The organism is Bartonella sp. HY038, assembly GCF_014117425.1.
In the GTDB taxonomy this organism is placed as follows: domain Bacteria; phylum Pseudomonadota; class Alphaproteobacteria; order Rhizobiales; family Rhizobiaceae; genus HY038.
The window spans coordinates 2,537,543-2,595,213 of record NZ_CP059725.1; the positions used below are offsets into that span (position 1 = coordinate 2,537,543).

45 protein-coding genes (1 of these 45 cut by a window edge) are annotated in these 57,671 nt (G+C 42.5%); 23 read left to right on the forward strand and 22 right to left on the reverse strand.

Features of this window, described 5'->3' with window-relative positions:
• Window positions 1-662 precede the first annotated feature (662 nt).
• The 3 genes from H3299_RS10960 (at window position 663) to H3299_RS10970 (ending at window position 4,771) form a co-directional block, all read left to right on the forward strand.
• On the forward strand, window positions 663-3,176 hold the full coding sequence (locus H3299_RS10960; protein WP_182417702.1) for a DNA translocase FtsK: 2,514 nt from the start codon (window positions 663-665) through the stop codon (window positions 3,174-3,176).
• 175 nt (window positions 3,177-3,351) lie between these two features.
• Entirely contained in the window at window positions 3,352-3,999 is a 648-nt protein-coding gene (locus H3299_RS10965; protein WP_182417703.1) for an outer membrane lipoprotein carrier protein LolA, read from the forward strand.
• A gap of 205 nt (window positions 4,000-4,204) precedes the next feature.
• A complete protein-coding gene (locus tag H3299_RS10970) occupies window positions 4,205-4,771 on the forward strand; it encodes an outer membrane lipoprotein carrier protein LolA (protein WP_371739846.1) in 567 nt (188 codons plus the stop codon).
• 203 nt (window positions 4,772-4,974) lie between these two features.
• On the opposite strand, the gene H3299_RS10975 is transcribed toward H3299_RS10970, so the two are convergent.
• Both H3299_RS10975 and pncA read right to left on the reverse strand, forming a co-directional pair.
• A complete protein-coding gene (locus H3299_RS10975; protein ID WP_182417705.1) occupies window positions 4,975-6,174 on the reverse strand; it encodes an alpha/beta hydrolase in 1,200 nt (399 codons plus the stop codon).
• Window positions 6,175-6,339: 165 nt separating this feature from the next.
• A complete protein-coding gene (gene pncA / locus H3299_RS10980) occupies window positions 6,340-6,948 on the reverse strand; it encodes a bifunctional nicotinamidase/pyrazinamidase (protein ID WP_182417706.1) in 609 nt (202 codons plus the stop codon).
• A gap of 92 nt (window positions 6,949-7,040) precedes the next feature.
• Here pncA and H3299_RS10985 point away from each other — a divergent pair, with 92 nt between their 5' ends.
• The 4 genes from H3299_RS10985 to H3299_RS11000 all read left to right on the forward strand — a co-directional run bounded on the left by H3299_RS10985 (window position 7,041) and on the right by H3299_RS11000 (window position 10,011).
• Window positions 7,041-7,463, forward strand: coding sequence for a hypothetical protein (locus H3299_RS10985; protein WP_182417707.1), 423 nt, complete (start codon window positions 7,041-7,043; stop codon window positions 7,461-7,463).
• A 462-nt stretch (window positions 7,464-7,925) separates the two neighbouring features.
• Window positions 7,926-8,633 carry a glycine zipper domain-containing protein gene (locus H3299_RS10990; protein WP_182417708.1) on the forward strand — a complete coding sequence of 236 codons (708 nt, stop codon included), beginning with the start codon at window positions 7,926-7,928 and terminating at the stop codon, window positions 8,631-8,633.
• A 73-nt stretch (window positions 8,634-8,706) separates the two neighbouring features.
• On the forward strand, window positions 8,707-9,057 hold the full coding sequence (locus H3299_RS10995; protein ID WP_182417709.1) for a hypothetical protein: 351 nt from the start codon (window positions 8,707-8,709) through the stop codon (window positions 9,055-9,057).
• Between the two features lie 57 nt (window positions 9,058-9,114).
• Complete coding sequence (locus H3299_RS11000; protein WP_182417710.1) at window positions 9,115-10,011, forward strand: hypothetical protein; 897 nt, start codon at window positions 9,115-9,117, stop codon at window positions 10,009-10,011.
• Window positions 10,012-10,100: 89 nt separating this feature from the next.
• Here the strand turns inward: H3299_RS11000 and H3299_RS11005 are convergent, their stop codons facing one another.
• Window positions 10,101-10,796 (reverse strand): DUF1013 domain-containing protein, encoded by a 696-nt coding sequence (locus H3299_RS11005; RefSeq protein ID WP_182417711.1) that lies wholly within the window; start codon window positions 10,794-10,796, stop codon window positions 10,101-10,103.
• 269 nt (window positions 10,797-11,065) lie between these two features.
• Here H3299_RS11005 and H3299_RS11010 point away from each other — a divergent pair, with 269 nt between their 5' ends.
• The 9 genes from H3299_RS11010 to rlmH all read left to right on the forward strand — a co-directional run bounded on the left by H3299_RS11010 (window position 11,066) and on the right by rlmH (window position 22,045).
• Window positions 11,066-11,575, forward strand: a complete 510-nt coding sequence (locus H3299_RS11010) for an MmcB family DNA repair protein (protein WP_182417712.1) — start codon at window positions 11,066-11,068, stop codon at window positions 11,573-11,575.
• 244 nt (window positions 11,576-11,819) lie between these two features.
• A complete protein-coding gene (gene metH, locus H3299_RS11015) occupies window positions 11,820-15,569 on the forward strand; it encodes a methionine synthase (RefSeq protein ID WP_182417713.1) in 3,750 nt (1,249 codons plus the stop codon).
• A gap of 259 nt (window positions 15,570-15,828) precedes the next feature.
• A complete protein-coding gene (gene obgE, locus H3299_RS11020) occupies window positions 15,829-16,842 on the forward strand; it encodes a GTPase ObgE (RefSeq protein ID WP_182417714.1) in 1,014 nt (337 codons plus the stop codon).
• A gap of 6 nt (window positions 16,843-16,848) precedes the next feature.
• Window positions 16,849-17,973 carry a glutamate 5-kinase gene (gene proB, locus H3299_RS11025; protein ID WP_182417715.1) on the forward strand — a complete coding sequence of 375 codons (1,125 nt, stop codon included), beginning with the start codon at window positions 16,849-16,851 and terminating at the stop codon, window positions 17,971-17,973.
• Window positions 17,974-17,982: 9 nt separating this feature from the next.
• Window positions 17,983-19,263: a glutamate-5-semialdehyde dehydrogenase gene (locus tag H3299_RS11030; protein ID WP_371739499.1), complete on the forward strand. Its 1,281-nt coding sequence runs from the start codon at window positions 17,983-17,985 to the stop codon at window positions 19,261-19,263.
• Between the two features lie 29 nt (window positions 19,264-19,292).
• On the forward strand, window positions 19,293-19,871 hold the full coding sequence (locus H3299_RS11035; protein WP_182419745.1) for a nicotinate-nucleotide adenylyltransferase: 579 nt from the start codon (window positions 19,293-19,295) through the stop codon (window positions 19,869-19,871).
• 198 nt (window positions 19,872-20,069) lie between these two features.
• On the forward strand, window positions 20,070-20,405 hold the full coding sequence (rsfS, locus tag H3299_RS11040; protein ID WP_246708226.1) for a ribosome silencing factor: 336 nt from the start codon (window positions 20,070-20,072) through the stop codon (window positions 20,403-20,405).
• Between the two features lie 339 nt (window positions 20,406-20,744).
• Window positions 20,745-21,389: a hypothetical protein gene (locus tag H3299_RS11045; RefSeq protein ID WP_182417716.1), complete on the forward strand. Its 645-nt coding sequence runs from the start codon at window positions 20,745-20,747 to the stop codon at window positions 21,387-21,389.
• A gap of 173 nt (window positions 21,390-21,562) precedes the next feature.
• Entirely contained in the window at window positions 21,563-22,045 is a 483-nt protein-coding gene (gene rlmH, locus H3299_RS11050) for a 23S rRNA (pseudouridine(1915)-N(3))-methyltransferase RlmH (RefSeq protein WP_182417717.1), read from the forward strand.
• A gap of 577 nt (window positions 22,046-22,622) precedes the next feature.
• Here rlmH and H3299_RS11055 read toward each other — a convergent pair.
• The 6 genes from H3299_RS11055 to exbB form a co-directional block, all read right to left on the reverse strand.
• Window positions 22,623-23,729 carry a quinone-dependent dihydroorotate dehydrogenase gene (locus H3299_RS11055; RefSeq protein ID WP_182417718.1) on the reverse strand — a complete coding sequence of 369 codons (1,107 nt, stop codon included), beginning with the start codon at window positions 23,727-23,729 and terminating at the stop codon, window positions 22,623-22,625.
• Window positions 23,726-24,070 carry a DUF952 domain-containing protein gene (locus tag H3299_RS11060; protein WP_182417719.1) on the reverse strand — a complete coding sequence of 115 codons (345 nt, stop codon included), beginning with the start codon at window positions 24,068-24,070 and terminating at the stop codon, window positions 23,726-23,728. Before H3299_RS11060 ends, H3299_RS11055 begins: the two co-directional genes overlap by 4 nt.
• 249 nt (window positions 24,071-24,319) lie before the next feature.
• The gene (locus H3299_RS11065) at window positions 24,320-25,237 is read right to left on the reverse strand and encodes an energy transducer TonB (RefSeq protein ID WP_182417720.1); all 918 of its coding nucleotides are present in this window, start codon (window positions 25,235-25,237) and stop codon (window positions 24,320-24,322) included.
• A 262-nt stretch (window positions 25,238-25,499) separates the two neighbouring features.
• The gene (locus H3299_RS11070; protein ID WP_182417721.1) at window positions 25,500-26,069 is read right to left on the reverse strand and encodes an energy transducer TonB; all 570 of its coding nucleotides are present in this window, start codon (window positions 26,067-26,069) and stop codon (window positions 25,500-25,502) included.
• Window positions 26,070-26,172: 103 nt separating this feature from the next.
• Entirely contained in the window at window positions 26,173-26,613 is a 441-nt protein-coding gene (exbD, locus tag H3299_RS11075; protein WP_182417722.1) for a TonB system transport protein ExbD, read from the reverse strand.
• A gap of 4 nt (window positions 26,614-26,617) precedes the next feature.
• Complete coding sequence (exbB, locus tag H3299_RS11080) at window positions 26,618-27,847, reverse strand: tonB-system energizer ExbB (RefSeq protein ID WP_246708067.1); 1,230 nt, start codon at window positions 27,845-27,847, stop codon at window positions 26,618-26,620.
• Between the two features lie 580 nt (window positions 27,848-28,427).
• On the opposite strand from exbB, the gene H3299_RS11085 reads away from it, so the two are divergent.
• The 6 genes from H3299_RS11085 to H3299_RS11110 all read left to right on the forward strand — a co-directional run bounded on the left by H3299_RS11085 (window position 28,428) and on the right by H3299_RS11110 (window position 35,021).
• Window positions 28,428-29,408 carry an ABC transporter ATP-binding protein gene (locus tag H3299_RS11085; RefSeq protein ID WP_182417723.1) on the forward strand — a complete coding sequence of 327 codons (981 nt, stop codon included), beginning with the start codon at window positions 28,428-28,430 and terminating at the stop codon, window positions 29,406-29,408.
• Between the two features lie 112 nt (window positions 29,409-29,520).
• Entirely contained in the window at window positions 29,521-30,798 is a 1,278-nt protein-coding gene (locus H3299_RS11090) for an ABC transporter substrate-binding protein (RefSeq protein ID WP_182417724.1), read from the forward strand.
• A gap of 94 nt (window positions 30,799-30,892) precedes the next feature.
• Entirely contained in the window at window positions 30,893-31,783 is an 891-nt protein-coding gene (locus tag H3299_RS11095) for a carbohydrate ABC transporter permease (protein ID WP_182417725.1), read from the forward strand.
• Entirely contained in the window at window positions 31,780-32,589 is an 810-nt protein-coding gene (locus H3299_RS11100) for a carbohydrate ABC transporter permease (RefSeq protein ID WP_182417726.1), read from the forward strand. The genes H3299_RS11095 and H3299_RS11100 overlap by 4 nt, the downstream gene beginning before the upstream one ends.
• 57 nt (window positions 32,590-32,646) lie before the next feature.
• Window positions 32,647-33,465: an inositol monophosphatase gene (locus H3299_RS11105; protein ID WP_182417727.1), complete on the forward strand. Its 819-nt coding sequence runs from the start codon at window positions 32,647-32,649 to the stop codon at window positions 33,463-33,465.
• A gap of 128 nt (window positions 33,466-33,593) precedes the next feature.
• Window positions 33,594-35,021 carry an RtcB family protein gene (locus H3299_RS11110; RefSeq protein WP_182417728.1) on the forward strand — a complete coding sequence of 476 codons (1,428 nt, stop codon included), beginning with the start codon at window positions 33,594-33,596 and terminating at the stop codon, window positions 35,019-35,021.
• A gap of 119 nt (window positions 35,022-35,140) precedes the next feature.
• Here the strand turns inward: H3299_RS11110 and H3299_RS11115 are convergent, their stop codons facing one another.
• From H3299_RS11115 to ubiG, 13 genes are all read right to left on the reverse strand, one after another.
• A complete protein-coding gene (locus H3299_RS11115) occupies window positions 35,141-36,745 on the reverse strand; it encodes an SUMF1/EgtB/PvdO family nonheme iron enzyme (protein WP_182417729.1) in 1,605 nt (534 codons plus the stop codon).
• Window positions 36,735-37,928, reverse strand: a complete 1,194-nt coding sequence (locus H3299_RS11120) for an ABC transporter permease (protein WP_182417730.1) — start codon at window positions 37,926-37,928, stop codon at window positions 36,735-36,737. The genes H3299_RS11115 and H3299_RS11120 overlap by 11 nt, the downstream gene beginning before the upstream one ends.
• On the reverse strand, window positions 37,925-38,665 hold the full coding sequence (locus tag H3299_RS11125) for an ABC transporter ATP-binding protein (protein ID WP_182417731.1): 741 nt from the start codon (window positions 38,663-38,665) through the stop codon (window positions 37,925-37,927). Before H3299_RS11125 ends, H3299_RS11120 begins: the two co-directional genes overlap by 4 nt.
• Window positions 38,666-38,702: 37 nt before the next feature.
• Window positions 38,703-40,724 (reverse strand): vWA domain-containing protein, encoded by a 2,022-nt coding sequence (locus H3299_RS11130; RefSeq protein ID WP_182417732.1) that lies wholly within the window; start codon window positions 40,722-40,724, stop codon window positions 38,703-38,705.
• Window positions 40,721-41,914 carry a hypothetical protein gene (locus H3299_RS11135; RefSeq protein WP_182417733.1) on the reverse strand — a complete coding sequence of 398 codons (1,194 nt, stop codon included), beginning with the start codon at window positions 41,912-41,914 and terminating at the stop codon, window positions 40,721-40,723. Before H3299_RS11135 ends, H3299_RS11130 begins: the two co-directional genes overlap by 4 nt.
• 262 nt (window positions 41,915-42,176) lie before the next feature.
• Entirely contained in the window at window positions 42,177-44,876 is a 2,700-nt protein-coding gene (locus tag H3299_RS11140) for a virulence factor SrfC family protein (RefSeq protein WP_182417734.1), read from the reverse strand.
• Between the two features lie 113 nt (window positions 44,877-44,989).
• The gene (locus tag H3299_RS11145; RefSeq protein WP_182417735.1) at window positions 44,990-48,097 is read right to left on the reverse strand and encodes a virulence factor SrfB; all 3,108 of its coding nucleotides are present in this window, start codon (window positions 48,095-48,097) and stop codon (window positions 44,990-44,992) included.
• A gap of 224 nt (window positions 48,098-48,321) precedes the next feature.
• A complete protein-coding gene (locus tag H3299_RS11150; RefSeq protein ID WP_182417736.1) occupies window positions 48,322-50,031 on the reverse strand; it encodes a hypothetical protein in 1,710 nt (569 codons plus the stop codon).
• Window positions 50,028-52,145: a trypsin-like peptidase domain-containing protein gene (locus H3299_RS11155; protein ID WP_182417737.1), complete on the reverse strand. Its 2,118-nt coding sequence runs from the start codon at window positions 52,143-52,145 to the stop codon at window positions 50,028-50,030. The genes H3299_RS11150 and H3299_RS11155 overlap by 4 nt, the downstream gene beginning before the upstream one ends.
• A 402-nt stretch (window positions 52,146-52,547) precedes the next feature.
• Window positions 52,548-53,282, reverse strand: a complete 735-nt coding sequence (locus tag H3299_RS11160) for a glycerophosphodiester phosphodiesterase family protein (RefSeq protein WP_182417738.1) — start codon at window positions 53,280-53,282, stop codon at window positions 52,548-52,550.
• 380 nt (window positions 53,283-53,662) lie between these two features.
• A complete protein-coding gene (locus tag H3299_RS11165) occupies window positions 53,663-54,073 on the reverse strand; it encodes a group III truncated hemoglobin (protein ID WP_182417739.1) in 411 nt (136 codons plus the stop codon).
• 79 nt (window positions 54,074-54,152) lie between these two features.
• Window positions 54,153-55,214, reverse strand: a complete 1,062-nt coding sequence (locus tag H3299_RS11170) for a hypothetical protein (protein ID WP_182417740.1) — start codon at window positions 55,212-55,214, stop codon at window positions 54,153-54,155.
• Between the two features lie 89 nt (window positions 55,215-55,303).
• Complete coding sequence (gene ubiG / locus H3299_RS11175) at window positions 55,304-56,050, reverse strand: bifunctional 2-polyprenyl-6-hydroxyphenol methylase/3-demethylubiquinol 3-O-methyltransferase UbiG (RefSeq protein ID WP_182417741.1); 747 nt, start codon at window positions 56,048-56,050, stop codon at window positions 55,304-55,306.
• A gap of 812 nt (window positions 56,051-56,862) precedes the next feature.
• Here ubiG and mdh point away from each other — a divergent pair.
• Window positions 56,863-57,671: the 5' portion of a malate dehydrogenase gene (mdh, locus tag H3299_RS11180; RefSeq protein WP_182417742.1), read on the forward strand. The gene runs 154 nt beyond the window's last position; 809 of the gene's 963 nt are visible here — the first part of the coding sequence; it begins with the start codon at window positions 56,863-56,865; its stop codon lies beyond the right edge, outside the window.

The following is a 57,671-nucleotide window of genomic DNA, read 5'->3' on the forward strand; positions in this document are numbered from 1 at the left end:
CCCTAAGGGAACTCATCAGAAAATATAAATTTTCCATTTTTGCGACTTTCTTCTGAAGTATTTATGTGGTGCAAAAAAGAAGAAATGACGGTATCGATTAAATATCTACATGCATCATCTTCATTAGCGAATTCTTTAACGTCATATCGATTTCCGATCTCACTATAAAAAACTGCCCAATCTTCTTTTGGTAAATAATTATAAGTGATACAATAACACATTCCATTTCCAAGAGAGTTAAATCCAAAAAGATGGCTAGATAATCCTAATTGCGAAAAATAGTTTTTTGTTCGGGAGATATTTAAAGGTTTTTCTTTTTAAACCATCATTCTTATTTCCTTATTGGCTAATTGTTACGGCGTATGTGTTCAAACCGTTTCACCAAAAAACCATTTAAACGCATTATTTCACGAACAAAAAAACTAAAATTTTCTCGTGAAATCCAATGGATAGATATGGTTGTGCCGATTATTTTACCCCAAAGCCACGAATAATAAAAGATTAAGCTGCTAAAATTATTCGTTGCAAAGGACAATTCTTGTCTTTTCTAATCCAATTTAATTGTTGGTCCGCAACTTTAGGTTAATTTGCCCTTAACTCTCGCTTGCTATAATTTCCAAAATTAAAACCGTTTTAGGTTGGATCGCATTTAGGATTTTAAAATGAGACAAGGGCACTCTGCTTATAATTTACCAGATGAAGACGACTATCAAGCACCACGCTTTAGCCATGTGCTTTTTCGTCAGCTTGGTACATTTTTAGGTCTTGGCCTACTTATTTTAATTGGTCTTGCTGGCACCGCTCTTGCTACTTGGAATTTTGCCGACCCATCATTAAGCTTTGCCAATAATAACCCCGTTACCAACCAGCTTGGTTTTTGGGGCGCAGCCTATGCGGATATTGCCTTGCAGTTTTTTGGCCTTGCAGCTCCGGTTAATTTATTGCCACCATTTTTTTGGGCAATTTTATTACTGATGCAACGCGATATTCCAAAGCCCATAACCCGCATCATTCTATGGGGACTTTCAGGCATTTTCTTTGCAACCGCTATTGCAACTATTCCTCCTATTGCAGGTTGGCCTATGCCAATGGGCCTCGGCGGCGTTGTTGGTGATAAGTTTTTAGGCTTTTTTGACCAATTACTGTCCTTCATGCCCAAAACATTACGCGATATTGTTATTGCTATTGTTTTTACCCCCCTTGCTTTGATAACCGCTGCCTATGCTGGCGCAGTAATTGGGCGCAATAAAGCTAAAAAGCGCCAAAAATTAGCAGAAGTTAAACGATCCAACCGCGTTGAAGATTATGAAGATGCGCCGCGTGCCGGCATCTTTGTGACGATGTTTGGTTTAACCATGCATCTATTCATGCGCGTATCAGCATTTTTTGCACGGATCAAAGCAAAGCGCGCCGAAAAATTTGCCTTAAAAGAACAGCGTAAGCCATCAAACAAGCAAACGGAAATACGCACAGCAAGACAAACCACAACATCGAACCAACGTGTTGAGCCAAACTTTAGCCAAGACATTGACGAGCGTGGCGATCATAATGCAATGCCCAACAATAATGAGCGCGTGGCGATAGAAACGCGGCAAAGCCTTACCGCAGATCGCAAGCAAGATACACGTCGGCAAAGTAACATTACCAAAAAAACCACTAGCAATGGCTTTGAATTGCCTCATCTAGAGTTCTTAGCTGAACCAAAAGAAACCTTTAAAGATGCTTCGCTTTCCAAAGATCAATTGGCGCAAAATGCCGAACTTCTTGCCCGCGTTTTAGAAGATTTTGGGGTAAAGGGTGCAATCATTGATGTAAGGCCGGGGCCTGTGGTTACACTTTATGAGTTTGAGCCGGCGCCGGGGGTGAAATCATCACGTATTATCAGCCTTGCCGATGATATTGCTCGCAATATGAGTGCGATATCTGCCCGTATTGCTGTGGTGTCAGGTCGCAATGCTATTGGTATTGAATTACCGAACAAACATCGTGAAACAGTTTATTTACGTGAAATTTTTGAAACCCGTGATTATCGCGATAGTAAAGCAAAGCTTGGCCTTGCCTTAGGTAAAACGATTGGTGGCAATGCGGTTATTGCAGATCTTGCCAAAATGCCCCATGTGCTCGTTGCAGGTACCACTGGCTCGGGTAAATCTGTCGCTATTAACACCATGATTATGTCACTTCTTTATAAGCATACACCACAAGAATGCCGCCTTATCATGGTAGACCCTAAAATGCTGGAACTGTCAGTCTATGACGGTATTCCGCATTTGCTAACGCCGGTTGTAACCGACCCCAAAAAAGCTGTTGTCGCATTAAAATGGGCGGTGCGTGAAATGGAAGAGCGTTATCGCAACATGTCCAAACTTGGCGTGCGCAATATTGACGGCTTTAATGAGCGTTTGCAAAAGGCAAAAGAAAATGGCGAAAGCCTATCACGCACCGTGCAAACTGGCTTTGATAATGAAACAGGCAAGCCGATTTTTGAAACCGAACATTTTGATATGACAACCATGCCCTATATTGTGGTTATCATTGACGAAATGGCCGACTTGATGATGGTTGCCGGCAAAGAAATTGAGGGCGCGGTACAACGTTTAGCGCAAATGGCACGTGCTGCAGGTATCCACGTAGTTATGGCAACCCAGCGCCCGTCCGTTGATGTTATTACCGGTACGATTAAAGCCAACTTCCCAACCCGCATTTCCTTTTCGGTTACTTCTAAAATTGACAGTCGCACAATACTTGGCGAACAAGGCGCCGAGCAATTATTGGGCCAAGGCGATATGCTGTTTATGATGGGCGGCGGCCGCATTCAACGCGTACATGGACCATTTATCGGCGATCATGAAGTAGAAACCATTGTAAATCACCTTAAAACCCAAGGCACACCAGAATATCTTGATGCTGTCATGGAAGACCAAGGCGATGACGAAAGTGATAATTCAAGCAATAATAGTAACATGGCCAATAGTGAAGATCCCTATGATCAAGCCGTTGCTATTGTTCTTCGCGACAAGAAAGCCTCAACATCCTACATTCAGCGCCGCCTTGGCATTGGCTACAACCGTGCGGCCTCTATCATTGAACGCATGGAAGAGGAAGGCATTATTAGCCCTGCCAACCATGCCGGCAAACGAGAAATATTGTTAGAAGACGGCAATGAAAATTATTAAAAAGATGATTTCATAAAACACCATAAAGACCGCAATCACACGGTTTTTATGTTTAAATGAAATGGAAAAATCGCGAAGTCAACAGATTTGCGCCATGAAACAGCCATAGCCAATAGTTAGAGTTTTGATTAATTGGCAATATGAGATACTTGCCTTAAAACAATGAGGTAATTCTATGCGTGGTTTCCAACTCATAAAAACAAGTTTAATCGCCGTCTTATTCAGCAGCTTTGCCACATCGCCATTATTGGCGCAAAATAATGCTGCAAACGTAAGCCAAGCAGGTAATAAACAAGCTGCAGCACAAAAAATTGCTGATCATTTTGCTGCCATAACCACAATGACTGGCGATTTCGTTCAATTTAGCTCCAAAGGCGAAATGAGCGAAGGCACATTCTACTTAGAACGCCCCGGTAAAATTCGTTTTGCCTATAAAAACTCCCCAATCCGTGTCATTTCTGATGGCAAGTCAGTAGTCATCAATAATAAAAAATTAGATACTTGGGATCTATATCAGCTTAGCCAAACACCGATGAAACTTCTGCTCGACAGCAAAATAGATTTAAGCGGCGGCAAATTATTAAATTTCGTAAGCGATAAAAATGCAGCCACTTTGGAAATTACTGATAAAACCATGGGTGGTGGTAAGCTGCGTTTAATATTTGATGCAAAAACCAACGAGCTTAAACAATGGACTATGATAGACCGTCAAAATCTTGAAACCACTGTGCAAATTACCAATTTACGTAGTAATGTACGTTTTGCTGACGGAATGTTTAGAATTAATTATCAAAATATTGCTATGAAAAAACCAGAAAAATAAAATCTAAGCCTAGTTTATAATCGGTTTTGCGATTTTTTTTGACATTGAACATTTGCAAATAGCCAAAGCATTTCATTGCTCAAACTCGACAACACTCAAAAAGGCTTTAGCAAGAATTTAGAGGATGAAGATGAAATTATTGAAAAAATTACGCCTTGCTTTTATTGCTTTGCCATTAGCTCTTAGCGCTGTTTCAATTACGCCAATGCTTGCGCAAGCCCAAAACCAGCCCCAAAGCCAACAAGTAACAGCCCAAGAAATTGCTAACCACTTTGCTTCAATAAAAACCATGACCGGTGATTTTATTCAAATTGGTCCAAAAGGTGAAATGACAGAAGGCACATTTTACATGGAGCGCCCTGGACAAATCCGCTTCACCTATAAGGGCTCGGATATACGCGTAATTGCTGATGGCAAATCGGTGGTTATTCATAATAAAAAGCTTGATACATGGGATCTTTATCAGCTTAACCAAACGCCAATGAAATTATTGCTTGATAATCAAATTGATTTAAGTGGCGGTAAATTATTAGCATTTTCTACAAATGATAAAGTTGCCGTGATGGAAATTGCCGATAAAACCATGGGTGGCGGCAAGCTAAAGCTAATATTTGACCCCAAGACCTACGAATTAAGACAATGGACCATGATTGATCGACAAAACCAAGAAACAACAGTGCAAATCACCGAATTAAAAACTGGCGTTCGCTTTGCTGATGGCATGTTTAAAATAGATTATCAGCGCATTTCCATGAAGCGAAATAGAAACTAATAAAGCTTAAATATCTTATAAACAAAAGCCTTTGCATTAGATTTGCAAAGGCTTTTTTTTAACTCATTATGCTATCTTTTTTAATTAGAGCGTTTTTGCAAAAAGTGTGAAGCGGTTTTCGGACAAAAAACGCGGTGCAGACAATGGATTAGAGCGCCGATCTGATCCAATCAGATCAAAATGCGCTCTAGTTAAATAGCGTATTAATTTGCCACGTTTAAAATACGCGCCGGTGTATAAAGTATCAATGATGCAGCTCCCTGTACAAAAGACCGCGCGCCTTTTATTACTGAATTACCGTCCGCAAGAAATGCTGCATTATCATCATTGTCTTCATCGCCTTTAAGGACCGAATGGGAAAGCGCACCATCTTGCACCAGTGCCATCAGTGTTGGTGATGACGCAAACACCGCATGCGAGCCACCATCAACATTTGACATGTCAAAAACTGCAATTCCCGCTTTATTTAGCATTGCAATATCCGACCCATCACCAACGCGAGCGTGGCCACCGGTGATTGTTCCTGAAACTGTAAGTGCTTTATCGTTGCTAGAGACTTGAACAGCGGTTGATTTTGGCAATCCATTAATATCTTTTAGCTGCATTTGAAAAACATCAACATCAATATCAGGTGCGGCAAGCAATAGATTAGAAATACGGTTGATTGGTCCACGTTGCTTTTTAAGCGCAAGAGTACGCAATGCTTCCATAGTCACATAATTACCCATCGAGTGAGCAACAACACTAACCTGCTTAGCATTTGTTTCTGATACTAATTGCAATAATTCAACAAGACCATCACGAGCATAATCGGCGCTGTCTCGATCAAAGACGTAAAGCCCTAAGGCACCACCTGATGGCCATGCATAGTGAACAGTTACAGCATTTAATTGATAATCATAGGCAATTTGCGCGGCTCTAAATGTACTTTCAGCAAAGTTATTATTGTAACCATGAATAAAAACTAGAATTTCTTTATTTTTTTGTGGCAAATTTGCTAAAGCACTATTTAAAGCACTTTTAAAATCTTGCCTATCTTTGTAGGTTTGCATAGAAACGGCAGCAAAATGCTCGCCAGAGTTTGGCTTATTACCATTAGCTTCCACGGCACCTTTTTGGTGGGCTGCAGGTATCCCAACATCAACACGTGCGAAATTTAAATGCGGTGAACGTTTCGAACCAAAAGGCAAATATAGATTATTTTCTTTACCGCGACTTGTAGCAACATAGACCGGCTGAACAGCAATTGGTTTTTTGGGTTGGATAAGTGCAGCTTTAGATGCCGCAATTGACGAAGCTGTCGCCATTTTATCATGCCAAAGAATAGCACGTTCATCGGTGCAGGCACTTAAAACAGCACCAAATACCAGCAGTAATAAAAAACGGCTAACAAAAAACTTCATGATTGGTAAATCCATCTATTGAATAAATCAAACGCCAAAGACACAAAAATTTAGACACTTCTAAGGCAAATGGCCTTAAAATTTCAATATACGTGAAAAGTTGCAATATTAAGAAGGTTTTAAAATCCTAAGGACTGTTGATATATTTATCGCAATATCAACATCCTATATGGTCAATAATAGTTCAACACCATTATTTTGCATTGCTTTAATTGCATGATCAAGCGAGCCATTTAGATCAATAGCACGGCAAGCAGTTAAAACTACACTTACCTCAAAACCAGAACGCACACCATCAATTGCTGAATATGCAACACAAAAATCTGTGGCCAAACCGCATAGCAATATTTTTTTTATCTGGCGCTCAGTTAAGTAGCCTGCTAGCCCAGTTGGGGTTTTATGATCATTTTCAAAAAATGCCGAATAGCTATCAATTGCAGCATTATAGCCTTTGCGCAATAAAAGCTCACTTTTTTGCCAGTGAAGGTCAGGGTGAAAATCGGCACCATAACTGCCTTGAATGCAATGATCTGGCCAAAGCACTTGTTTACCATAGGGCATTTCAATAATTTGGTAAGGGTCGCAGCCATCATGCTGTGACGCAAAACTTGAATGATTGTGAGGATGCCAATCCTGCGTTACAATAATATGATCATGGCAAGCAATAAGCTCATTAACCGGTGCAATAATATCATCGCCTTGGGCAACAGCTAATGCACCACCAGGGCAAAAATCATTTTGTATATCAATAACAATTAATGCCTTGTCACTCATCTATTTTCCCATTTTTAAAATTTAAAAAAAGCTTGTATTTTATGTCCCAATTTATAAGTGTGTTTTATATATTAAAAAAAAGGTAAAACCAAATGCAAAATATTTTGAATTTTATTAAAAAAAATGGAATTTCTGAAAGTTTTGTTACCGGCTTTATTGATGAGACGGATGGAGTAAAAAAATTTCATCCCTATTATTATATTTTTTATATAAAAAGCGGCGATAAACTCTTTAAAGTTTCAATCAATGAAAAAGATCTTTCTATTGTTATTGCTGAAGGAAAAATAGAATGTTGCTTTGATATCGACGAAGATGACGAATTTTGCTTTTCTTCCATCCATAAGCATCTATTTAAATGTGAAGATGCCGTTAGAGTTGACGATATTTATACTAAACGAGAACGTTTTGAAAAATTGGTAATAGAATATTCATATGGTCAAAACTTAAAAGGCATATTAATTGCAGATCCTCTTAATTTTTTCGGCTTCACTTTTCACAATGATGAAGTTCTTTGAAAACCAATAACGCCTAGCATTGCAAAGCTCTAAGATTATACCAAATCTAGTTTTTTTATATGAAATCAAAATTTATTGTGTAAAGTTAATTATTAGTTAAAAAAGGACTTGTTTTTTACTGCAATATTGTTGTTGATAAACTGCCTTGATTAGAAATACGGCATATTTTGCATGAAACTGGCTGGAAGGGGAATTTTACAGCAGTTTTTGAAATTGCAATTTAAAAGCCAAATGTGGTGAGAGGGATAAGGTTAATTTAAAAAATGCCGGCGGTGGGTTTTTTCATAATCAATTTGAACATATCCAATATTTAGACCAATTGAGCTACTATCCTATAAAGATGGCGACATAAGTTTAAATATAACAGCTATCATTTTAAAATTGGCTTAAAACATATACAGCTCCTGCAATGGCATGAAGCAAGGCAAGTTATAATATAGATCGTCATTACAGGAGAATATAATGTCATTTATTTCCAAGCGGATTGTTGCAGGTCTTTTAGCTGTTTCAGTTTTGGCAAGCGGTTGTACCAATACAACAAGTGCAATTGACCCATCAACGATGACCCCAACGGAAATTGCTTTGCGTCAACAGCAAACTGAACGCACCCGCATTGTACAAGGTGTTGCAACTGGTGCTGTCGTTGGTGCGCTTGCAGGTGCAGCAATTGGTGCAATTGCTGGTGGCGATAGCCGCTCAATCACACGCGGCGCAATTATTGGCGGCGTTGGTGGCGGTGTTATTGGTGGTGCAGATGCAAACCGCGTTAATCAGCAGACCCGCGGCATTGCAGCCGAGCAAAGTGACTTGCGCGCGATTATTGCCAATGCTGATAAGAGCATTGCCCATTACAGCAAAATCAATGGGTTGACTGGTCGCCTTATCACTGAAGAAACCACTCGTCTTGCTAATAGCAAGAAAAGCCTTGCAAGCGGCCAGATGTCAAAAGAAGCCTATCGCAAACAAGTTGAAAGCGCCCGCGGCAATGTCAAGGTTGTTAGCCAATATGTTGATCAGGCAGATCAAGATCTTAATGATTTGAAGCGAGCAACAGCTAATAACAATAATGCTGCCGCTAAGCAGCGTGTTGCCCAGTTAACCGCGCAACGCAATCAGCTTAAAAACCAATTGGCTCGTATGCAAACAGCTGTAAGCCGCGCTGATAGCTAATAATTTAACAGCTGCCGATTTGTCGATATTTTCACACATATCGGCAGCTTTTTATTAAAGGATTAAGTAAGAAATGACTGGTTTAAAGAAAAAACTTTTTCCATTGGTTGTCATTGGCATGTTAGGCGCCGTAACAGCCCTTACTGGTTGCCAAAGCTCTTGTACGGGTGACGCTCGTTTTGATGGCTATTATTGTGCACGTTCCAATATTTCAAATGGAACCTATACACAGCAGACCGCCCAATTAAGACAAACTGCGGCAAGCCGTCAAGCTAAGGCAAGCCAATTGCGTCAGCAATATAATCAAGCGCAAGCTCGCCTTCGTGCAGCACGCAATAATCGCGCGACACCAGCAGCAGACATTTTACGTCTTGAGCAAGAGGTAAACTCACTACAACGTGCTCTTAATCAATATGCTGGTTAAGAATAGCAGTTAAGTTACGTTTAATTTCTATTATAGTAAAATATCGGCGCTGAGAATATGGGGAAGACAGCAAGCCCCTATTGGCAGCGCCGTTTATATTTTTCTGTAGTAGCGCATAATATTTACGCTTTGCGGCAAGCAAAACTTTGCCCCTTTAAAAAGCGTATAAAATTTGTGGTTAATATTCAATCATATAAGGTAAAAGCTGTGTTTTTTAAAAAGCTAATTTATACCCTTGGTATTATTTCTTGTGGTGTAATCATATCCTCATGCGGCGCTCGTAAAGATTACTCCGTAACCGAAATTACCAATTTCACAAACAGCCAAGCAAGCCGAGCAACTGTTCGGGTATTTGCATATGAGCGAGAATGTTTAGCAGGGAGTATTCGCGTACGACAGTTAATAGATGGAAAGATCGACTATCGCCAATTTACCATTCTCTCTTCAAGCGGTAGACATTATGGTGTTGTGGGCCTTACGGATAAAACAAAGAGAATGGCCACTTTTCCAGATTTTGGCTCAAAAAAAGCTTCTTTAGAAAAATTAAATGCTAAAGACATTATTGATTCATTTACAGTATTAAAGCCGGGGCGCTATGTTATCACCGAAGTAAAATGTTTTACAAACGGTCAACACTCCGAATGGATTGGTGAAACAGAAAAAACATTTTTTGGTACAAAAACTGCAGAGGTCATTAAACCCGTTCTTGGCGCTAATTATTTTGAGCTAAAGGAAAATGAATGGCTAGATCTTGGAAGCATTGAATTAAAGGGGTTTGAAGTTTCTTATCGCCAATATATTGGCATGTCTCTCCCTTATCCAGCCAATGAAAAGCTTAAAGAGATCTTGAATACAAGATTTCCCAACCTTGCAAAAAATATTACCTTTGGAACGGCAAGAGCAATGCCTTTATCTGTTTTAAGTCAACTAGATAATCGAGCGACAGGTCACTAATATAAAATTATTTTAACAGCTTTTAAAACAAAAGGCTCGGAAGCATTACGCATTCGAGCCTTTTTAAAATAGAAATTTATGATGTCAAATTAGAAAGAATTGTTTTCTTCTTCCTCGTCTTCATCCTTACGCTTCATGGAAGAAAGCTTTGCAAAGATCTTGTCAGCATCGAGCTCTTCTTCTTCATGGCCGCGATCATAGCCATAATTTTCAGTCGCAGATGCTGGCAACAAGGTTTCATCGCGTGGCATATCAGCAGGGCGATTTTTAGCAGCTTTTTCAACTTCAATATCAAGATCAATCTGCGAGCAAAGACCAAGAGTTACAGGGTCACGAGCAACAAGAGTGCCTGAATTCCAGTGGGTGCGAGTGCGGATTTGCTCAATAGTTGATTTAGTTGTGCCAATAAGACGTGAAATTTGTGCGTCTTTTAATTCAGGATGGTTTTGCACAAGCCAGAAAATAGCATTTGGACGATCCTGACGCTTTGAAAGCGGTGTATAGCGTGCCGTACGACGCTTACTTTCAGGAATACGCACTTTTGGATCAGCTAATTTCAAACGTAAATCAGGATTTTGTTCGGCACGCTTAATGTCATCACGGCTTAATTGTCCGGTATTGATTGGATCAAGACCTTTAATGCCTTGCGCGGCTTCACCATCAGCAATTGCTTTTACTTCCAGTGGATGCAATTTGCAAAAAGCAGCAATCTGATCAAAAGATAAAGCAGTATTGTCAACAAGCCATACGGCGGTCGCCTTGGGCATCAGCAGCTGGTTAGCCATAGATATAATCCTTCTGTTCGCCCGCACCGGTTTTGCGGGACGTGGGTAAAAGCCACATTTTTTCCGGGAAATTTGTTATCCTTATATAGTGATTTTTATCTTGCGGCAAGTAGGCAATCAATAAAACCGGCTTGTACCATTAGTTTAGAAAGCATCAATATAAGCTCATAACGCCAGCCGCTTGAAATTTTATAGCTGTCGTCTTACCTATAAAACATAATATTTATTATAAAAATGCGTTAAAACGGCTTTCAAATCTTTAGAAAATTATGGCAATCATTAATCTTCATAAAAACCATCCACTTGATGACGGGCGACAATCTGAACGCGCACTTTTTGTGCGGCGCGGCGTTATGCGACTATTATTAAGCCTTGGCTTTGCACCCTTAAGCGAATTATCGCTGGCTGATGGTCGGCGTGCTGACCTTTTAGCGGTGTCATCAAAGGGTGAAATTTGGATTATTGAAGTCAAATCCTCCATTGCTGATTTAAAGGCCGATAATAAGTGGCCTGATTATCGGGCATTTTGTGATAAGCTGTTTTTTGCAACCCATAGTGACGTGCCAATGGATTTATTTCCTGAAGATTGCGGATTTATCCTTGCTGACAGTTATGGCGGCCATGTCCTGCGCGAAGCACCAGAGCACAAATTAAATGCTGCACGTCGTAAAGCCGTGATCCAGCGGTTTGGTAGAGCTAGCGCCACACGATTAGCACGCGCCGAACTTGATGGATTAATCATTGACCAAAAGCAGCTTGATTGTGAAAATGCTGACTGAAAATAAAAACTAGCTAAAGTCTTTGTTTTTTAAGATTTTTATTCCCTTACCTTTTACCACCTCTTTATTGACATAAAGATTTCTTTATGTCATTTAAGTGGAGCGGCAAGGGAGGAGTTTGACAAAACAATCTTTGTCCGTACCCAAACTGCAAGCTTCGCGCCTTTAAGTTTTAAGCCGAAGATTAAGCAATGAGCCTATTATTTTATAACAATGCGCCGATAACGACCAAGGATCATGTATTATGAGCGAATCTTTCTCTTCACTTTTTGAAAGCAGTAAGGCAGCGGATGATCGCCTTGCAATGCTCAAAAAAGCCGCTAAAGAGCGCATTCTTATCCTTGACGGCGCAATGGGAACACAGATTCAAGGTCTAAGCTTTGAGGAAGAACATTTTCGCGGCCACCGCTTTGTAAGTTGTGATTGTTTGCTAAAAGGCAATAATGATCTTTTAACCCTTACCCAGCCAAAAGCCATTGAAGATATTCATTATCGCTATGCCCTTGCTGGCGCAGATATTTTGGAAACCAATACTTTTTCATCAACCTCAATTGCGCAAGCTGATTACGGTATGGAAGCGGAAGTTTACGAGCTTAACCGCGATGGCGCACGCCTTGCTCGACGCGCAGCTTTACGCGCGCAAGATTATGATGGCAAAATGCGCTTTGTTGCAGGTGCTATTGGGCCAACCAACCGCACTGCATCACTTTCACCGGATGTTAATAATCCGGGCTATCGCGCTGTCACTTTTGATGATTTACGCATTGCCTATGGCGAGCAGATTAGAGGACTGATCGATGGTGGTTCGGATCTTTTACTTATCGAGACGATTTTTGACACATTAAATGCAAAGGCGGCTATTTTTGCTGCTGAAGAAGTGTTTCTTGAAAAGAATATCCGTTTGCCGATTATGATTTCAGGCACGATTACCGATTTGTCTGGTCGAACCTTATCTGGGCAAACGCCAACCGCCTTTTGGTATTCGCTTGCCCATGCCCAGCCTTTTTCATTTGGGCTAAATTGCGCGCTTGGTGCCCATGCGATGTATCCGCATATAAAAGAATTGTCCCAAGTAGCAGATACGCTGATTTGCGCTTATCCCAATGCTGGTCTTCCCAATGCTTTTGGTGAATATGATGAAAGCCCAGAGGCTATGGCGGAGCAAGTCGCCAATTTTGCAAAGGATGGTCTTATCAATATTATTGGTGGTTGCTGTGGTTCAACGCCTGCACATATTGCCGCTATTGCTGAAAAAGTTAAAGAATTTAAACCAAGACAAATTCCGACAATTGAGCCGCGTTTACGCCTGTCAGGCCTTGAGCCTTTTACTTTAACTGATGATATCCCATTTGTGAATGTGGGGGAGCGTACCAATGTGACCGGCTCGGCACGGTTTAAAAAGCTTATTACCGCAGGTGATTATAGCGCGGCATTAGAAGTTGCCCGTGCGCAGGTTGAAAATGGTGCGCAAATTATCGACATTAATATGGATGAGGGGCTGATTGATTCTAAAGCCGTTATGCATGAGTTTTTAAATCTGTTAGCAGCTGAACCTGATATTGCCCGCGTGCCGATTATGATCGACTCGTCTAAATGGGAAGTGATTGAAGCAGGTTTAAAATGCGTGCAAGGTAAATCCATCGTCAACTCAATTTCTATGAAAGAGGGCGAGGAAAAATTTATCGAGCAAGCTCGTCTTGCCCGTAGCTATGGCGCCGCCGTTGTTGTTATGGCTTTTGATGAAGTTGGCCAAGCTGATACACGCGAGCGTAAGGTTGAAATTTGTACCCGCGCTTATAATATTTTAACTCAGCAAGTTGGTTTTCCGCCGCAAGATATTATTTTTGACCCCAATATTTTTGCCGTTGCCACCGGTATTGAAGAACATAATAATTATGGTGTTGATTTTATTGAAGCAACCCATGATATTCGTGCCACCTTGCCGCATGTCCATATTTCTGGGGGTGTATCCAATCTTTCTTTCTCATTTCGCGGTAATGAACCGGTGCGTGAAGCCATGCATGCGGTTTTCCTTTATCGCGCCATTGCTGCCGGTATGGATATGGGCATTGTCAATGCTGGCCAATTGGCAGTTTATGATGCCATTGACCCAGATTTGCGCAAAGCCTGCGAAGATGTTGTGCTTAATCGTGATGACGGCGCGACTGAGCGTCTATTAACTCTGGCCGAGAATTATCGCGGCCAAGGCGGGCAAGCGGCTAAAGAAAAAGATATGTCTTGGCGCCAATTGTCGGTTGAAAAGCGGCTTGAACACGCGCTAGTCAACGGTATTTCAGAATTTGTTGAGGCTGACACTGAAGAAGCGCGGCTACAAGCTGAAAAGCCACTTGATGTGATTGAAGGGCCGCTCATGGCGGGTATGAATGTGGTTGGCGATCTTTTTGGCGCTGGCAAAATGTTTTTGCCACAAGTGGTTAAATCTGCCCGCGTGATGAAGCAGGCGGTTGCGGTTTTATTGCCCTATATGGAAGATGATAAATCCGGCAATACCCGCTCAAGCGCGGGTAAAATTGTTATGGCTACGGTTAAAGGTGACGTGCATGACATTGGCAAAAATATTGTCGGTGTTGTGCTTGCTTGTAATAATTATGAAATTATCGACCTTGGGGTCATGGTGCCGGCAGCTAAAATTTTAGAAACCGCCCGTGAAGTTAAGGCCGATGCCATTGGCCTATCAGGGCTTATCACACCATCGCTTGATGAAATGGTCAATGTTGCCAGTGAGATGGAAAAAGAAGGCTTTGATATTCCATTGCTGATTGGCGGCGCAACCACAAGCCGCGTTCATACAGCGGTAAAAATTCATCCACGTTATCAACGTAGCCAAGCGGTTTATGTGCTTGATGCAAGTCGCGCGGTTGGCGTCGTATCATCACTCTTGTCGCCCGATAGCCGTGACGCAACAATAAGCGATATACGTGAAGAATATGCCAAGGTTGCGAGCGCCCATGAGCGTGGGGAAGCGGCTAAAAAACGCTTACCGCTTGCAGAAGCACGCGCTAACGCTTTTAAGATTGATTGGCAAAATTATTCGCCACCCAAGCCAACATTTCTTGGCACCAAGGTTTTTGATGATTGGGATCTTGCTGACCTTGCCCATTATATTGATTGGACACCTTTTTTCCAAAGTTGGGAGTTGAAAGGGCGTTTTCCAGCTATTTTACAAGATGAAAAGCAAGGCGAAACGGCACGCCAACTTTATGATGATGCACGCCATATGTTGGATAAAATTATCAAAGAAAAATGGTTCCACCCAAAAGGGGTTATCGGTTTTTGGCCAGCCAATACAATTGGTGATGATATTGCGTTGTTTACTGATGATACAAGGTGCGAGCAATTAGCAACCTTTTATACACTTCGCCAGCAATTAAGCCGGCGTGAAAATGTTGCAAATCTTGCCTTGGCTGATTTTGTTGCACCGCAAACAAGTGGCAAAGCTGATTATCTTGGTGGCTTTGTGGTAACTGCTGGTAATGGCGAACAAAGCTTTGCCGAAAATTTTGAACGCGCCAATGATGATTATTCGTCTATTTTAGTGAAAGCTTTGTCGGACCGTTTTGCTGAAAGCTTTGCCGAGCGTATGCATGAAGAAGTGCGCAAAAATTATTGGGGCTATGCAAAGGATGAGGCCTTTACACCAGAGCAATTGGTAGGGGAGCCTTATAAAGGTATTCGGCCAGCGCCTGGCTATCCTGCCCAGCCAGACCATACTGAAAAACGAACCTTGTTTGATTTGTTAGATGCCACCAAGGCAACAGGGGTGGAGCTTACAGAAAGCTATGCTATGTGGCCAGGATCAAGTGTTTCTGGGCTTTATTTTTCACATCCAGAAAGTTATTATTTTGGCGTTGCCAAAGTTGAGCACGATCAGGTGGAAGATTATGCTGCGCGCAAAAACATGCCGGTTGGTGAGGTTGAACGTTGGCTTGGGCCAATTTTAAACTATATGCCTAATAAGCTAGATGCGGCTTAATTGAAGTTTTCAATCTATTAAAGCCAAAGTAAGTTATAAAGGGCGCTGTAAAAGTGCCTTTTATTTTTCATCTAAAAAGCAATTTAATTCGAATAGTTGCGCTTTTATGTAGAAAAATGCGCAAAATTCAATTATAGCATTTTATCAATGGCAGATGTTTGCTCCCATCGCTCAAATGTATTAGTCAAACATCTCAAGCATTTTGTTGGTACAAAATTGCTTCATCCTTATTCTCTAAAACTGGTAAACGGCAAAAAGCATGAAATTTCTCGATCAAGCAAAAGTATATATTCGCTCCGGCAATGGTGGCGCTGGTGCGGTCTCTTTCCGCAGGGAGAAGTTTCTTGAATTTGGCGGCCCCGATGGCGGTGATGGCGGACGTGGCGGCGATGTTTGGGCTGAATGTGTTGCAGGTCTTAATACTTTGATTGATTATCGCTTTCAACAGCATTTCAAGGCTAAAACTGGCATGCATGGCATGGGCCGCAACCGCACCGGTGCTAAGGGTGAAGATGTTATTTTAAAAGTACCAGTTGGTACGCAAATTTTTGAAGAAGATGACGAGACCCTAATTTGCGATTTCACTCGTGTTGGCGAGCGTTTTCGCTTAGCAAAAGGCGGCAATGGCGGTTTTGGTAATTTACATTTTACCACATCTACTAACCGCGCACCAAGGCGTGCCAATCCCGGTCAAGATGCCGAAGAACGCACCTTATGGTTGCGCTTAAAATTGATTGCTGATGCTGGCCTTGTTGGCTTGCCTAATGCTGGTAAATCAACCTTTTTGTCTAGCGTGACCGCAGCAAAACCCAAAATTGCTGATTATCCCTTTACCACTTTACATCCCGGCCTTGGCGTTGCACGTATTGATGGCCGCGAATTTGTGATTGCGGATATTCCAGGTCTTATCGAGGGCGCCCATGAGGGCGTTGGCATTGGTGATAAGTTCTTGGGTCATGTCGAGCGTACGCGCGTATTGTTACATCTTGTTTCAGCGCGCGAAGAAGATGTTGCCAAAACCTACCGCACCATTCGTGATGAATTGGCAGCCTATGGGAATGGTCTTGATGAAAAGCCGGAAGTTGTTGCGCTGTCGCAAGTTGATATTTTAACCCCTGAAGAACGCGCTGAAAAAATGTCGGAGCTTGCAAAGGCTGTAGGATCTCCCGTCCTTGCCCTATCAGGTGTAACCCGTGAAGGTTTGGAAGGTGCATTGCGCATGTTGATGAAAAACATCGACGAGAGCCGCATTGAGGAAACAAGTGAGGCGTAAAATTTGATGGCGGCGGTCAAACAATCATTAGCAAGCTATAAGCGCATTGTGGTTAAAATTGGCTCTTCCCTTTTGGTTGACCCAAATTCTGGCCTTAAACAAGACTGGCTTGCCGCTATTTGTAGTGATATTGCCGCACTCAAAGCCTCTGGCACAGAAATTATGGTTGTTTCCTCTGGCGCTATTGCCTTGGGGCGTACCTTGTTATCTATTCCATCGGGTGCGTTAAAACTGGAAGAAAGTCAAGCTTTTGCGTCGGTGGGGCAGATTGAACTTGCCCGCGCCTATAATGAAGAATTGCAAAAATTCCAGTTGCGCACGGGGCAAATTTTATTAACCCTTGACGATACCGAAGAGCGTCGGCGTTATCTCAATGCTCGTGCCACCATGAATACTCTGCTAAAATTGGGCATTGTGCCAGTTATTAATGAGAATGACACTGTTGCCACCAGTGAAATCCGCTATGGCGACAATGATCGCTTAGCTGCGCGCGTTGCAACAATGATGGGCGCAGATTTGCTTATTTTGCTATCGGATATTGATGGGCTTTATACGGCACCGCCGCATTTAGATAAAAATGCTAAATTATTACCAGTGATTGATGCCATTACCCCAGATATTGAGGCCATGGCAGGCGTTGCGGCATCGGAATTATCACGCGGCGGCATGAAAACTAAGCTTGATGCCGGTAAGATTGCCACGAGCGCCGGCACGGCAATGATTATCACTTCGGGCAAGCGGCTTCATCCACTTAAAGCTTTGGATGAGGGTATTCCTTATAGCCTCTTTAAACCATCAGAGCGCCCGGTCAATGCGTGGAAAACATGGATAGCCGGTCAGATTGAGCCAATGGGTATTTTACAGGTTGATGAAGGCGCAGTGCGCGCCTTGCTTGCCGGCAAATCACTTTTACCCGCTGGTGTTGTTTCAGTATCGGGTCATTTCCATCGTGGTGATACGGTTGCGATTGTGCGCCCAGATGGCGGCGAAATTGCTCGCGGGCTTATTGCTTATGATAGTGATGAAGCTCGTCGCATTGCTGGCCATAAAAGCACGGAAATTGCAGATATTTTGGGTTATGATGCGCGCTCTGCCATAATTCATCGCAATGATATGGTTGTGCATAAATAAGGGGATATAATGCCAGATCATCATCAAAATCATGATATTGTCAGTGCCATGCTTGATATGGGAGTGAAAGCACGGCAAGCCCAGCGCAGGCTAAAATCAGCCTTGCCGGAACAAAAGACCGCTGCGTTAAAAGCCATTGCCGATGAAATTTCTAATAATTGCCAAGCCATTCTTGCTGCCAATCAATTAGATATTGAGCAAGGGACAAAAGCTGGCATGTCGGCAGCATTGCTTGACCGTTTACGCTTAGATGAAAAACGCATTGCGAATATTGCTGACAGCGTGCGCATGATTGCCGATTTGCCTGATCCAATTGGCAGCCTCATTGATGAATGGGATCGTCCCAATGGTTTGCATATTCAAAGGGTGCGCACGCCGCTTGGAGTTATTGGTGTTATTTATGAAAGTCGCCCCAATGTAACCGCGGATGCGGCTGCCCTTTGCCTTAAGGCTGGTAATTGCGTCATCTTGCGTGGTGGCTCGGATTCTTTTCATTCATCAAGTGCAATTTATCAAGCAATTAAAGCAGGGTTGTTAGCGGCTGGCTTACCACAAAATGCCGTGCAAATGGTTGAGACAACCGACCGCGCTGCGGTTGGCGAAATGCTTAAAGGTCTTAATGGTGCGATTGATGTCATAGTGCCACGTGGTGGCAAAAGCCTTGTTAAGCGCGTGCAAGATGAAGCAAGAGTACCAGTCTTTGCTCATCTTGAAGGTATTTGCCATATTTATATTGATAAATCCGCCGATAAAAATATTGCTAATGAAGTTGTGCTTAATGCAAAAATGCGCCGTACTGGTATTTGTGGCGCAGCTGAAACCTTATTGGTAGATCGCCATTTTGACGTGCAAGCATTGATTGCTATTTTGAATAATCTTGTTGCTAAAGGTTGCGAAATTCGCGGCAGCACTGAAATATTGCAAATATTTGATAAGGCAGTGCTAGCAACTGATGAGGACTGGTCAACCGAATATCTTGATGCGATCTTGTCGGTGCGTTTTGTTGATGGCATTGATGAGGCGATTGACCATATTGAACACTATTCATCACATCATACAGAAGCCATTATTGCTGAAGATCCTCAAATTGTTGAAAGATTTTTTAATGGCATCGACTCAGCCATCCTAATTCATAATGCCTCGACGCAATTTGCCGATGGTGGTGAGTTTGGTTTTGGGGCGGAAATTGGTATTGCTACGGGTAAAATGCATGCACGTGGGCCAATTGGTGTTGAGCAGCTTACCTCGTTTCAATATCATGTATTGGGCAAAGGGCAAATAAGACCTTGAGCGACAAGCTAGCCGATCATTATTTAAAAATGCCCCATGCGGAAAAAGGCAATATTATCGGCCTTTATGGTGGCTCGTTTAATCCGCCGCATAAGGGGCATGTTTTAGTGGCCGATATTGCAATAACACGGCTACGCCTTGACAAACTATGGTGGATGGTAACGCCGGGCAATCCACTAAAAAGCCAAAAGGAATTACGGCCTTTAAGTGAACGGATAGGCTTAAGTGAAGGACTAATCTCTGATCCACATATTAAAGTAACAGCATTTGAACAGGCGATTGAAACACGCTTTTCAGCCGATACCATCAACCACATTTTGCAACGTAATGTCGGTGTGCATTTTATTTGGATTATGGGAGCAGATAGCCTAAAAAACTTCCATCTTTGGCAGCATTGGCAGGATATAGCTCGTAAAATCCCCATCGCAATTATTGATAGGCCGGGCGCAACCATTGCAGCTCTATCATCAGTGACGGCACGGCGCTTTGCCCAAAACCGTATTGATGAACGCTTAGCAAGCGGCCTTGCTTTAATGAAACCACCTGCATGGACCTTTATCCACGGCCCACGCTCAAGCCTTTCGTCAACCCAATTGCGCCAAAGCTAAATAGTTGATAAGGCATTGGTTAATAATTTATCTTGCCAATTACACTAATTTACGGCACATTTAATAAATGTGATGCGTAACGATATCTTTTTATAGAAAGGGACGGCTCTGAAAACCGCAACACACATAAACGACACCTTGTCGACAAGCGAACCAATCTTGGCTAATAATCGGTCTGGTCGCAAACCTCATAAAGCTATTCCTCTGCCTGAGCTACAGCTAGAATTTATTATTGAATGCCTAGAAGACGCTAAAGCAGAAGAAATCATCCAAATTGATATTAGGGGCAAGTCTGCACTTGGCGATTTCATGGTTATCGCTTCAGGTCGTTCTAGCCGCCATGTCGCATCTGCTGGCGATCAAATTTTACGCAAACTACGCGAAGAAGGCGTGCGTAATGTTAAAGTTGAAGGACTACCTGATGGTGATTGGGTGTTGATCGATACTGGCGATGTTATTATTCATCTCTTCCGTCCAGAAGTGCGTGAATTTTATAATCTTGAAAAAATGTGGCAGCAGCCAGCAAAAGATTAAGAACCGCTCTCTATTGCCGTTCTTCCCTATAGTAATTTTTCAAAGGGATGCAACTTGATGAATTTGCGCAAATACCTATGCTTTGGCGATTATGGTGTTTGCGCAATTTTTTTGGGCTTTGTAATATATTATGTGCAAAGCATTTTTATCGTCAAAGAGCCATTTGCCTCAAGACTGCTTAACATTAAAGCAAAGTATAAGCATAATTTATTGCATGGCTTTAATGCAGAAAATCAGGCTTTTATGATTTTTTGACCAATTTGCTTGAATTAGAAATAGCGTTTATTTTATAAAACAATATATAATTGAAGAATATTTAAGATATTCAAAGGACGGGTTATGGCAAATAGATCAACTCTTATTGGCATTAATGGCTATTTGCCCGATAGCAATCTAATTCCTGAGGAAAAAATTTATCTCGGTGATCAGCCTTATGCTGTTCCATTGTTTTTTCGCTTATTAGTAAGCGGCAATACAAGATGTATAACAAGCATTGATTATAGCAATGATGAGGACGACGAAGACGAAGGCTTTCCTGTGGATCCGGTCATTTATGCTACTATGGGTGATGGTGATATTGGATTTAATCGCTTTAAAAAACTAGGCCTATTGATGAGAAACCTAGCCGTTAAAAATAATCCTGAAATAGTTGAATTATTTGACCCTGTATTGGAGCATTTGTCATCGCATCGCTGCCAATTCTATGTTCTTGAATCCTATGAAATTGATGTTTTGGAAAATTATGATCGCGACCCGCCTATGGAAGAGTGGGTAAAAATGCGAGCTCGCCAACATATAAAATTAGGTCAAGCTGTTGATCATTTACGGGGGCCACAATTTTGGCAGCAGCGCAAATTAATGCAAATTATTACGCAAAAGCCAAGAGATAATCCTTTAAGTGATCTTACACTTGGCGATGATTTCGACAATGTAGAGCGTGAAAATGCTATGCTTGGACTTGCCGGACTTTTTGAATGTATTTAATTCTATAAAAAAATTAAGTTTACAAGATTATTTTGTGACAATATCGTATCATGTCTATGAAATACCCTGTTTTTGATAAAAAAGGTTTATCCACTCCATATATTTATCGTAGAGGGTAAATTAGTAAGCCAACCCAAATGGGTGGATTATGCAAATCAAAAAAGGAATATGTTGTGCAAGTTGGAATTTTTGCCGTTGGCCGCATGAAAAAAGGCCCAGAGCGTGAGCTTGTTGACCGCTATTTTGACCGTTTTACAAAATCGGCTCCAACCTTAGGCCTAAGCTTTGGCGGCGTTCATGAAATCACCGAAAGCCGCCTTGATAAGGCGCAAGCACGCATGGATGAAGAAAGCAATAAAATGCTTGAACGCCTGCAAGACAATGCGCGACTAATCGTACTTGACGAGCGTGGAAAGTCGATTTCATCGCGCCAATTTGCTGATGACATTGCCCAATTTCGTGATGATGGTGCGCGGCAATTATTAATTGCGATTGGTGGGCCCGATGGTCACGGTGATTTGGTACGCCAAAGGGCAGATAAACTATTGTCTTTCGGCTCGATGACATGGCCACACCAGATTGCTCGTATTTTACTTGCCGAGCAGCTTTATCGGGCGACAACGATTTTGAATAATCACCCCTACCATCGCGATTAAAAATCGTAAACCTTATAAAAGGTGAATACAAACGGTAAAGCTATCATATGCTAAATGAACTTACTTTATATTGGGGAACTACGTTATACTTTGTCTTTGCATTTTTTTTCGTTTATGGCGTTTATATTGGTAAGTATTAAGCGCAGTTGGTTAATGCGCCTTCTATTGCTACCGACTATACTATTTCCATTTTTTTATGTATTTTTTATTTTTCACAAAATTTAGCTGATGGTCATAATGATGGTTGGCTTACTTACTTTGTACGTAGCTATAACACCCCCAATTTACTCGAAATATAAAATGAGTTTCCAGATCTAACATTTAACCATTCAATATTATTTGCGCTGGCTTTGCTTGCCACATTTGCCTATCACCTTAAGCAATATGACCCTTTAAGAAAATTTTATTTTATTCAAAGATTAACACCAATTGAACAAACCCTGAATATGGAAAAATAATAGGTATCACTCAAACTATTTAGTAGCGAGTGAAATATTTTAAGTGATACCACAAACCCTCATCAAACATTTTGCCAAAGCATAATATTTTTGATGATATTTAGAGCATTTTAAGAGCTTTAAATATCGATTTGGCGCATTGCCCACGCATCAAGATTAGCATCGCGATAATCACGAACATTGCTAACACCATCTTGCTCACAAGCATTTAAAAGGCCGCGCAAAATATTCCCTGCAAGAAACGGCCCTTCATAAACCATAGAGCTATAAAGCTGCAATAAATCCGCGCCTGCCTTAATTTTTTCTAAAGCGGTTTCACCATTACGAATGCCGCCCGCACCAATAATATTATAATCCTTGCCAAGCCGCTTACGCATTTTCGCAAGTACTATTGTGGAGCGTTCAAAAATTGGCTTACCCGATAAGCCACCCGCTTCTTTAGCTTGAACCTTGTCGTTTAAACCACTACGCGACAAGGTCGTATTGGATATGATGACACCATTAAACGAACTTGCTAATAGTTCTTGCGCAATATCATCTAAGCTTACCTCGTCAAGATCCGGCGCAATTTTTAAGAAAATTGGAATTTCTTTGGTTGTTTTCGCCATTTGCGAAGTTCGTGCTGCAGTTATTGCACTTATCAGCTCGTTCAAACTGCTTCGTGCTTGCAAGTCACGCAAACCGGGTGTGTTGGGTGAAGAAATATTAACAGTAAAATAGTCCGCAACATCATAAAACCGATTAATGCCTTGAACATAGTCATCAATACGGTCTTGTGAGGTTTTATTGGCACCAATATTAACCCCGACAATACCTTGCCTACGCCTTGCTATAAGCCGTTGATGAGCAGCATCATGACCATCATTGTTAAATCCCATGCGATTTATAACCGCTTGGTCATCAACCAAGCGAAATAAGCGCGGCTTAGGATTTCCCTCTTGCGGCAATGGCGTTAACGTACCAATTTCGGTAAAACCAAAACCGAGCCGTAAAACCGCGTCTGGCACTTCAGCATTTTTATCAAATCCAGCAGCCATACCGAGTGGATTTTTTAAGTTTAATCCAGCGACGTTACATTCAAGGCGAGTGTCCTCGATTGGTATGCCTTTAGTAAGCCCAGTTTTTAAACCAGAAAGTGCCATGCCATGAGCGGCTTCAGGATCAAACTTATAAATAAAAGGCTTGATGAGTGACCAGGCCAAGCTTTGCTTGATTGGAAAGTTCATAATAAATCCTTATCAATCGAAAAAATGCCATTATCATTGGAATTAAAGGGCCAAATATTTTCTATAAGTTGGCAATCTAAAGTCGCATAGAGATGGGGAAATAAAGCACCACCTCTTGATACTTCATAGCGTAAGGCTTGACCCAGCTTTGCTTCATCAACTTGCAATAGCCAAAGATTATCTTGCCCCTTGAAATGCTTATTGGCGGTTTCTGCCACTTGGGCGGCAGTTGAAAAATGAATAAATCCATCTGCAATGTCGATTGAGGCGCCCAAAAAAACCCCATCTTCTTGCGCTTGCTGCCATTGCACTTGGGTCAAAATTTTATAAATAAAGGCCATACCAAATTCGCCATTTCAAAACGGGTTTCATTCTATCATAATGTGTTTACAGCTACAAAACCGCATTAAGGACGAGGCTTACCGCTTAAACATCTTTCATATGGCTATAACAGTTAAAACACAATTGGCAAAATACCGCTTACAAGATTTATGTAATTTATAAAAAAGCGCCGAAGCAAATTACTTTGGCGCTTTTAAATTCCATAGATAAAGCCATTTTAAAAATTGTTCGTTTTAAATGCTTTATGATCAACGAATCTGGATTGGTACAGTAAGGCTTCCACCACCTTTTGGTGGCGTTGGTATTGGTGATGCCATTTGAACCACTTTCAAAGCAATTTCATTAACCCGATCATTACCTGATGAGCGACTAATACGAGTTGATGTCACCCTTCCTGATGCATCATAGGAAAATTGAACCATTGCAATACCGGTTAAACCACCGGCTTGACGCCTTACGCGGTTAGCCATGCTGCGCAATTTAACCTGCACTTTGCCTTTCCAGTCATTAAAGAGTTTTCCACCTAGACCGTCAGTTGTACTGGTGCGTGGTGCGGCAAAAGTTGAACCTTGTTTTGCATCAACTATTGGTGCCGCCGCTTTTTGGTTGCGGTCGGCCCTTTGTGCCTGCCTTTTTGGCGGTGGTGTTTTTTTACGCTCTGGCCTTTCAACCTTTTTAGGTTCCGGCTTTTCAGGCTTTGGTGTTGGTTTTACCTTTTCTTCTTTAGGCTCTTCCTTTGGCTCTTCCTTTTTTATCTCTTCCACCATATCGGATGGCGGCGTCACTACAGGATCAGGCTTCACGTCTTCAACAACGGGCTCAGGTTCGGGAAGTGGTTCTGGTTCAGGCTCTGGCTCCTCTTCGGGATTTTCCTCAACTTCAGGTTCATTAACCTGTGTTTCGGCCTGTACCTCTTCAGACAAGTTTGGACTATCCGGCGCGGTTACTTCTTCTGCAAAAACTAACATTAAAGCAGGAGGCGCCCCCGCCAGACGATCTGGCTCATTACCAAAGCGATAAAGTGCAACGGCTGCAGCAATATAAAAAAACGTGACAAAAATCGCCGCACCACCCCATAATAGACATTTATGCCACCATGGGGCTGCTGGTAGAATAAAGGGGGACTGCTTTTGCCCTGAACTGTCCTGTCCTATATTTCCCTGCATTGTTTCAACTCCTAATTGGAAAGCTGCAAAAACCGCCGCCCTATTTTCTCACTTCAATTTACATAACTTTTGCAATGCTTTTATTCGTAAAGCTTTTATTGCCACATACTTAAATTTCACAAAAAAACATCATATTTTGCTAAAATCTGCTATTTCTGAAATTTGCAAGAATGTCGTAAATGATATTATCTTCAACAGATGAGGTATTTACCCACTTAACAAATTCTACATATTTTCTTGATGAGCAAATGCGATGATCATTTTAAGATGTTGGATCTGTCTTGATTTTATCATCAATCATCTCATCATCGGTTGGCTTTTTTTCTGATTTTGGAAAACTAATCGGAACGGTGAGAGTTCCGCCGCCATTGATTGGTTTTGGTATAGTAGCCATCTTTTGAAACATGGTTACCGCGTATTGATCAAGTTTTTCATTCCCTGAAGGGCGCTTAACTTCAACGCTAGTGATTGTGCCCTCGTCATCATATTTAAAACTGATAAGAACCACACCACCCTCAGTTCCTTCAATCTCAGGCATGCTTTGGCTAAATCTTTTAATCCTAACCTGTACGCGACCTTTCCAGTCTATATTATTCTTGTCAAAATATCGTTGGGCCGCAAAACCCTCTTTATCGAATGGCTTATTTGGCTTTACCGATATCACTGGCGGTGAAGCTGGCAATGCTGTAGATTGATTAACTTCACTTTGGTGGCTTGCGTCATCATTTACAAGATGTTGGTTATCACTTGTTGGGTTTTGTACTTCTGCAAATGCAGAATGTAAGGGCAGCAAAAGCAAAAAAGATAAAAACACAGTCAATGACTTTATCATTTTTATACCTATTTTAAATTTTGCATTTTCTGCCATCTTTAAATTTCCAATATATTTTAAGCGCTTTTCATTGCGCCGCAGGTGGTCATTGCGCAGCAGGTGGTCATTGTGCAGCAGGCGGAGCAGAGGGAGACACCTCAAGCCCAACAAGCCCAATGCTAAAATATCCAGCCGCGCGCAGTGAATTGAATAAATCCATCATTGCACCATAATTAACATTTGTATCACCACGAATGAAAATCTTGGTTTCCTTATTATTTTCACTTTGCCTATCTAGTTCAGCAGCAAGATTTTCTAGGTTTACCGTAACATCGCCAACAAAAAGCGACTTATCTTGCTGAAGCGATAGATAGATTGGCTTATCTTCTGGCGGCTGAGCCTGCGTTGTAGATGCCGGCAATTTTACCGGAATATCGCTAGTTGCCAAAGGTGCAGCCACCATAAAAATAATCAGCAGAACCAAAATAACATCAATGAACGGCGTCACGTTAATGTCATGGTTAAGATCTAGTTCGTCACCAATTTCACCGAGTTTTGCAGCCATTATTTTACTCCGCAGTTAAGGGTTGTATAGGGCGCGGCGATTTTCTTTGGGCTTCACGAAAATCAAGATCACGGCTCACAAGGCGTTCAATGCCCGTTGATGCATCGGTTACAATCTGACGATATCCAGTAATAGATTTGGCAAGATAGTTATAAATCACAACAGCAGGAATAGCTGCAACAAGGCCAATTGCCGTTGCAAGCAATGCTTCAGCAATACCTGGCGCCACAACCGCCAAATTGGTGACTTGAGATTTTGAAATACCGATAAATGCATTCATAATACCCCAAACAGTACCAAATAGACCAACAAAGGGGCTAATTGAACCAATGGTTGCCAAAATAGCTGAGCCACCAGCCATGCGCCGGCCTGCATGGGCTTCAATACGTGATAAAGCGGATGTTACGCGCTCTTTGACACCGCTGCTACCAGCCCCATCCACTGCATTAATGGACATACGCACTTCATTGGCTGCGGCATTAACAAGGCGTCCACTGACATTTTTTTTATTGGCAAATTTTTCAATTGCTTCACTAAGACTATGCGAACTCACAATCTCCCGCACTGCATTACGCACTTTGGCTTTGGCAATACTAAGCTCAATCGTTTTGGCCACAAAAATAATCCAAGTGAGCAATGATGCCATTGCAAGACCAATCATCACGGTTTTAACTACCCAGTCGGCCTGCATAAACATGCCATAAGGAGAAAGGTCATGCGGCAGCGTTGACTTATCAATGCCAACTACGGTCTCACCTGCATTGATAGGCGGCAGCGGCTGGGCAGGTAGATTACCAGTACCTTGAGCTGTTTCACTATTTTGCGGATTGTTTATAGCTGGTGCCGTGGCATCTTGAGGAGCCGAATTTGCTGGGGCATTATTTGGGCTTGCAGGTACTTGGTTTGCAGGGGCTTGATTAGCACTTGGCGTATTAGCTGAGCTATTGTCACCATTGGCAGTTGTTGCAGGTACGATCACCGTGCCATTTGTTGGCGGAGTACTGGTCGCTTGCGCCCCATTTCCAGTTTGTGCAGTTGGTGTTGGCTGCAATACTGGTGCTTGCTGAAGAGGCGCTGTATTGGTTTGAGAATCAATTGCTTGATTAGGTACTGATAAAGCCCCCTCACCTTGAACTGGTTGTGTGGGCGCATTTTGTGCATGGCTATTGCCTGCCATTACCAATAATATGCCTAGTGTGCCCACAACTTGCTTTATTAAGCCACTCATCATCATGCCTCTTACACATCTCAAATATAATAGGAAATTTTTGGCTATTCTTACCCTTTAATAATATGATAAATCAAGTCATGTTTAATAAAAACAGCGAAAAACTCCACCAACAGCTTTATTTTATGGTTTTATGCACTATTTAACACCATTTCTTATGGCTGATATTTAGCATAGGTTGGAAGGATACCAAACAAGGGCTTATTAATGCAGCGATATTTTAATATAATCTAAAATCGTATATTTTTTGGAATCGCTCACCTATCTTAATTATACTATATCAACGGCGATAAAACTTAAAAATTACGCCGGCTAACTTAATTCAAGGTTTTGCCTAATAAGATTTGCTTAACACCAACAGAATCGCCGCTTAACCTAAGACGACGATCTTGCCCCAAATAAAAGCGCCATCACCAAAAGGAGGCTCAATATACAGAATTTTGGTGCGGATTATTGTTCATTAAGGCTGAATTTTGACGTTGTGGCTAAAATATGATTAGACTTATACGTCATAATACAGTAACGACTGGCGGCTAAAAATTAAGCGATAATATACGAATATCACAATGTAATTGATTGGGTTTGCATGTCTGAAATTATCTTTGAGCAAATTTCGCGCCAGTGGGGTGGTGTTGGCGGTGTTGATAATGTCAGCTTTAGCGTTGAAAAGGGCGATTTCTTGGTTCTTCTTGGGCCATCAGGTTGCGGTAAGTCAACAACATTGCGTTTGCTTGCTGGTCTTGAAACTAGCGATTCTGGTAAAATTTTCATAGCGGGTCGCGATGTTACGCGTTTACCGCCAAAAGACCGCAAACTTTCAATGGTTTTCCAGTCTTATGCACTTTTTCCTCATCTTAATGTTGCAGAAAATATTGTTTACGGCCTAAAGGTCCGCGGTGTTGGACGCGCTGAACGCGATGAACGTTTGAAAAAAGTTGCACAAATTGTTGGCCTTAGCCATTTGTTGGATCGTAAATCAGGGCAATTATCTGGTGGACAAAAGCAACGTGTAGCATTAGGACGCGCGATTATAGCTGAAGCTGCCGTTTGCTTAATGGATGAACCGCTTTCTAATCTTGATGCAAAATTGCGCCATGAAATGCGCACCGAAATTCGATCCTTGCAACAACGCCTTGGCATGACAATGGTCTATGTTACCCATGACCAAACCGAAGCTATGACGATGGCTGACCAAGTTGTGTTGATGAATAATGGCAAGATTGAGCAAAAGGGCGCGCCCCATGAGCTTTATCAATGCCCAACATCAACCTTTGCCGCGCGTTTTGTTGGCATGCCACCAATGAATCTTATTGAATATGAAAATCATATTATTGGTATTCGCCCTGAAGATGCGCGAATTGATACCAATAATGGTCCTTTAAAAGGTAGCGTTAAATCTGTAGAATATTTGGGTGCAGATAGCATCATTGTTGCAGATATTGCCGGACAAACTGTTTTGGTTCGTGAAGCTGGCTTTTCAAACGTAAAACCCCAAAGTGAGGTTTACATCACTTGGGACAGTGAAGCAGCTCACCATTTTAACTTACAAACTGGTATGCGCCAATAGATATTCTGTTGGCAAAATCCGATTAATCAAGGTTTAGATAACACCGATAAAAGATAATCTTTACACTTGAAGTGCCTAATATCACTTGGATTTATCATCATTGAGGGAAAAAATGAACTTTGTACAAAAAATATGCGCCGCGGCGGTCCTAGGTTGGTCGGCATTTGGCTTTACACCTGCTCAATCCACTGAGCTTACCATGTATTATCCAGTTGCCGTGGGTGGTCCGCTCACCAATGTTATGGATGATTTTGTAAAACGCTTTGAAAAAGAAAACCCAGACATTAAAATCAATGCGGTTTATTCAGGCAACTATTTTGAAACCATGACCAAAGTCATGACAGTGGTTAAGGGCGGGCAACCGCCGCAATTATCGGTTCTTTTGTCAACCGACGTATTCACCTTGCTTGAAGAAGATGCAATCGTGCCATTTGATGACATTAGTGGTGAAGATAGCAAGGATTGGTTTGATAAATTCTATCCTGCTTTTATGGCCAATGGCAATATTGATGGCAAAACCTGGAGCATTCCTTTCCAACGTTCAACTATTGTTCTTTATTATAATAAAGACGCTTTCCGTGAAGTTGGTCTTGATCCAGAACAGCCACCAAAAACTTGGGATGAAATGACTGAATATGCCCAAAAGCTAGTTAAAAAAGATAATTCTGGCAATGTAACCCGTTGGGGCGTCAAAATTCCAAGCACATTCGGTTATTGGATGTTACAAGCCTTGGCCATTGAAAATGATCATGAATTGATGAATAAGAATGGCAACGAAGTTTACTTTAACGACAACAAAACCGTTGAAGCTTTAAATTATTGGTTAGACCTTTCAAAGACCTATAATGCTAGCCCTAAAGGCAATATTGAATGGGGAACATTGCGCAGCGATTTTCTTGAGCAAAATACTGCAATGATGTGGCATACAACCGGTAATCTTACCGCAGTGAAAGAAGGCGCAAAGTTTGATTTTGGCGTTGCAATGCTACCAGAAAAAGTAAGACGCGGCTCACCAACTGGTGGCGGCAACTTCTATGTATTTAAAAAAGCTAGCCCAGAACAACAAGCCGCGGCTGTAAAATTCATCAAATGGATGACTACACCAGAGCGTGCTGCCGAATGGAGCATGAAATCTGGTTATGTTGCAACCCGTCCTGATGCTTATGACACAAAAGAGCTAAAGGCCTATAGCGAAGAGTTTCCTGTAACCCTTGTTGCTCGTGATCAACTGGCCTATGCAGTGCCTGAACTTTCAGTTTACGAAAATGGTCGCATTTATAAAATCATTAACGATGCCATTCAGGCTGTGTTAACTGGTAATCAAAGCGCAAAAGACGGGCTTGATAAGGCACAAAGCCAAGCAGAGCGCATCCTTAAACCCTATAAATAAGTCATTTTCAAAATGATCAAATATTATTGATATTCTAACAAAAATGTGGCTGGACATAAGCGCCAGCCGCATTTTTAAAATGAAGTAGAACAATATGTCAGTTTCGCGCAAGCCGATTAGTTGGAAAGAAAACATAAATGCATGGTTGCTTATAACACCAGCGATGCTTTTACTTGTGACCTTTACCTATTATCCAATTATCGCAACATTTATTTCCAGTTTCTTTTCGCAAAGCCGTTCCAAAGGCAGTTATTTTTCGGGTATGGAAAATTATCATACCATGATGAATGACGGTATTTTTTGGCAAGTTTTTGGCAATAATATTGTTTTTGCGCTTGTTACCGTTCCTGCAAGTATTGCGCTAGCAATGATGATGGCAATTTTTGTCAATGGGAAACTAAAGGGGCGCGGTTTTATGCGCCTTGCTTATTTCACACCAACGATTTTGCCAATGATTGCGGTAGCTAATATCTGGCTGTTTTTTTATACGCCGGGCTATGGATTACTAGACCAGTTTTTACAAAGCCTTGGTTTTTCAGGTCATAACTGGTTGGGTGATCCTTCAACCGTAATGGGCTGCCTTATTGTCATGGCAATATGGAAAGAAGCCGGATTTTTTATGATTTTTTATCTGGCTGCCCTCCAAAATTTATCACCAGAACTAAAAGAAGCTAGCGAAGTTGAAGGTGCAAGCCGCTGGTATTTTTTCCGGCGCGTTACTTTTCCATTGCTGATGCCAACCACACTTTTCGTCTCGATTAATGCGATTATCAACGCCTTTAAACTGGTAGATCATCTGGTTATCATGACTAAAGGTGGGCCAGATAATGCTAGCTCCCTTTTATTATACTATATTTATGAAAATGCGTTTTCTTATTGGGATACGCCCTATGCCGCAACATTAAGTGTAACCTTGATTATCGTGTTGGCGGTTATTGCAATTACTAAATTTGTTATTCTTGATCGCAGGACCCATTACCAATGAGCCGTACAACTGAATTTCTTGAAACAATTGGCGCTTGGTTTTTGGCTCTTTTATGGATCCTACCCGTGATCTATGCCTTTTGGACAGCGTTCCATCCTAGCGAATACGCGACCCGCTTCGATTTAACCGCACCGCTTACACTTGATAATTTTAAGCATGCATGGGCACAAGCACCGTTTTTACGCTATTATTTTAATACAACCTGTCTTGTATTACTTATTTTATGCGGGCAGATCATTGTTGCAACTCTTGCTGCCTATGCATTTGCGCGGTTTAATTTCATCGGCCGCGATATTTTGTTCATTCTGGTGCTTATCCAGTTGATGATTATGCCCGATGTCCTCATTGTTGAAAATTACCGCATTGTTTCAGGTCTTGGGCTACTTGATACAATCCCTGCGATGGCGCTTCCCTATATTGCGTCAGCCTTTGGCATTTTTCTACTACGGCAAACTTTTAAAAATGTTCCCAATGATCTTGTCGATGCGGCTAAGGTTGAGGGCACATCATCAATTGGTATTTTGCTAAAAGTTTTTGTGCCACTTGCAAAACCCACCTATATTGCTTTTGCCCTTGTTTCAGCAAGTTTCCATTGGAATAATTTTCTTTGGCCGCTTATTGTTACCAATTCAGTAGAAAGTCGCCCTTTAACCGTTGGTTTGGCAATTTTTGGCTCACCAGAAACTGGTGTCAACTGGTCAACCATCACCGCAGCAACAGTGATGACAATTGCCCCCCTATTAATTGCCTTTTTGTTGTTTCAACGCCAATTTGTGCAATCTTTTATGCATGCTGGTATAAAATAGGCGTGACGATTTAATTTGTAAAAGCAATAGCAACATCAAGATTATTGGAAGACCAAGATGAGCCAAGAATTTCAAGCTTCTGATTATAACATTGTTATCGAGATAGCACGCCAAGCAGGTCAATTGGCAGCGCAACATTTTAACAATATTGGGCAACTGGAAGTCATCGAAAAGGGCCATCTTGATCTTGTTTCCATTGCCGATAAGGAAGTGGAAAATTTTATCTATGGTGAAATTGACCGCCATTTTCCTGATGATGGTATTTTTGGTGAAGAAGGCGGCGCAAAGCTAAGCAAAAATGGCCGCGTATGGATCATTGATCCCATTGATGGCACATTTAATTATTTACGCGGTAGCGGCGATTGGGCTATTTCTATTGGCTTATTAGACGGTAAACAGTCAATTTTTGGTGTTGCAAATGCACCAATTCGTGGCGAGATGATTTATGGCGGTGTCAATTGCCCGCCACAACTCAATAATAGACCTTTGAAAGAATTGGCAAGCCTTGATGCTAAAAAAGCCGTCATTGATATTGCTGTCCACCCTAAATGGGCACCCATTTATGAAATGACAATGCTTGAAGAAATATTGATCCATCAAAAAATGGCCTATCGTGCAACGGGTTCCTCGGTCATTTCGCTAATGCGCGTTGCCATGGGACTAAGCGATGGCTATATCGCGGCGGGCGTTGCATCATGGGATGTGGCTGGACTTTTACCTATTTTAACCGCTTTAGGAGCAGAAAACACCCTAAATTGGCAAGATCGCCGACTTGACCAAGAAGTAAATATTTTGGTGGGTAAAAAGGGAATTATTTCGCAATTGCAAGCACTTAAAACTATTTGCTATGCACTAGAACAACAAATTACTAGCTAAAGACTATATTTGGCTTTTTGAAACTTTATAAAATTTACTTGATTTTTAAAAGCAAAGCGAATATTGAACCGTGAAATAACTCCGTATTGCTGCGGCTGCTGAACCTGCACAATTTTAGGAGTTAAGTCATGTTACATGATAAACGCCCAGTAAACATGGGCGAACATATTTTTTCATCTATTCCATATCAAGCAATTATTGCGAAAAATGAACCGCAAGGCCATTACTTACGGGCACTCGATGATTTGCGCCGCGCTTTACACGAACCGCAATTAACAAGCGATACCATTGACAATATTGTCACAACACCCGATTTTCATGCGGGCAAACCAGTACCTGTTGGGGTTGTGGTTGATACACAGCATGTCCTAATGCCTCATTTAATTGGCAATGATATTGGCTGTGGCATGCGCATGATCGTTATTGATAATGTGTCACCTGATGAATTATTGCCTGAGCTTGACGGTCATTTAAGGCATATATTATTTCAAGGTGGGCGCAATATTGCGCTGACAGGACGCAATCGCCAAGCCATTTTACAACATGGCATTTTAGGGTTATTGGATAGCTTTAAAGCAGGGCGACAAGGCTTGTTGGCTGATATTAATATTGATGCGGCATGGCACGATGTTAATCATCAAGGCGATTATGGCCATTTCAACGCGAATAGAATTATTGAAGACTTTGCTGATTTTGGCAAAGGATTAGACGAATTTCGCCATGATGCTATTTTGGGAACAATTGGTGGCGGCAACCATTTTGTTGAATTTGGTTTTGTCGATGACATTGTTGATGGTCAATTTGCCCATGCCGCAGGCTTAAAATCTAATAGTTTAGTGGTCATTATCCATAGTGGTTCATTAGATTTTGGCCAAAGAATTGGCAGCATACTGCGTGAAAAAATGCGAGAAAGTGCCGATCATAAATGTGGCCTTGATGTAGATGATAATAATAGCTTAGTGCAATTTTGTATCAATGGATATGCAAATGCCGTCAATATTGCATTTGCCAATCGCTTCTTAATTGGCTTATCAGCTATTAAAGCACTACAACGCGTTTTAAAACGCAAGGTTGAGCATCATTTGGTTTATGATGCGGCGCATAACGCTATTTGGTATGAAGATGGTGTTTATCGCCATCGAAAAGGTGCTTGCCCTGCCCGTGGTGGTGATATTATGGCAGGCAGTGCCTATCATTGGCTTGGTGAACCAGTTATTTTGCCCGGATCAATGGGGGACGGTAGTTGGCTATTAAAAGGGCTTGGCAATAAACAATTAGCACAATCATCAGCCCATGGTGCGGGTAGGCGTTTATCACGTAGCCAAGCACGAAAAAGCGCGCTGTTAAATACAAAACTGCGCGTTGTAACACCTATAGCTCACGAAAATAGTAATCTATATGGGCGTTTAGATATTCAAAAGGAACTAAAAGACCGCTTGCGTGAAGAAGCACCTGCCGCTTACCGCCCAATTGACGATGTTGTTGAACCAATGGTTAACGCCAAGATGGTAAGTAAAGTTGCCAAGATTAAACCTATTTTGACAGTAAAAGGATAGGTAATTCATTATTAAATAACATCGGCAATTAAATCTTAAATTTGGCGTTTTCTTACAAAAATTTTTAAAGAAAGCGCCAAATATTGCTCATTTTGCTAAAGCATCTTTGCCAACAAATCCTAATCAAACCATGGATGGGCGCCAATAAGTTTATCGACAATGGCACGGGTTTGGGTGACGCTGCCAGCATGATAATCGGATATTTGCTGCATAGCTTCATCCACATATCGTACCAAGGCTTGACGTTTTTGTTCAGTCAACTCACGCTTAACGATATCGCCTTGCACTGCCACCTTATTGCCTTGATCTGTTGCAATTTGCACGATAGAATCGGTATATATCGTCACAAACATATCAAAATTTTCACGTTCACGCTTAAAGCGCGTCCTTGTGCTTTCCTTCAAGTCAGCAGGAAAATCAGGATCGTTTAAATTAGCATAAAAATTATCAAGGGCGCGCGAGGCCAAATGTAATTCACGTGCCGACATGCCAGCATTAAAAATCGCGCGGCGTAAACTGCGATTTTCAACGTCATTTCGGCGTGTAAACTCGGTTTCCAAACGTGTACGCAAACCAGCAATTTCTGTTTTCAAAGGCCCTTCAATCCGCGCTTCAATTTCTTGCAATTGCATACTAGGTTGATTGGCGGCATCGCCCTCTACCTGCTTGCTTAGCTCTTTAAATGCCGCCTCTAAGCGCTCCACAGACGCTAAATCGCCAATCGATGGCGTGCTAATCACCAATCGGAAACCAGCCGTGCGGCGGCGCATTTCACCTTTTGAATCTTGCGAAAAAAATGGATATTCATCACGACGAGACGATGTTAAAGTTTCTGGATTATCTAAGAACGAACCACCGCGCACAACAAAACCACCAACTGCGCCATGCAAGCGATCAAGTCGGGTTAAGCGAAACGGATCAAGCATAATTTCTTCAGCATTTCCATAAAGATCATAAAGACCAAGAGGATTAGGATTTTTTTGGCCAATTGGCTTTGCTTTACCGCTTGCTGATTGTGCGCCATTATACCAAGCATAATCATCAATAGAGCCATTGGTAAAGAAGCGGCTATTGCTACGTTCGGCTGCACTAACCGATAGGCCTCCACGGGTGGCAAATTCCCACTCGACTTCGGTTGGTAGGCGTACATAGCCGTTTTGTGCGCCAATTGCAGTTAGCTGGGCTAGATCATCTTTATAAAGCCAAGCATTTAAACGGCGGGTAAATTCCACCGCATCATACCAACTAATACCAGTTTCAGGTAATGCATCAGGCGGCCCCATACGGGTTGGACATTTTTCGGGACTATCTGCCATCACCGCTTGATATTGCGCATGGCTAATTTCATATTTTCCCATTAAAAAGAAGTTGCCGCGCTCATTAGTTAATGCACCACTAATATGCTCTTCACGGCGATATTCCATATAAGCGCGCTCACCTTCAGTTGCTCCAAGGCTTACTGGACTGTCGCTCAAAGGTGCACTGGCAGAATTTTCGTCCATAACCACTGTTTGTACGGCACGAAATACAAGTTTGCCATCACAGGGCAAGTCAATGACAACATCGCCATCGGCAGGCTTTGGATTCCAAACGCGCGGTGTCCATTCAGCAGAAAGTGCAGTGCCGCTTAAAGCTCCCCAAGATAGGGCAGCAATACCGATAGCAGTAACACGGTGACGCCAAGATTTGAACGATGAGAAAGTGGGATTAAATTTATTCAGCACGTAGAGCCCCTCCCGGTGCAACAGTCACAAAACGCCATGCCGATAGCGCGGTGACGATGAGAATAAGGAACATGGTTGCCAAGCCTGCAGCAACAAGCTGAATTGGCTCCAAATAACAATTGGCCGCACCACTGGCAAGACCAAGAGAAAATCGACTATTGATAAAATCTGCAAGACCCAAATAAAGTCCCATTGCGGTTAGAAGCCCAATGAGGCCAGTAGTTAAACCAAAACCGGCAACGAACCAAAATATTGTTGCTCGCGATCCCCCCATAAGGCGCAAAAGCGCAATATCACGGCGATGCTTGTCAAACACACCTAAAATACTGGCACTTGCTGCACCAAAATAGGAAATGATCAGTAGGCTTGCCACCACGGCAATAATGCCATTTAATGCTTTTTCGATAGAAACCAGCTTTTCAACATCAGCCGCCCGCGAGCTTACCGGATAGCCTAGATCCTCAATCGATTGGGCTAATTTGGGCACAAATTCAATTTGCTTGGCATAAAGACGCAGATTAGCATGGCGCAAATGCCGTTCACTTATGGGGCGACCAGCAAGCTCTAAGCGATCAATCGCAAAACCATCAAGAAATGACTCAACTTCTTCAACCAATGTGGCATTGACAATCGCCTGACTGCCTGATGCTTGCGCGGCATCAATGAGCCCAGTAATTCTTAATTTTTGCACCAATGTTAGCCGATCGCTTTCACGTTGCGTTCGTAAAATTACTTCATCGCCAATTGCCACTTTTAAACTATCGGCAACACGTTTTGAAATAACCGTTTCACCTAACTTTGGTGGTGCAACATTTTGCGGTAAAAGTGGATCTCCCTCGCCGCCCGGCAATAGCGAGATCGCCTCCCGCCCACCGTGACTTGCAGGTGATAGCCAAGCGCGCGCTGCAAGGCCGCGCGTAGTTGGTTGAAAAAAGCCAACGCCTTCAAGCCCTTTAATCTTAGCAAGTTCTGCAACTCCCAAAGGATGATCACCAATGAGTCGTATTTCAAGATTGCGTGGGTCGTTGCGCAACTCATTAACAAGCGCGGTCAATGTACCACTTTTTAGCCCCCATAAGACTAGAATGGGGGCAAGCATAGCAGCAAGCACCAAAAGCGATAAAAATGCTCCGCGTGGATGGCCAAAAATTGTGCGAAGCCCTAGATAGAAGCCAAGCCTCATACCTGCACCTCGCTTGTTGTGTCATATAAAACCGCTTGCGAAAAACCAGGTTTGATATTTTCGCGCTCAACCTTTACCAAACTAAAGCCATGACGCGTTGCCAAGCTAACATCATGGGTAATCATTACTATGGCAGTGCCAGTATGCTCGGCAACACTGGTAATCATCTCCATGCAAATATTGGCGGTTTCATCATCCAATGCACCAGTTGGTTCATCACACATCAAAAACGCCGGCCGATGAGCAAGCGCACGAGCAATCGCTGTTCTTTGTCTCTGCCCTATCGACAAATCCTTGGGACGAGCATCGCCATCATTACCAAGTCCAACTGCTTGCAAAAGCGCCATGATATAATTATCATCGCGCCGCCCTGCCAATTTTTGCTGAACGGCAACATTTTCCTTAACCGTCAAAAAAGAAAAAAGCGGGCTAGTTTGTACAACATAGCCGAAAAGATGGGCACGCAATTGCGCAAGCCTTGCATTTTCGCGGCGAATAGCTTTGGCACTAACATCAATTGTGCCAAACTCATCGCCAATAAGTTCGAAATAATCAGATGTTTGTGGGCGGCTAGCAAGAGCCAATAAATCCATTGCAGTTGTTTTGCCTGATCCCGTCGCCCCAACAATTGCTTTTTTATCGCCTTCTTGTAGCGAAAATGAAGGAATATGAAGACAAAAAGAACGCTCACGATCAGTGAGCGTTTTTGTCATGTTTTCAACAACAATACGAGCCAAAACAATGTCCTTAATTTGTTACCATAAAGGCAAAGGATCACGGTAAGCGATCAAGTGAAATAGTTGTGACGAACTCACCAGCCGCAGCATCAGACTGCAATTGCAACCAAGCATTTGGATCATTGTGCACCCGCTCATAAAAAGCAAGCTTCGATTTTAAGTCCAAAATACGATCGCGCTGCTGAGAGGCTGGCATTTGTACCCAATCCTCAGGGGTAAGGTTAAGAATTTGACTGGTATAGGGTAAACCTTCCAAATATTCGCCAAAAGCATCCCCAAGCGGCGCATCAGCTGCCAATTGCCGTGGATCATTAGAAGCACGCGCCGCCAAATCACGAATATCACGGAAAAATTCCATCGGATCGCCGCTCATAACCTCACTGCGATTAACAATAGTGCGTAACGTTTCAGATAAGGTTGAAAGTTGGTTTTTGGTGAGCATGATACGAATATCAAGGGCTGGTTTAATAGCCGGCTGGTCAAAGTCACGATCTATCGTCCAAGCCTCATAAAAAGCTGGTGCGGCCGCATTTTCGCGCCGTCCTAAAAACTCAAGTTGCATGGCGCGGCTCGCGCGCGCAATTTGCGCCGGTGCTGAATTATCATCTTCAGCCGGTGCTTCAGTTAAACGACCAGCAGCAATATTGTTTAAATCGGTTACAATTTGGGTCGCGGCTGGGCGAATTTGATCAATAAACCCTGATACATCGGTCGTCGTAATTGGCGTATAAAGGGTACCACCGGCAATACGCGACAAGCGGCGATAGGCATCTTCGGCATATTGATGGTCGCGTGCGCCTTCAGGGGTACGCACATGCAAGGTAGTGATGCGGATACCTTTTTTGCGGGCTAACTCATTAATTTCGTCAACAAACAAAGAGCCCGCAAAATTATCGCCATGTTCTGGTTTTCTTGGACCTGCGTCTGTAATCAAGATCATATATTTTAAATCAAACGCATCCCAATCGCCGGCCTCAAGCCCTGCAAATACACCGCCAAGGGCATCTTCATTAATACCTTGGGTTGAGCGAGTTGCCGTTTTCATTTTGCTAATTTCAGTTACAAAATCATCGGCGGTGGCAGTTGGCGTCAAACGCTGAAATACTTTGACATGATAGCCAATACCGCGATTGGTTGTCTCATTTTGGCGAAAGCCAATAAGTCCAAAATTAATTGGCTTACCTGAATCTTCAATATCGCCCTTCAAGGTTAAAACGGCATCACGCGTTGCATCAATATAAGGCTGCATCGAAATGGTTGTATCAATGACAAACATCACGCCAGTTTTAGGCTGTTGATTGCCAGCTTGCTGCGCATTTGGATCATTTGCCGGTTGGTTAGGTGAATTGGGGTTTTGCTGCCCCTGATTTTGTGCAGTTGCCGGTGTTTGCTGAGATTGCTCGCTTTGAGTAATCGAACCAACCCCTAAGAATGTGCCTTCTGCATCATCATGCAACCATCCTTTTTCAAAATCCAAAATAGGCAAGAGATAAAATTTTTCATCAATTGACGGAATATTTTCAGGCTCCAAAGCGATAACTGGACTACCTTGTTGCCCTGGATTTTGACGAAGGGCTGCAATTTTTTCTTTAACGTCACTTGCACCAATCACATTAACAAGCTTATTTTTATCTGCAAAGAAAAGCTGCCTTTGGCGACCAACTTCGACGCGATTATTAAAAGCTGCAACAATTGAGTGTTTCCAATCGACCGCAAATTCTTGTTTTATCCAACCCTGCGTTGCGCCGCGGCTATTACCTGCCACTTCCAAAACACCATTTTGACGAGCAAAAACATAATAAATTTCAAAGGCAGGTAATGGCTTACCAGCGCTATCGGGTGAATTGCTTTTCGGCAACAAAATTGCGCCCGGCTTAGTGACGATGCGTTGATAAAGGGTTTGCCGCCCTTCTTGCTTTAAAGCTTCACGGTCAGCATTTTGCGCATTAACCTGCGTCAATGACAGTATTGCAACGAGCAGGCTTACAAGCGCAAGACCTACGAGGCGACCCAAATATTGAACATAATTTGGCGCTAAAGAGCGAAAAGCATGGTTCATTGGCAGTAATCCTGAAAGGTTGTGCGTTCATCCGCTGTACCAGAATAGCGTTTTTCACGTAAATTATTGCAAAGACGGGTTATATTTTCACGCATGGTAGCATCTTGCTCGGCCAATTTGGTCCAGCTTTCAAAAGCACGGCGAATATTGGGAGGTGTTATACGATCATTGCCGGTGGCATCTGATGTTGGATCATTAGCCTTGGCATACCACTCAAGTGCTGCACGATTGCCTCTTTCACCAGAACGATAAATTGCTTCAAAACCAATATCAGTATTGCCACCCTCATCATTACGTAAAGTCCGGCCAAGATCAAAAAGTCGCTGCGGATCAGTATCAGGTGCGGTGATAAGTGCGCTCCAGCCATCAGGGCCAAGCGCAAAATCTCGTTGAACCTGTGTTTGCTCAACGACTGGCTCTGGTGTTGTTGGATCTGGTGTTGTTGGATCTGGCGTTACTGGTGGTTCTTCTCCACCTGTAACGGGCGGTGTTGCCGGTGAACCACCCGCAACCTGTTCTGTGTTTTGATTTAAAAATGAACTATAGATAAAATATCCACCAGCAATGATAGCAACACACGCAATAAGACCAATTATCACAAAAGGCACAACCATTGATTTTTTCTTTGGCACATTGGCACCAAAATTATTTTGGCCAGCAAGAGCAGCATTTACCGCACGTTTAACATCTTCATTCTTTGGATTTTCATCGGTTTGCGGTTGCCGAGGTGCGCGCGGTGTCTCCTCAAACATTTTAATCTCAGGCTCTGGTTCCGGCTCATCCTTTGACTGAGGTGCTGTCGGCTCTGGTTCAAAAACCGGCTCAATCTTTTGCGCTATTTTTGCTTTGCCGCCATCAACCACACTGTTTCGGCTCTTTTTAGGAGCCGGTGTCACAGGAGGCCAAAATGCAAAAAATGCAACCTTACCAGCCTTTACGGTTACGGCTTCACCATCAAGGACATAATCCACCACATCGGGCCCAAGCAAAACACGTGCGCCACTCGCCATTGGGTCAATTTGTATAGGATCAATACCAAAAGATTGCGCCTGCCAACCATTGGGCCCTAGATTACCTGCAGTATCGGAGTCGCGTGTAATATAAATGACTGCATCCTCAGCAATAGGTTCATCGAAAATCAACCATGCATGACCGGGGCCAAATTCCAGAGCGGCAATGATCTCAGCCATTTTTTCCTCTTCCACATTAATTTTAAAGATGACAAATCTTAAAATAAGTTTGCCTATTACAAATACAAGTTACCCAAACTGTAAAGACCTTTCCATTTGAAAATGGAAAATAGTTTTTTACGCACAGTAATTTAACTTATACTCTGCTCATTTTAAAACCTTAAATGTACAGAGTATAGTGGTTTTCTAATTATTCATCTTTTGTATTTGTTTTTAAGCAAATCAAATACAAGCATCATAATTTAAAACTATGCAACAATCGCTATTCGACTGGATGCAACGCATCAATAATTCGCCCCAAAGCGGCATTTTGTTCGATATCTATGGTTAAACCCTCTTCACTTTTAGCATTATCACTGGCAAGTGCCATAAAGGCAATCGCCCAATCTTCTAGCGTCGTCAAATAGGGTGTTGCAGGCTCAAGACCAATATTTTTTGCATTAAACGGTGATGGACCATGATCAAAGACAATGCGTGGTGGCTCGGCATAGTCATTTTTGGGTCGCTCATTCTTTTCCATGAGTGAAGCGCCTAGATCGGCGATAAAGCGATTAAGAAAACGCTCACTCACCAAAGCGGCTTTAGAAATTTGCTCATCACGGCGATCAACAAAGGCAACCCGTTTGATGGTTTCCGCCATAATATCAGGCATTTTTAGGCGTTTAGCAGCAAAAACAATATCATCAACCATTTCGCGTAAGTGGTTAGGATCCATCTTAGTTTCAATCAAGAAATGCGGATTATCAACTTGGCGATAAAGATGGCTTATCCAAGTTGCTATGGCTGCACTAACAAATTTCCCCTCACGGCGATTATTGGCGCTAGTCTCAACTGGTACCGCATCACCACTCTCATCGCCCGTATTTTCTTTTTTCTCCCATGGACGCAAGCGGCGCGGCGCGCTTGGTGCTGCCACCGCATCCTGGCTAATAGGGTGGCGATCCATTTCAATCAAGGCTTCATAAAGCTGATCGGTGATGCTAGCATTATCAAGCATTAAACCACGAAGCAATGTACCAAAACGGTGATAGTTTTCCTCTGCCGTATAAAGAGCGTCGACCACATTGCGTGCAATTTCTTCACGCTCTGCTAAGCGTTTGCCAAGATCTGTTGTTGTATAAAATGGCTTTAATATTGCTAATAAATCCATATTTAACTTGTTAAGGCGGAAAGCAATTTGTTGATATTTTATCTCTGGGCGACAAACGGGGGCAAGGCTTTTAGCAATATAGCTCGCACCGCCATCATTAACCCGCATCATTTCATCAAAGGCAGTTTGTGGGTCGTTAAAATGCTCTTGCACATAATCGGTTTCTAAAAACCCATCACGCAATTCTTTGACCCAATCCTTACGGTCTTCGCGTATATCCACCTCACGCCCACCATCAAAGGTAAACATATCGGCATTCATAACATTGGGATTACGCATTAAAAACATATTGCGAAATGGCTCATTCGGTGTCCATTGTTTGACCCATGAATCGGGGCTTGAACCAAAAGGCTTAATCAATGATGCCATCATCCGCCCTTCAAACCGCGTTTTTAACCCCATGGAAGAGTCATTGGCCTTTTTTTCAAAATGCATATCAAAACGGGTTAATACAAAGTATAATAGTGGCGGTTTACCAATACGTTCATTTGGCCGCGCACCATGGGTGGTTGCAATCCAATTGGCTGCAACATCGGCAAGCTGATTAACATCTAGATTGCTTTCTTTAACGCAAAACAGCATGGCGGTAATATCTTGCTCATTGCAGTAACGTTGAAAAAGATATTCAACCTTACCGCGCAAAATAAGCGAAGCCATGGTTTCGCGCGGCGCTTCGCTTAAAAAACGCGCTAAACCTTTTGTGCCGCCTTCATCATCTTCGCCGCTGCCTTGCGGCAAACCACGGGTTCGATAGCCGGGAAAATCGAGCAAATCCGTATGCTCGAAAAAAGGCCAAGGATTATCAGCAAGGTTAATCAATAGTTCGGCAGTAAGGGCGGTAATAATCGGCTTATTGAGCGAAACAATTTTACCATTTGGCGTTGCTACATCAAGCTTAACCGCGTCTTCTTCAATAATATCGCTTAAGGTTTCAACATCAAGGATAGATTGCTGGTCTTCTGCTGAAATATCAATAGCACTAAACGGCACAAATACTTCTTCAGCAAAATTCAAGCTTTGCAAGCTTTTTACAAGATTAAGATAAACATCGCTGATTGCCTGATGACGACCCCATAAAAGCGATAAAAATTCTGCGAGTTTTGGCAAACTAAGACGCGGCGCAATATCTGCTGCAACTACCCAAAATGAGCCAAGACGTTTGGTTAATTCAAACTCGGCAAGGGTCTTGTTAAAATATTCTTCCAAGCCCCAAATATCTTCAATGGTAAGACCATTAGGCTCGCCACTATCACCTGCACTTTGTACCGCCTTATTACGAAAAGGCGCAAGAAAAGCCTTAATTTCATCTTCTGTTGGCCAAGTCTCATATCGCCCTGGTTGACCATCAAAAAAATAAGCATTGGCAAAAATCTTGATAAGATCGGCATGGCTTAACAGCCGCAAATGCACAGGAAAACCATCGGGAGCAGCTTTTGGATCACGAATAGTAAAGCGGGTTACAAGACCGGTTGCTTCTTTACCGCGATCTGGATTAATCGTTGTAATATAATTAACTGGCTTGTCCATACCTTGGAAACGCGCCATTAAAGCGTCGCCCTTACGGGCTAGCACTGAAATCAAGTGTGATTTTCCCACTTGGCTTGCACCAAATACCGCAACCGCCATTGGCCGGCGAGCAGCTTTCGATAACTGACCAGCATTAACAATACCAAGGCGCAAGGCGCGCTCAAGACGGGCTGCTTGATCGCCAACCAATGCGCGATTATTAGCCTTTTGCAACCAATCAAGCGCCGCACGTGCAGTCTCTTTGGTGGTATCGGCTGCCAAGCCCAAATTTTCATTCGCCTTCATGCTACTTACCTATTGCAAGTGGTTTTAACCAAAGCCAATTAAAACCACGATAAAACAACTATAATCTTTTGTGACGAAATATTGCGTTTATTTAAAGTGCAATATTTCACATTTTATAAAACCGTTAATGTGCCAGAATCCAGCCAATATTCACTTGATTTATCATCAAGCTGCAAAGTACAGAATGTCAAATTGATGGAACGGCGTACATCACCGCCATTAGCATCCCATGCTTCTCTAATAGTCAGCTCTTCTTTAGATGCCTCTTGTTCTAACACCGACGCACTATCGCCGCTTTCGTCCTCTTGCACCTCGCGAGCAATGGTGATTTCAATAGGACGGGGAACATTGCCAGCTCCTTCATCAATCGATAATTGATAAAGCGGATTGGTAATCCAGCGTTGCAATGGCAATTGCCTAAACCCTAGCCGCGCACGTGTGTAAATTTTTAACTTATGCTCGGCTTCAACAGCGCCATTTTGCTGTAATTCTTCAGCTGTAAACAACACCCGTGATTGCTCAAGAACGCCATCACTACCAAGTTCACCAATATAGGCAGCAGTAGAACGCATTTGCAATTTATGGGTTTGCAAGCTGAAATTTACAATTGAACCTTCGGCTAAAGCACAAAGCATTGCGCCAACAACAGCGGTGGTTTTAGGATCACCAATCGTCACATCACTGCGCGAGCGGAATGGATACCAAATATCAACCCGATACCGATGTAGTGGTTGTATCTTATCAGGAGTAACGGCAAGGCTATTTTCCAAATATTCGTGAATAGCCGGCAAACGCGATGGCCTACCTGAAAGCAATACCTTATCACAATCAAAATGGCTAATGGCTTCACTTAAGCAATCAAGCGCGATTTGCAACGTTTCATTGATTGCCGAGCGTAAACGCTGGAAATCAAGATCAATTGGTGTGTCGCCAATATTAAAATCAACCGCGCCGCCGGCACGTGCTGCTTCATGAACATAAGCAAGGTCAAGATAATTATCTTTAAGTAAAGCTGGCACCAATTCATCAAGACGCTTGGTATGAATGGCTTCATAGCGGTCTTGCCCAGATTCTTCATAGGCTGACATAAGCCCAAGGGCTGCTGGCATTAGAACTTTAATCACCGTTTCGCGGCGCTGATCCTTAATCTGCTCGGCCATATTGGAGCGGTCACCACCAAAAAGCTCATTTAAAATGGCGCGTGGGTTACCTGCCCCACATGCGCTTAATTGACGTGAAATTGCCGGTAAAATTAACCGCTCAATCACCGATTTTGTAATATCATCACCAGCAATACCAATGCCTTCACGGAAAGTTTGCACAGGAACCAAAGCGCGATCATCATTTTGATAATAGGTGGTAATCATCAAATCCGATGTACCGCCGCCAATATCAATACTGGCAATACGTAATGATGGTTCAAGCGGTGTATCTGGCTTAGGCTCTTGCCCCGCTTCAAAACGTTGGCGCGGCTTACCGAACAGATCAAAATATTCAACAATACGTCCACCAAAGCGGCGACTTATTTCGCTATAGAGCCAAACAAATTGAACACAGGTTGCCTCATCCCATGATACTTGTACCGTTGGGCGAGCAAGGCTTGGGCTTGAAGATTGATGCCAATCCATCAACTCCCATAAAAGATTAACCGCTCCTTCAACCCGCGAGCGCATAAGCCGTTGTTCAAGCGTTGGCAAGGCTGATGGCAAGGTCATAATCACGCGGCGCAAACGGCGCGGTGCATTGCTTTGCTTACGTTCGGCACGCACTTGCGGATTATTAATCATAGCAATGGCTTGAAATAGAATTTCAGCAATCATTAAAGAATAAAGCGATGAGCGCGAATAGGATAAAGCCGGACTTGGCTGCATTAATTCGCTATCACTTCTTTTGCCATAAAGCCGCTTATATAAAGCACGATCTTTGCGTATTTGCGAAATCACATCGCCATTGCGGTTTAAAAACCGCCGCACGATGCGGCTAATTGGCGGTGCAGCACCATCAGCCAAATATTGCGAAGCTGGAAAACGCCAAGACTGGTTAACTTCTTGCACATCCCATAAATAGCGTTTTGGGCTAGATATACCACCAACAGCGGCAGTACCGCCCTTGATTGCGCGTAGGCGCGATGCTTCTGGCCCAACCCGCACAACACCTGGCCATAGGAACGCCCGTTGCCGCCCCGATAGACGTGACAATATATCATCACCAAAGGTGGCTTGTGAAAACTCGATATTACTGTCAAAAGGTTCACTATATTGCAATTCTGGACGCTCAAGATCACGTAAAGACAAAATCATCGAATTATTAAGATCGACATTATCCTCATTAGGGTAATTCTCAATCAGCAAACCGCAAGTACGGCTATTACCAATATCAAGAACGAGGTCAACATCAACCGGCCGTACATGGGATTGCCCTGAAATTGTATCCATAAAGCGCACTTTTGGAATCGTGCAACCAATGCCCAATAATTCAATAAAAGTAAACCAACGCGCCGCATGTTCAAGCGCAAAACGCCGATCACTCTCGCGCAGTTTGCGGCCTAATTCTGTTTCTCGATGGGCAACAAAAAGATTTTCAATCCAGCTTAAAGCCCAGCTTTGAAAATCCATTTCCTCGCCGCTAATTGGGTGCTTGCGTGGGTCGCCCAAAAACCAACCATTGCGGCTAATCATGCTTACCAGAGAAAATTCTTGCGGATTAAGAATATCATTGGCAATGGGTGCCGTATAAGGCCATGGTCGTGATTGTGGATCGCCACTACCGCCGCCATGCTGTTCCACCGCTGTATCAAAGGCAAAAACCGCCATATGCGAAGGTGCATCTGCATCATCGCTATGCGGTGCTTTAATAACCCTCACCCGCGACCAATTGGTTGGGCCAGTGTCATAATTTTCTAAACCATTAGCATCACGTCCTGGCAATGCCCGTAAAAACGGCAATGGTACCCATTGATTTAAAAATGGTTCCAAGGCTTTATTTTTATTGACCGAATATTCCTCATCACCCTCTTCGCTAAAATAAGGCGCATCTGCTTGCGGATCAATTTCATTCCAGCCTGGAAACAGCCGGAATACCGGTTTACCGTCACTACGCACTTCCATGCGCTTTTCAATAAAAGGCCGATCAAAACGGCTAATTTTATCAAAAGCAAAAGGCAGCGTTACAAATTGAATACCGCTGTTTGGAACAAGAACAATATCTTTTGGCTCGATCATTAGGTGTGCTTCATTCTGTTTTAATTGTTAAATCCGAATGGTGATACGGAATAAAATAATATTCTTATACTTTGTTCATTTCAAATCCTAAAAATCTGCAAAGTATATATCTTTTTATCAATGGTCGCTTTTTTCCACTTGATTTTCAACCTTAACCAAATGCGCTTTTGATAAAAAATATACTCCGTTCATTTAAATGGAATTCACGGAGTATAATTGTTCAATTATGGATTGGTAATGACATAAATTTGCCTTGGGCTACGACGACGCGAGCCATTGGCAACACCATCAATGATCTTATCCTCAACTTTGGACTCGCCAGTTTGCGGATCCACAATCGTTTTACGAATACGCAAACGGAAAGGCGTATTGGGACGCGGATCACCATGATTGTCATAATAATCTACATAGACAGGAATCTTTGGCGGAATCTTTGATGGATCACTCCAATAGATATTTTCAACCGGCTCACGCGATAGCATATCGGGGCGTTGGTTGGCATCACGGTCAAGCGTTGCGCCACAACTTGAACGGCGTTTAAAATAAACGCGCGTGCCATTGGGACAGCGGATTGATAAGTCAAGATCAGATTTGCCCTTCCAGATAAGGGTAATTTGCAATGCACCCGTTCTTACCCCTGCCCGATTAATCACATCATCAAGTTCACGCTGACGCTCAGTTTGCTGTGGTTGTTCGGGTGTTTGTTCAGGCTCTGCGGGCTGTTCAGGCTCAGCAGGTTGTTCTGGCGGCGTTGGCTGAGGAGGTGTTGGTTGCTGCGGAGTTTCTGGTACTGGTACAGGAACAATTTCCACACGCTGCTCCGGCGCATTACCGCCATTTTGTGGCATAATAATTGTAATATTAGGTTGCCCATTATTGGGCCCAGAACCATTGTTGCCACCATCATTACCGCGATCAGCACGTTGTTCTGGCTGGCCATTGTCAAATGGATTTCTACCATCATCCGACCTTGGATTGCCATTGCGACGATTATTTGCAGGTGGCTCATTGGCTGCTTGCTGCTCAATACATTCTTGCTGCCTTTTGCGGGCTTCATCTTCAAGGTTGGTTATTTCCTTGTTTAAATCAGCAATTTTTTGCAAGCTCGGATCGTTTTCACTACCAATTTCAACCTTTGGTCCATTGACCACTGTGCTCCAACGGTTAAGCGCCGACGAACTCAATAAAAGCCAAATGAAAATAAGGGCAAGCAAAGCACAAAGCAGCCAAAAAATAAGTGCAAGCCAATTAAAGGGGCGTTTTGCAACAACGCTATTATGATGATAGGTGGTTGTATGCACCACATGTTCAACATTATGGGTTTGTTGCGATTGGTTTGTTTGCGGCGCATTTGTTGGTGTTGATTGTGCAACGGTTGGTTGACCTGCCGTTGGCTGCTCTGCATTAACTGGCGCAGGGCTTGGTTGTTCAACTGCCTGACTACTACGCACCTGAGCAGCAGTACCGGCGGTGCCAACGGCTGTAAGCCCCATGGATCGCTGCTCGTTTTGCGCCGAAACATAGCCCCAGCCAACGAGTACTGGCTTACCATCAACATCATAAAGCCAACCGCTATCTGGCGTAATCATCGCATTGCGCAAAGCCTTAGCAATTTCCTTATCACCACGCGATCCTTGCTCAAGACGGTTTGCCAAAGTAATCACCGACATTTTGCGGCTTTCAGCCGCGCTTAGCAATGCCGATTTGCTTTGTGGGTCGAGCTCTTCCATGGGTTGTGGGCGGCTATTGGCATTAACATACCAATCAACCTGTGCACCATTACCTGAAGGGATAGGTTCTGCCAAAAAATTGGCATAATCATTGCCAAGCTCGCTCACCAAGCGGTCAGTCAATAAGGCATGATCACGTTCACTAACTGGACCAACAGGGCGTAAATTATTAAGCAGAGTTATTGCAAGACGAATATTGTTCATTGTGCATTCCCCTGTTGGTTAGAAGATTGATTGCCCGAATTGGTTGACGGCCGAGTTGACTGATCGCTTGATGGTTGATTTGAAGATTGGCTACCATTGGCTGCCCCGCTACCTGCAGGTGGCGTAGAAGGTGTAGTTCCGGTTGCAGGACTTTGCGTACCGCCATTAGCACCACCACCAGATGACGGCGCCGGACTTGCAGGTGGATTAGCTGGACCATTATTACTACTACCTGTTGTAGGCGCTGCATTACCACTTGTGCTTGGCTGTGTTGACGGTTGTCTGGCATCTGGTGTTGCAGTATTTGGTTTTGCATTGTTCGGCTGCGCATTGGGTGCCGCCGGGCTGGTTGGCGCAGCCTCGCCATTGGTTGCACCCTCACCATTGGTTGTTGGCGCGGCTTGCGCTACAGCAGGCTGTTGCGCTTGCGGATTGCACTGGGTATCATCAAATTTAAAAGCCACATTGGAGCGCTTTAAAAAGCTGGTCAAGGTACTGGTGCGCTGTGCAAAGCTTAATGGAGAATTTTCTGAACCGCCAGAGCGCAAAAATGTATTAACCCCAACAGCACGGCCACAATAATCGATGAGTGGCCCGCCACTATTACCGCCAGAAATTGCTGCAGTATGCAGCATTAATTCCAAACCTTCAATGCCTTGCTGGAAAGTGGTTACCATGCCTTGCGTTACCGCCATTTCAGGAGCGGCAGTCGCATCACCGCGCAACAAGCGATGAAATACTGTGTCGGTTTCCATAATAATACCAGGGAAGCCTGCAGCAATAACACTTTCACCCTTGGCGGTTTTTCCAGCAATAGCAAGCACTGCAGGAGCGCGGGCACCGCTTACTCTTAAAACAGCAAAATCAGGAGCGCCGATTTGCGCTTCACCGCGCGAGCGGGCGACAACTTTGGCATCAATCGTTTTACCAAGCTCCTTATTAATAATTTTAACATTTTGAGCTTCACCAACCACATGCAGATTGGTTAAAATATCAGTTTCATTGATAAAGAAACCCGACCCCATACTGCCGCCTTCATCGCTATCATCTTCCACCATAATGAGAACGGTTGCCTTTTCGGCATGGGCAATTGGTCCACTGGTTGGCACAACCAACGCGCCAGAAATATCTGGCAATGGTAAATTAGGGTCAATCGCGCTAATTACGCCATCACCATTATTACCTGATCCACCACCTTGGGCACGGCCTGCCGATTGCGGGCTAGCTTCAGGCATTGGGCAACTAAAACCACTTAAACCTTTTTTTAATTCATCACGGCGTGTTTCCAACAAAGCAATAGCTTCATCTTTTTCAGTTGATGAAACCTTAATCCCAAGATTGCCAGCCGGCAAAAAATAAACTAGCAATAGAAGTGCAATAAGAAAAAGAAAAACCCCAGAGAAAATAAGCGGTAATAAAAAACCACCTCTTGATGGCGGTGCGGTGACATATTGATGTGTCTCATGCACTCTTGTTGCATCTGGATTATGGTTTTGGGCATTTTGGCTTACTTGCGAGCCTTGATGCTGATTGCCATCATTTGCAGCCACTGTCTGGCCTCCTATCAAAGGGGTGGAAAGATCGCTATCAGTGTTATGAAAATGCAAAACAGCCTTAACACCAATCACATGACCTAATCCATTATTAAAATGATTTATGCGTGTCTTTTCGTCTTTACTAATGGCTTTTGGTAAAAGCCCCCAATTAGTCAATATTGGGCGATTGGCTACCAATAATAAATCTTGATTAATATCAGCAATGTTAAACCAACGCTCTACAATTGGAAAAAGAGGCGTTGCGGCAAAAATAGTCAAAATATTTTGCCATTCTTTTTGCAATTCTTGGGCAACCCTTGCTTTTGTGCCCTCATCAAGATCTAGCCAGGCAATGGCATTACCATGCTCGTTGCAATACCAAGAAACAACATCACCACTATTATCACGCGTTTCACTAATAAAGGGTTTTGCAAAAATAAAATGACTAATTCCAGCACTATGGCGAGAAAAATAGGCCTCCACCTCATCAAAGGAATGAACAACAGCTTTTCCTTCAAAACAGGCATAGTCAAACTCTTGCAAATTATTACTTTTTAAAAAGCAGTTGAAATTATCCATTTCGCCCCCTTTTTAATTGCTAACAACAATAAAAATAATAAATGCTGCTGTTTTGTTTGCAAATGCCCCGCCCCAATCCCGTCACCGATAAATAAGTCCTATAGTCAATAAATACCAATAGGCTTTATAAAATAGTCTAGAAAAAGTGAAAGCAGATTACTTAAGAAAAATCAAGAAACAAGTTTAACTATCCATAAGTGTTTACATTAGAAAACCTATAAAATATTACAATTTTCTGCAAAGAAATTAAATTTTATGCATCATCTTAATATTAGAAAAAATTAATTTAAAAGTATTTTTCTTCTTTAATTCTATTTATTTAACAAATTTACGGCTTAATTTTAACGCAAGATACGTGCAATAATAGCCCCACAAGATAGTGGGGCTAAATAACAACTATAACTATGAAGCCTTACAAATTTCCTTACGCATTTTTAAAGCAAGGTCTGGCTGATCGGTAGTAATATATTTAACTGGTTGCTTGAGCCAATGTGCAAGCCTTGCAGGACCATTGATTGTCCACACACCCAGTTGAAAACCTTCTTCAATTGCCGCCTTGGCAAATTCAACCGAAGTTGCACTGCCGTTAAAGCTTAAATCACGATAGCCCTTATTGCGACAAGCGGCAAAATAAGCAGCAAAATCTTCTGGCATGCGCTCAACACAAGGGCCAGATGGAACACCTGCGTCAATAAATGGTTTTAAACAATCACCATCAAAACTAATTGCTGATGTGCGATTGCCCATTTTATGCGCTTCAATCAAAGCCAATGATTTTTGCGCTAAAACTAGTTCTTCAGCCTTATTGCCGCGAGTCTTTATCTCAATATGTAAACCAAGATTGCTTGGTGCCAAAGCCTCAAGCACGTCTTCAAGCAAAGGTGGCGCTTCATGACCGCCGCTTATGCGCAAAGCTTTGCGCTCGTCATTATTAAGCTCGGATATATCATCGCTTCTGCCTGCCAGTTGCTCAAGATGAAAATCATGAAAAACCACGACTTCACCGCTTTTTAGCAAATGCACGTCACATTCTACTTCATCAGCACCAAGCACGATGGCATTCATAAAAGCCGAAAGGCTATTTTCTGGTGCAAGTGCTGCACCTCCGCGATGGGCTGTAATTTTTGGCTTATGCATAGCAACCTCTTATTAAACAATAAATAGTTAATCACTTTAAATAATGGCAAAGGATAATGGACCTTAGAGTCAGGACCTATTAATTTAAACGAAATGGCATGAGAAAAATTTTATGAGAACCCAAAGATTAAATGCGAGAAGAGCCGCTGAGAAATATAAATATTTTCAAGGCTCCTCGTCAAAGCTATCACAAAAATTAACATATCCTGAAAGGACACAAAACAGTTGTAATCCACAGCAATGTAAAGCTCAAATGGGTATACCACCCACTTTATACTTTCCTCCCCTTTATATTTTAAATTATATATCTTTGCTGTTCATTGTGCTTGTTTCTTTAGATTCATAGCTTCTCACGCTAAATCATAAATCAAAAAATTATTTCAATCCTTATTTCGGTAATAGCGCTCGCCATTCATGGTTGAAGCACCATTAAAATGCGCAACACCCATTTCTAAACTTTTAGCGATATGGGCTGCCTTTTGCTTAAAGATTTCTGCATCATGAGGTAGACACAAATCATCTACCGTTTGCCTAAAGATATCAAGCCAATGGTCAAAATGCTGCGCATCAATATCAAGCACGACATGTTTAGGCATTGGTCGCCCTTCATAACGGCCACTATGCAGCATCACCGCCGACCAAAAGGCAAACATTTGCTGTAGATGCGGCTCCCAATTTTTTATCTTTTCTTCAAAAATTGGGCCTAGCAATGCATCGGCTCGCACTCTATCATAAAAATGTCGCACCACGGTTTCAATCAATACTTCGTTAACTGCACTGGTTTGCGTCATTCTTACTTCCCTTCATTTTGCTGACAAAATTTTATCAAAACCAAAATCTGTTTAGTTTTAAGCTTGTCATCATGTCAGCCTAATCTTCAATACGAACTCGGACGGCAAAAATATCAATTTCATATTCAGGGCCCAATAAAGCGCTTTGTAAAAAGAGTTGGCCATTATTATTAATGTTCTGCGGAATTTCAACCGAAAAAAGCAGATCTTCTCGTGTTTGGGGCAAATCAAAATTACGCTTGCCACAACTATTATCCAAGCCAAAATCACAGGTAATAGCAATTTGTGCCGTTGCATCATTGACGCTACTTGCAATCACATTAAAATAAACTGTTTTACCACGCAATTGCTCAATAACGCCCTCACCAACGTCGATGACAACTTTATCATCAAGACTATTGGATTTAAAACGCAAGGCACGATTATTACCTTCACCTTTTATTTGCGCCTCAGCACTTCCTTGCACTGAAAAATCGTTAATTCGTGATGGATCAAAAACCGTTATCCAACCACCATCTTGGGAAACCTGTGCTTGATCGGTAATGGTTGCCGGTGGATTGGATGTTTGTGGGGTTGCATCATCAGGGCGATTAATGGCAGTAAGACTATTATAAAACGCCCAAGCCACTAAAACCAACAACAGCAATAAAACCATTAAAATAAGGTTGGAACGCCACCAACTATGGCGCTTTTGTAGCCTTGATGCTTGCCCCCCTGGTGGTGCAAAGCCCAATTCCTCTGGACCAATACCACTAGTCTTATTTTGACTGGCCTTTTCATCTATTTCTTGCAAAATGCCGTTTTCAATATCTTCGACCATGCGATCGGCATCATCAATGCTATTACCAACTTGCGGCCGCCTATCTTCAAAAGCTCCGTCATCAAAAGCTGCTTCAATTGCGTCATTTGGCGATGTTGTAGGCACATCATCAATTTGACTATATTCACTCTCAATTTCTTGGATAAGCGTGGTAAGCATATTACGTAAGGCATTACGATCTTCATCGCTTAAATGAGGATCGCCGATAATTGACCTTTCATGGTTTTCCCAAACTGCACGATAAACCTGCTCACGCAAATTATCATTAGATGTGTCAATTTTTTCTAACGTATGACGTATAACTTGCTCGATATTTGGCAAAGACGACCCCTTCACACGACTCTTAAACAAAAGTTTCAACCAATATGCTTATAGCTATCCACCCTATCAAAAAGGCTTTGATAGCTAAATTACTTTAAGCGTCGCGCCAATAGCATATAATTTGCATCCATATCGCGTGAGCGATTCCAGCTATCTTTTATCGGGTTAAATGTAATACCCAATTCGTCGATAACTGATAGACCATTGGAGCCAAGCTCTTTCTTCAACTCTTCAGGACGCAAAAATTTGTCATAGCTATGGGTGCCCTTTGGCAACCAACGCAAGACATATTCAGCACCAATAATTACCAAAGCCCAAGCTTTCAAAGTACGATTAATTGTTGCAACAAACATCAACCCTTGCGGCTTCACCATAGCTGAACATGCCTCCATGAAAAGATGTACATCGGCAACATGCTCAACAACTTCCATATTAAGGACACAGTCGAATTTTTCGCCTGCAGCAGCTAGATCTTCAGCTGTCGTTGCGCGATAATCAATGGTAACACCACTTTGCTCCGCATGAATTTTTGCAACTTCAATATTGGTTGCAGAAGCATCTGCTCCCACAACATAAGCACCAAGACGGGCCAATGGCTCGCATAATAGCCCTCCACCACAACCAATATCCAAAATACGCAACCCCTCTAGCGGTAGAGCCGCCAAAGGATCACGATCGAAAGCCAAACAGATTTTTTCTTTAATATAAGCAAGACGTGTAGGATTAAATTTATGCAAAGGGCGAAATTTACCTTCAGGGTTCCACCACTCGGCCGCAATACGCGAAAAACGCTCAACTTCTGTTTCATCAATAGTTGTACGAGCAGCCTCTGTCATGATAGTCTCCTAAACACTTTCAGTATTATCAATTTATATTATAAATAAGGGTAATATTTTATCCCAATTTGCGGATAAATATTCGAGCCATTTTACCACAACCGAGTTATCTTTACTAGTCAACCTTATAACATGCTTCTTGGCTGCTAAAAAAGATAAGATACACATATAACCCTTTTAGATTATATATATAGAAATTCAATTAAAATTAGCACCTCATATAATGTAATTTTAGATAATTATCTTTTTTCAAAGCCGTTTTTGATAAAGAATACTTCTGATAAAAATAGTGAAAAAAACATTTATCACATTAAACCAAATGGTTTGAAAATTAATAAACACATAAAAGTGATTATAAACCAAAAACACCTGAATCAATAAAAAAAATATATGGATAATAATGTCACTATTTTAAGCAAAATACTTACGTTAACGTAAACTGCTACACCTTTAAGCCTTTGTTTTTATTACAATCATAATAAATTGTTGTTTTTTTCTAAAATATAACCTATAGAATTTTATGTTAGTCTTTTTCGCGGATATTTTTATGCTTTTACTATGACTAATTTTAAAAAATTAGGTGCGATTATGCCTTAGTCATATTAAGCATTAAAGATGAATTTGGATATATCATGAAAACTTCATGATGATACCATAATTCTAGGTTCATCATTCGTGAAAACTGACAAGTGAATAAATGTCGAGTCTATAGGCTTTTAAGTTTAACAATTTGGCAGTATTCGGGATTTGAGGAAACCTTTGGTTAACAGCATTGAGCATTTGCTCATACAAAGTTTGAGGAAGAGACCAAAATGGCACGCAATAAAATCGCATTAATCGGATCAGGCATGATCGGTGGCACACTTGCCCATATGATCGGCCTTAAGGAACTCGGCGACGTTGTTCTTTTTGATATTGCAGAAGGTGTTCCGCAGGGAAAAGGGCTTGATATCGCAGAATCCTCACCGGTTGACGGTTTTGACGCACATTTCAAAGGCGCAAATGATTATGCTGCTATTGAAGGCGCCGATGTTGTTATCGTAACCGCCGGTGTACCTCGTAAGCCAGGCATGAGCCGCGACGATCTTCTTGGCATCAATCTTAAAGTGATGGAACAAGTTGGCGCCGGCATTAAGCAATATGCGCCAAACGCATTTGTTATCTGCATCACCAATCCACTTGATGCGATGGTTTGGGCATTACAAAAATTTTCTGGTCTTCCAGCCAATAAAGTTGTCGGTATGGCTGGTGTTCTTGATTCTTCGCGCTTCCGTTATTTCTTGGCTGAAGAATTCAACGTATCGGTTGAAGATGTAACAGCATTCGTTCTTGGTGGTCATGGCGACTCCATGGTGCCACTTGCACGCTACTCAACTGTTGCCGGTATTCCTTTGCCTGATCTTGTTAAAATGGGTTGGACAACTCAGGAAAAGCTTGATCAAATCATTCAACGCACCCGTGATGGCGGCGCCGAAATCGTTGCACTTTTAAAAACAGGCTCGGCCTTTTATGCACCAGCTGCATCAGCAATCGCTATGGCTGAATCATATCTTAAAGATAAAAAACGCGTTCTTCCAGTTGCCGCTCATCTTTCAGGCCAATATGGTCTTGATGATGTTTA

Coding starts and splice junctions, on each gene's coding strand:
- H3299_RS10960 (WP_182417702.1), top strand. CDS start 663: ATGAGACAAGGGCACTCTGCTTATAATTTACCAGATGAAGACGACTAT.
- H3299_RS10965 (WP_182417703.1), top strand. CDS start 3,352: ATGCGTGGTTTCCAACTCATAAAAACAAGTTTAATCGCCGTCTTATTC.
- H3299_RS10970 (WP_371739846.1), top strand. CDS start 4,205: ATGCTTGCGCAAGCCCAAAACCAGCCCCAAAGCCAACAAGTAACAGCC.
- H3299_RS10975 (WP_182417705.1), bottom strand. CDS start 6,174: ATGAAGTTTTTTGTTAGCCGTTTTTTATTACTGCTGGTATTTGGTGCT.
- pncA (WP_182417706.1), bottom strand. CDS start 6,948: ATGAGTGACAAGGCATTAATTGTTATTGATATACAAAATGATTTTTGC.
- H3299_RS10985 (WP_182417707.1), top strand. CDS start 7,041: ATGCAAAATATTTTGAATTTTATTAAAAAAAATGGAATTTCTGAAAGT.
- H3299_RS10990 (WP_182417708.1), top strand. CDS start 7,926: ATGTCATTTATTTCCAAGCGGATTGTTGCAGGTCTTTTAGCTGTTTCA.
- H3299_RS10995 (WP_182417709.1), top strand. CDS start 8,707: ATGACTGGTTTAAAGAAAAAACTTTTTCCATTGGTTGTCATTGGCATG.
- H3299_RS11000 (WP_182417710.1), top strand. CDS start 9,115: ATGGGGAAGACAGCAAGCCCCTATTGGCAGCGCCGTTTATATTTTTCT.
- H3299_RS11005 (WP_182417711.1), bottom strand. CDS start 10,796: ATGGCTAACCAGCTGCTGATGCCCAAGGCGACCGCCGTATGGCTTGTT.
- H3299_RS11010 (WP_182417712.1), top strand. CDS start 11,066: ATGGCAATCATTAATCTTCATAAAAACCATCCACTTGATGACGGGCGA.
- metH (WP_182417713.1), top strand. CDS start 11,820: ATGAGCGAATCTTTCTCTTCACTTTTTGAAAGCAGTAAGGCAGCGGAT.
- obgE (WP_182417714.1), top strand. CDS start 15,829: ATGAAATTTCTCGATCAAGCAAAAGTATATATTCGCTCCGGCAATGGT.
- proB (WP_182417715.1), top strand. CDS start 16,849: ATGGCGGCGGTCAAACAATCATTAGCAAGCTATAAGCGCATTGTGGTT.
- H3299_RS11030 (WP_371739499.1), top strand. CDS start 17,983: ATGCCAGATCATCATCAAAATCATGATATTGTCAGTGCCATGCTTGAT.
- H3299_RS11035 (WP_182419745.1), top strand. CDS start 19,293: ATGCCCCATGCGGAAAAAGGCAATATTATCGGCCTTTATGGTGGCTCG.
- H3299_RS11045 (WP_182417716.1), top strand. CDS start 20,745: ATGGCAAATAGATCAACTCTTATTGGCATTAATGGCTATTTGCCCGAT.
- H3299_RS11055 (WP_182417718.1), bottom strand. CDS start 23,729: ATGAACTTTCCAATCAAGCAAAGCTTGGCCTGGTCACTCATCAAGCCT.
- H3299_RS11060 (WP_182417719.1), bottom strand. CDS start 24,070: ATGGCCTTTATTTATAAAATTTTGACCCAAGTGCAATGGCAGCAAGCG.
- H3299_RS11065 (WP_182417720.1), bottom strand. CDS start 25,237: ATGCAGGGAAATATAGGACAGGACAGTTCAGGGCAAAAGCAGTCCCCC.
- H3299_RS11070 (WP_182417721.1), bottom strand. CDS start 26,069: ATGATAAAGTCATTGACTGTGTTTTTATCTTTTTTGCTTTTGCTGCCC.
- exbD (WP_182417722.1), bottom strand. CDS start 26,613: ATGGCTGCAAAACTCGGTGAAATTGGTGACGAACTAGATCTTAACCAT.
- exbB (WP_246708067.1), bottom strand. CDS start 27,847: ATGATGATGAGTGGCTTAATAAAGCAAGTTGTGGGCACACTAGGCATA.
- H3299_RS11085 (WP_182417723.1), top strand. CDS start 28,428: ATGTCTGAAATTATCTTTGAGCAAATTTCGCGCCAGTGGGGTGGTGTT.
- H3299_RS11090 (WP_182417724.1), top strand. CDS start 29,521: ATGAACTTTGTACAAAAAATATGCGCCGCGGCGGTCCTAGGTTGGTCG.
- H3299_RS11095 (WP_182417725.1), top strand. CDS start 30,893: ATGTCAGTTTCGCGCAAGCCGATTAGTTGGAAAGAAAACATAAATGCA.
- H3299_RS11100 (WP_182417726.1), top strand. CDS start 31,780: ATGAGCCGTACAACTGAATTTCTTGAAACAATTGGCGCTTGGTTTTTG.
- H3299_RS11105 (WP_182417727.1), top strand. CDS start 32,647: ATGAGCCAAGAATTTCAAGCTTCTGATTATAACATTGTTATCGAGATA.
- H3299_RS11110 (WP_182417728.1), top strand. CDS start 33,594: ATGTTACATGATAAACGCCCAGTAAACATGGGCGAACATATTTTTTCA.
- H3299_RS11120 (WP_182417730.1), bottom strand. CDS start 37,928: ATGAGGCTTGGCTTCTATCTAGGGCTTCGCACAATTTTTGGCCATCCA.
- H3299_RS11130 (WP_182417732.1), bottom strand. CDS start 40,724: ATGAACCATGCTTTTCGCTCTTTAGCGCCAAATTATGTTCAATATTTG.
- H3299_RS11135 (WP_182417733.1), bottom strand. CDS start 41,914: ATGGCTGAGATCATTGCCGCTCTGGAATTTGGCCCCGGTCATGCATGG.
- H3299_RS11140 (WP_182417734.1), bottom strand. CDS start 44,876: ATGAAGGCGAATGAAAATTTGGGCTTGGCAGCCGATACCACCAAAGAG.
- H3299_RS11145 (WP_182417735.1), bottom strand. CDS start 48,097: ATGATCGAGCCAAAAGATATTGTTCTTGTTCCAAACAGCGGTATTCAA.
- H3299_RS11150 (WP_182417736.1), bottom strand. CDS start 50,031: ATGAACAATATTCGTCTTGCAATAACTCTGCTTAATAATTTACGCCCT.
- H3299_RS11155 (WP_182417737.1), bottom strand. CDS start 52,145: ATGGATAATTTCAACTGCTTTTTAAAAAGTAATAATTTGCAAGAGTTT.
- H3299_RS11160 (WP_182417738.1), bottom strand. CDS start 53,282: ATGCATAAGCCAAAAATTACAGCCCATCGCGGAGGTGCAGCACTTGCA.
- H3299_RS11165 (WP_182417739.1), bottom strand. CDS start 54,073: ATGACGCAAACCAGTGCAGTTAACGAAGTATTGATTGAAACCGTGGTG.
- ubiG (WP_182417741.1), bottom strand. CDS start 56,050: ATGACAGAGGCTGCTCGTACAACTATTGATGAAACAGAAGTTGAGCGT.